The 57,671-nt window shown below is 56.9% G+C and carries 42 protein-coding genes, 1 tRNA gene and 3 pseudogenes (2 of these 46 only partly in view); 34 read left to right on the top strand and 12 right to left on the bottom strand.

Annotated elements, in window-relative coordinates; all coding sequences use genetic code 11:
• The 3 genes from H8F26_RS02370 to H8F26_RS02360 form a co-directional block, all read left to right on the top strand.
• A protein-coding gene (locus H8F26_RS02370; protein WP_197157213.1) for a lipopolysaccharide assembly protein LapB crosses the window boundary here: on the top strand, positions 1 to 1,029 show its 3' portion. Its footprint begins 3 nt before the window's first position; only the last 1,029 of its 1,032 coding nucleotides appear in the window; its start codon lies off the left edge, out of view; its stop codon occupies positions 1,027 to 1,029.
• 146 nt (positions 1,030 to 1,175) lie between these two features.
• The gene (locus tag H8F26_RS02365) at positions 1,176 to 3,659 is read left to right on the top strand and encodes an HlyD family secretion protein (protein ID WP_197157211.1); all 2,484 of its coding nucleotides are present in this window, start codon (positions 1,176 to 1,178) and stop codon (positions 3,657 to 3,659) included.
• Between the two features lie 7 nt (positions 3,660 to 3,666).
• Positions 3,667 to 4,737 carry a hypothetical protein gene (locus H8F26_RS02360; protein WP_197157209.1) on the top strand — a complete coding sequence of 357 codons (1,071 nt, stop codon included), beginning with the start codon at positions 3,667 to 3,669 and terminating at the stop codon, positions 4,735 to 4,737.
• Positions 4,738 to 5,348: 611 nt separating this feature from the next.
• Here H8F26_RS02360 and H8F26_RS02355 read toward each other — a convergent pair.
• On the bottom strand, positions 5,349 to 5,597 hold the full coding sequence (locus tag H8F26_RS02355) for a hypothetical protein (RefSeq protein ID WP_197157207.1): 249 nt from the start codon (positions 5,595 to 5,597) through the stop codon (positions 5,349 to 5,351).
• A 343-nt stretch (positions 5,598 to 5,940) separates the two neighbouring features.
• On the opposite strand from H8F26_RS02355, the gene H8F26_RS02350 reads away from it, so the two are divergent.
• Both H8F26_RS02350 and H8F26_RS02345 read left to right on the top strand, forming a co-directional pair.
• Positions 5,941 to 7,491 carry an IS5 family transposase gene (locus H8F26_RS02350; protein ID WP_197157205.1) on the top strand — a complete coding sequence of 517 codons (1,551 nt, stop codon included), beginning with the start codon at positions 5,941 to 5,943 and terminating at the stop codon, positions 7,489 to 7,491.
• A 111-nt stretch (positions 7,492 to 7,602) separates the two neighbouring features.
• Entirely contained in the window at positions 7,603 to 7,965 is a 363-nt protein-coding gene (locus H8F26_RS02345) for a transposase (RefSeq protein WP_231605418.1), read from the top strand.
• 12 nt (positions 7,966 to 7,977) lie between these two features.
• Here H8F26_RS02345 and H8F26_RS02340 read toward each other — a convergent pair whose 3' ends face one another.
• Complete coding sequence (locus H8F26_RS02340; RefSeq protein WP_231598221.1) at positions 7,978 to 8,811, bottom strand: IS3 family transposase; 834 nt, start codon at positions 8,809 to 8,811, stop codon at positions 7,978 to 7,980.
• A 49-nt stretch (positions 8,812 to 8,860) separates the two neighbouring features.
• Positions 8,861 to 9,148 carry a transposase gene (locus H8F26_RS19135; RefSeq protein ID WP_231597691.1) on the bottom strand — a complete coding sequence of 96 codons (288 nt, stop codon included), beginning with the start codon at positions 9,146 to 9,148 and terminating at the stop codon, positions 8,861 to 8,863.
• A gap of 47 nt (positions 9,149 to 9,195) precedes the next feature.
• On the opposite strand from H8F26_RS19135, the gene H8F26_RS02335 reads away from it, so the two are divergent.
• From H8F26_RS02335 to istB (H8F26_RS02305), 8 genes are all read left to right on the top strand, one after another.
• Positions 9,196 to 10,215, top strand: coding sequence for an IS110 family transposase (locus H8F26_RS02335; RefSeq protein ID WP_231605417.1), 1,020 nt, complete (start codon positions 9,196 to 9,198; stop codon positions 10,213 to 10,215).
• A gap of 99 nt (positions 10,216 to 10,314) precedes the next feature.
• The gene (locus H8F26_RS19130; protein WP_231605203.1) at positions 10,315 to 10,824 is read left to right on the top strand and encodes a transposase; all 510 of its coding nucleotides are present in this window, start codon (positions 10,315 to 10,317) and stop codon (positions 10,822 to 10,824) included.
• Positions 10,821 to 11,879, top strand: a complete 1,059-nt coding sequence (locus H8F26_RS02330) for an IS3 family transposase (protein ID WP_231605202.1) — start codon at positions 10,821 to 10,823, stop codon at positions 11,877 to 11,879. Before H8F26_RS19130 ends, H8F26_RS02330 begins: the two co-directional genes overlap by 4 nt.
• 1,170 nt (positions 11,880 to 13,049) lie before the next feature.
• Complete coding sequence (locus H8F26_RS02325; protein ID WP_197157204.1) at positions 13,050 to 18,872, top strand: polyketide synthase; 5,823 nt, start codon at positions 13,050 to 13,052, stop codon at positions 18,870 to 18,872.
• Positions 18,873 to 19,393: 521 nt separating this feature from the next.
• Complete coding sequence (locus tag H8F26_RS02320; protein ID WP_197157203.1) at positions 19,394 to 21,421, top strand: SDR family NAD(P)-dependent oxidoreductase; 2,028 nt, start codon at positions 19,394 to 19,396, stop codon at positions 21,419 to 21,421.
• Positions 21,422 to 22,173: 752 nt separating this feature from the next.
• Positions 22,174 to 23,295, top strand: coding sequence for an IS21 family transposase (gene istA / locus H8F26_RS02315; protein ID WP_231605416.1), 1,122 nt, complete (start codon positions 22,174 to 22,176; stop codon positions 23,293 to 23,295).
• 104 nt (positions 23,296 to 23,399) lie between these two features.
• Positions 23,400 to 24,950, top strand: coding sequence for an IS5 family transposase (locus H8F26_RS02310; protein ID WP_197157156.1), 1,551 nt, complete (start codon positions 23,400 to 23,402; stop codon positions 24,948 to 24,950).
• A 470-nt stretch (positions 24,951 to 25,420) separates the two neighbouring features.
• Positions 25,421 to 26,287 carry an IS21-like element helper ATPase IstB gene (istB, locus tag H8F26_RS02305; protein ID WP_231605414.1) on the top strand — a complete coding sequence of 289 codons (867 nt, stop codon included), beginning with the start codon at positions 25,421 to 25,423 and terminating at the stop codon, positions 26,285 to 26,287.
• A 34-nt stretch (positions 26,288 to 26,321) separates the two neighbouring features.
• On the opposite strand, the gene H8F26_RS02300 is transcribed toward istB (H8F26_RS02305), so the two are convergent.
• From H8F26_RS02300 to H8F26_RS02285, 3 genes and pseudogenes are all read right to left on the bottom strand, one after another.
• Positions 26,322 to 27,458 carry an IS5 family transposase gene (locus H8F26_RS02300; protein ID WP_197153730.1) on the bottom strand — a complete coding sequence of 379 codons (1,137 nt, stop codon included), beginning with the start codon at positions 27,456 to 27,458 and terminating at the stop codon, positions 26,322 to 26,324.
• A gap of 64 nt (positions 27,459 to 27,522) precedes the next feature.
• Positions 27,523 to 28,703: pseudogene (locus H8F26_RS19125) on the bottom strand (ISAs1 family transposase).
• 414 nt (positions 28,704 to 29,117) lie between these two features.
• Positions 29,118 to 29,960 (bottom strand): annotated as a pseudogene (locus H8F26_RS02285) (IS5 family transposase); the annotation flags it as partial.
• A 129-nt stretch (positions 29,961 to 30,089) separates the two neighbouring features.
• Here H8F26_RS02285 and H8F26_RS02280 point away from each other — a divergent pair.
• From H8F26_RS02280 to H8F26_RS02260, 5 genes are all read left to right on the top strand, one after another.
• Positions 30,090 to 31,226 (top strand): IS5 family transposase, encoded by a 1,137-nt coding sequence (locus H8F26_RS02280; protein WP_197153730.1) that lies wholly within the window; start codon positions 30,090 to 30,092, stop codon positions 31,224 to 31,226.
• Between the two features lie 236 nt (positions 31,227 to 31,462).
• Positions 31,463 to 32,599 carry an IS5 family transposase gene (locus H8F26_RS02275; RefSeq protein WP_197155982.1) on the top strand — a complete coding sequence of 379 codons (1,137 nt, stop codon included), beginning with the start codon at positions 31,463 to 31,465 and terminating at the stop codon, positions 32,597 to 32,599.
• A 239-nt stretch (positions 32,600 to 32,838) separates the two neighbouring features.
• Entirely contained in the window at positions 32,839 to 33,975 is a 1,137-nt protein-coding gene (locus tag H8F26_RS02270) for an IS5 family transposase (protein WP_197153730.1), read from the top strand.
• 594 nt (positions 33,976 to 34,569) lie between these two features.
• Positions 34,570 to 35,856, top strand: a complete 1,287-nt coding sequence (locus tag H8F26_RS02265; RefSeq protein WP_197157202.1) for a sulfotransferase — start codon at positions 34,570 to 34,572, stop codon at positions 35,854 to 35,856.
• Between the two features lie 159 nt (positions 35,857 to 36,015).
• Positions 36,016 to 37,317 carry a hypothetical protein gene (locus H8F26_RS02260; protein ID WP_197157201.1) on the top strand — a complete coding sequence of 434 codons (1,302 nt, stop codon included), beginning with the start codon at positions 36,016 to 36,018 and terminating at the stop codon, positions 37,315 to 37,317.
• Positions 37,318 to 37,439: 122 nt separating this feature from the next.
• Here H8F26_RS02260 and H8F26_RS02255 read toward each other — a convergent pair whose 3' ends face one another.
• Positions 37,440 to 37,712, bottom strand: coding sequence for a hypothetical protein (locus H8F26_RS02255; protein WP_197157200.1), 273 nt, complete (start codon positions 37,710 to 37,712; stop codon positions 37,440 to 37,442).
• Positions 37,713 to 38,059: 347 nt separating this feature from the next.
• Between H8F26_RS02255 and H8F26_RS02250 the strand changes: the two genes are divergently transcribed.
• Complete coding sequence (locus H8F26_RS02250; RefSeq protein WP_197157199.1) at positions 38,060 to 38,314, top strand: transposase; 255 nt, start codon at positions 38,060 to 38,062, stop codon at positions 38,312 to 38,314.
• A gap of 239 nt (positions 38,315 to 38,553) precedes the next feature.
• Positions 38,554 to 38,673: an IS3 family transposase gene (locus tag H8F26_RS20015; protein ID WP_370594665.1), complete on the top strand. Its 120-nt coding sequence runs from the start codon at positions 38,554 to 38,556 to the stop codon at positions 38,671 to 38,673.
• A 100-nt stretch (positions 38,674 to 38,773) separates the two neighbouring features.
• Here the strand turns inward: H8F26_RS20015 and H8F26_RS02240 are convergent, their stop codons facing one another.
• Positions 38,774 to 40,324, bottom strand: a complete 1,551-nt coding sequence (locus tag H8F26_RS02240) for an IS5 family transposase (protein ID WP_197154850.1) — start codon at positions 40,322 to 40,324, stop codon at positions 38,774 to 38,776.
• Positions 40,325 to 40,498: 174 nt separating this feature from the next.
• On the opposite strand from H8F26_RS02240, the pseudogene istA (H8F26_RS19120) reads away from it, so the two are divergent.
• The 5 genes and pseudogenes from istA (H8F26_RS19120) to H8F26_RS02215 all read left to right on the top strand — a co-directional run.
• Positions 40,499 to 41,377: pseudogene (gene istA, locus H8F26_RS19120) on the top strand (IS21 family transposase); the annotation flags it as partial.
• A 622-nt stretch (positions 41,378 to 41,999) separates the two neighbouring features.
• Complete coding sequence (istB, locus tag H8F26_RS02230) at positions 42,000 to 42,794, top strand: IS21-like element helper ATPase IstB (RefSeq protein ID WP_231597868.1); 795 nt, start codon at positions 42,000 to 42,002, stop codon at positions 42,792 to 42,794.
• A gap of 293 nt (positions 42,795 to 43,087) precedes the next feature.
• Positions 43,088 to 43,693 (top strand): integrase core domain-containing protein, encoded by a 606-nt coding sequence (locus H8F26_RS02225; RefSeq protein ID WP_197157198.1) that lies wholly within the window; start codon positions 43,088 to 43,090, stop codon positions 43,691 to 43,693.
• 119 nt (positions 43,694 to 43,812) lie between these two features.
• Positions 43,813 to 44,904 (top strand): IS630 family transposase, encoded by a 1,092-nt coding sequence (locus H8F26_RS02220; protein ID WP_197157197.1) that lies wholly within the window; start codon positions 43,813 to 43,815, stop codon positions 44,902 to 44,904.
• A gap of 208 nt (positions 44,905 to 45,112) precedes the next feature.
• Positions 45,113 to 45,295, top strand: coding sequence for a hypothetical protein (locus H8F26_RS02215; RefSeq protein ID WP_197157196.1), 183 nt, complete (start codon positions 45,113 to 45,115; stop codon positions 45,293 to 45,295).
• 221 nt (positions 45,296 to 45,516) lie between these two features.
• Here the strand turns inward: H8F26_RS02215 and H8F26_RS02210 are convergent.
• Positions 45,517 to 45,589, bottom strand: a tRNA-Ala gene (locus H8F26_RS02210).
• Positions 45,590 to 45,716: 127 nt separating this feature from the next.
• Between H8F26_RS02210 and H8F26_RS02205 the strand changes: the two genes are divergently transcribed.
• Positions 45,717 to 45,929, top strand: coding sequence for a DUF2555 domain-containing protein (locus tag H8F26_RS02205; RefSeq protein WP_197157194.1), 213 nt, complete (start codon positions 45,717 to 45,719; stop codon positions 45,927 to 45,929).
• Positions 45,926 to 47,320, top strand: a complete 1,395-nt coding sequence (gene coaBC / locus H8F26_RS02200) for a bifunctional phosphopantothenoylcysteine decarboxylase/phosphopantothenate--cysteine ligase CoaBC (RefSeq protein ID WP_197157192.1) — start codon at positions 45,926 to 45,928, stop codon at positions 47,318 to 47,320. Before H8F26_RS02205 ends, coaBC begins: the two co-directional genes overlap by 4 nt.
• Here coaBC and H8F26_RS02195 read toward each other — a convergent pair.
• The gene (locus H8F26_RS02195) at positions 47,265 to 47,576 is read right to left on the bottom strand and encodes a hypothetical protein (RefSeq protein WP_197157191.1); all 312 of its coding nucleotides are present in this window, start codon (positions 47,574 to 47,576) and stop codon (positions 47,265 to 47,267) included. The genes coaBC and H8F26_RS02195 overlap by 56 nt on opposite strands.
• A 162-nt stretch (positions 47,577 to 47,738) precedes the next feature.
• Here H8F26_RS02195 and H8F26_RS02190 point away from each other — a divergent pair, with 162 nt between their 5' ends.
• The 4 genes from H8F26_RS02190 (at position 47,739) to H8F26_RS02175 (ending at position 52,583) form a co-directional block, all read left to right on the top strand.
• Complete coding sequence (locus H8F26_RS02190; RefSeq protein WP_197157189.1) at positions 47,739 to 48,557, top strand: photosystem II manganese-stabilizing polypeptide; 819 nt, start codon at positions 47,739 to 47,741, stop codon at positions 48,555 to 48,557.
• 117 nt (positions 48,558 to 48,674) lie between these two features.
• The gene (sat, locus tag H8F26_RS02185; protein ID WP_197157187.1) at positions 48,675 to 49,853 is read left to right on the top strand and encodes a sulfate adenylyltransferase; all 1,179 of its coding nucleotides are present in this window, start codon (positions 48,675 to 48,677) and stop codon (positions 49,851 to 49,853) included.
• A gap of 139 nt (positions 49,854 to 49,992) precedes the next feature.
• Positions 49,993 to 51,789, top strand: coding sequence for an ATP-dependent zinc metalloprotease FtsH3 (ftsH3, locus tag H8F26_RS02180; RefSeq protein WP_370594724.1), 1,797 nt, complete (start codon positions 49,993 to 49,995; stop codon positions 51,787 to 51,789).
• Positions 51,790 to 51,902: 113 nt separating this feature from the next.
• Positions 51,903 to 52,583, top strand: a complete 681-nt coding sequence (locus H8F26_RS02175) for a bifunctional 4-hydroxy-2-oxoglutarate aldolase/2-dehydro-3-deoxy-phosphogluconate aldolase (RefSeq protein ID WP_231605412.1) — start codon at positions 51,903 to 51,905, stop codon at positions 52,581 to 52,583.
• Positions 52,584 to 52,630: 47 nt separating this feature from the next.
• Here H8F26_RS02175 and aroC read toward each other — a convergent pair whose 3' ends face one another.
• Both aroC and H8F26_RS02165 read right to left on the bottom strand, forming a co-directional pair.
• On the bottom strand, positions 52,631 to 53,719 hold the full coding sequence (gene aroC, locus H8F26_RS02170) for a chorismate synthase (protein WP_197157183.1): 1,089 nt from the start codon (positions 53,717 to 53,719) through the stop codon (positions 52,631 to 52,633).
• A gap of 86 nt (positions 53,720 to 53,805) precedes the next feature.
• Entirely contained in the window at positions 53,806 to 55,188 is a 1,383-nt protein-coding gene (locus tag H8F26_RS02165; protein ID WP_231598182.1) for a mechanosensitive ion channel family protein, read from the bottom strand.
• 660 nt (positions 55,189 to 55,848) lie between these two features.
• Between H8F26_RS02165 and H8F26_RS02160 the strand changes: the two genes are divergently transcribed.
• The 3 genes in view from H8F26_RS02160 to H8F26_RS02150 are tightly spaced (at most 43 nt apart) and all read left to right on the top strand, a layout consistent with a single transcriptional unit that may run on beyond the window.
• A complete protein-coding gene (locus H8F26_RS02160; RefSeq protein ID WP_197157179.1) occupies positions 55,849 to 56,304 on the top strand; it encodes a hypothetical protein in 456 nt (151 codons plus the stop codon).
• A complete protein-coding gene (locus H8F26_RS02155) occupies positions 56,288 to 56,626 on the top strand; it encodes a hypothetical protein (RefSeq protein WP_197157177.1) in 339 nt (112 codons plus the stop codon). Before H8F26_RS02160 ends, H8F26_RS02155 begins: the two co-directional genes overlap by 17 nt.
• Positions 56,627 to 56,669: 43 nt before the next feature.
• Positions 56,670 to 57,671, top strand: the 5' portion of a protein-coding gene (locus H8F26_RS02150; protein ID WP_197157175.1) for a bifunctional 2-polyprenyl-6-hydroxyphenol methylase/3-demethylubiquinol 3-O-methyltransferase UbiG. The gene runs 246 nt beyond the window's last position; 1,002 of the gene's 1,248 nt are visible here — the first part of the coding sequence; it begins with the start codon at positions 56,670 to 56,672; its stop codon lies off the right edge, out of view.

Here is a 57,671-nt window from a genome sequence, read left to right as displayed (position 1 = left end):
GCTTCGGTGCTTCCGGGTCACTTGAAATCTACCTTTAAGCAGGTGCGCTCTCTGATCGTTAATGAGAAGAATTTTCCTGAAGCAAGGCGGATCTTGGCCGGAGTTCCTGATGGGGAACTCTACACTCCATATCACGTAGCCATGGCTGCAATTGCTCGATCAGAAAGTGATGCCGCAGTTGCAATGGCTCACCTTGAAAAAGCACTTTCATTAACACCTGAAGACATCAGATTGCTTTCTCGTATTGGTAAGCTGAGGCTTCAAGAAGGTAATAAAGTTTTAGCACAAGAGTACGCGAGCAGGGCTCTTCTACAGAAGCCGACCAAGAAGTCGGATGTAACTGCACTAGCATCATTCTTGCAACAGCTCGGAGATGCTGATAACGCAGCCAAAACTTTACGAGAAGCAGTTCTTCAAAATCCTAACGACACAAAGCTACGCAGGATGCTTGCTATTGCTCAACTTCAGCTAGGACAGCTTGATGAATGCGAACGCAATCTTAATAACTGCTTGAGACTTGATCCGAAGAATCATTATTCACAAATCCTCCTTGGTGAAATTCTCATCGCACAGGGTAATAAAGTGCGTGGTTTGGCGGTGCTTCGTTCAGCAGACAATGATGAATGTCCTTCTAAACTCAAAGAGCGCCTATCAATTGATGCGGCTGAATGCTACATAGATCTTGGTGAATACAGTGCTGCCAAGGATGAACTTACCCGAGTGCAAAGCAGCAACAGTCCTCGCTTTAACTATTGTTGGGGTAAGATTCAATATCAAGACAAAGATTATGAATTTGCATTGTCCAGCTTGATGTCTGCTTCAAAGTCCATTGGACCAGATGGAGACTCGACCGATGCTCCAATTGTAGATCCCTCAAGCCTTACCAAAGAGGATCAGCAGAGCCGCTGTGAGCAGCTGATTCACGATTTGGCAGGAAAACTGGAAAAGTTGAAAACAACTGGATATGGATCATCTCAAAGTGGAGTGAATCAAAGTACTATATTCGATAATAATGACGATGAATTCTAAAGTCCTTTGTACTCCCTAATCTTTCATTCATTATCATGATAGTAGGTGATAGTTGTTTTTACTGTATCAATCCATCAGTACGAACTTCTCCCCTGGTAGAAGGGCAATATCGTTTATATTTTGGTGACCGAACCACTTCGTTTAAGTTGTCCGCATCTGAATGGGATGCCATTCTCAATGCTGATTCAAGTGGTGGTTCGGTCGACTTTCTTTTTTCTAATTGCAAGAACTTTTTTGATACATCTCGCTCTGAGATTAAGCGAGATGAATACATTTCTTGGTTATGTGAAAAAGGAATATTGCTTCCAGTTGATCCTCATCTTTATCCGACAAACTCAAAGACAGACTCATTGTCTTCGAATGGATCTACAAGTTCCTTATATCAAGCTAATGGCTCAAGAACGGATCGCACTAAGGTAACAACATCAAAGGAAGATCGTAAAATATTACTTTTCAGTTTTAATTGGATTACCTCCCGTGGACTGCTAAGACCTCCGAGAGCCTTAATCAGCCTGCAAGCTTGGCTTTTCCCTTTGACAGTAATACTGTTTGTAGGTACTATATACAGTTTTTACTTTGGGGTAAAGCCACTAGCCGTATTATTGTCACAAAGGTCTGATCCACTGACAGGTTTGTCGCGCCTCTTGATCATGTTAATTGTGATTAACTTGATCAGTGTCATGATATCTATTCTTCTGTCATATTCCCTAAATATAGATGATCAAAAGTTATATCTTAGACTAAAATGGGGCTTTTTGCCCAGATTAGCCAAAGAACAAAATAGCAAGGAAATCAAGCAACGAGCAACTAAGCTTGAAGAATTGATATTAGTCGCCCAACCACTGCTAGTACGCTTATATCTTGTTGTTTTTTCAATCCTGTATTTATATATTTATACCCCAATACCTGACACCTCACCTTATTCTCGCCTCAATATCCTAGTTGCAATCATACAAGGCGCATTGGCCAGTATGATTATTTTGCTGATACCAGTACGGAATACTCCAGGCAGAAGACTGCTTGAGTTCTTTGGGGTCATGCCTAAGAACTATCTCAAGATTTCAGTAAAGCGTACTTTTACAACATTCTCTCATCTTTTTAAGGGGCAATTCAGTCAAATATCCTTATCAAAGTCTGATATCAATAGCTTGCTTTTCCTAATTGCTTTATTGATAGCATTTACCATCAAAATGCTTATACTATACAATATTCTTATACCAAACATATCTGCTGAGGTTCCACAGTTTGCCGGTCATTGGACTGCATTAATAGTCCGGATTGCACTAACTGTTTTACTTATCCGCTTTTTATACTTAACATTTTTCACTAAACTTATAGCAAGTCGTACTTCAAAAAAAACTGATGAGTTGTCTATACGTGCTACGCCACAATCATATACATTAGGTACACCTGATGAACCATTGCCAAATCAATCCCTTGGTGCGGCAAATTCATTTCTACATTCTTTGCACTTCGGTATTACAAGTTTTTTTAGCAGCAAATTTTTCCTAGCCTTTATCCTAATTATCATATTCTTGTTTCCATTCAGGGCATCCGTAACAGGTTCTGCAAATGTAACCGAAGGTGAATCTCTTGACATACGTTCTACGGAAACGGCAGTCGTTAAACAAATCTTTCAAGCTGGACCATCATCGATTATCTTTAAAAAGGGAACAAAGATACTTGAAATGTACTCACCAACATTAAGTTCTCAGCTTAGCCAGCAGATGCAACTCATTTCAAAATTGGATTCAGATATTCGAACTCAAAGGACACTTATTCAATCTATACGCACGGGAAGTATTAAACTTGAAGGAGAGAATCGCGATGAAGAACTCCAAAGCGCATATGCAATGGTTCAGAAAGTAAAGTCAAAGATTACATCCCTACAAAATCAGATTAAGATTCAGAATGATCAAATAACCAAATTGAGAGGTTTAACAAAGTCTGGAGCAATCAGCGAATTTCAACTTCAAAACCTATTATCTTCTCAAGAAGCGCTTACAGGCGAATTAGAGGGTGCCAAAAGTGAGTTAACATCTGCTTTGGCAGATGTAACAATCGCGCAGAGAAAACAGAAAATCGATCAAGATGTAAACTCAGAAGAGCAACTATCCAAAGCTCTAGATGAATTGAGTTCAGCCGAAAGTAGCTTGAAAGTTGGCAAAATTGCATTAGAAGCTCTAGAGGCTCGTATCAGTAAGCTCACGCTTGTAATGCCTTTTGACGGAGTTATCAGTTCAAATACTAGAGCATTGTTGAACAGAACTGTAACACCAGGAGAGACAATATTAACCGTGAAAGCCCAGCCGCTAACTCAGACAAATGCCTTGATTCCTGAATATGATCGGGCACGAGTTCGTACTAAGTTGCCTTGTGTCCTGAGACTGTATTCTGTTTCGGATCAGGAATTTAAAGGTACAGTTTCATCTATTAGTCCATCAACAGTTGAGCTTGATGGCCTACAATACGTTGAACTTCAGATACAATTAGATGATAGTCTGCCTACAAATTTTATTGGATCAAAAGGTTATGCCAAAATTGATGTTGGCTATACCTGTATTCTTTTAAATCTCATATCCCCCATTACTAGGTTTATCAACGTTGATCTTTGGTCTCTCCTTCCCTAGCCAAGTAATGACTACCATTCATCGTGCATTACCGCATGCAAGTACGTCGCCAAACCCCATCGACTTTTACCGATTAAACTTTGTTATCAGTGCTCCTAGAGGTGGCGCAATATCATTCAGCAACAGAATGAGTCAGTTGGGGCAGATTGGTCTTCCACATACTCACCTTCCTATAAGAAGCGATTCTAAGCACCTCAAACAAGTTAATTCTATTCTCGATCTTTACAGCATTGATGATGGCTTAATTCGTGCCTTGTCTGGAATTATCTATGGTGGCTTTGAAACCTATCAGCTTGAAGCAGCACATCATGATCTCAGCATGATGTATTCAAGAGATACTTTTGGACAGGTATATCAAAGGCTCTTGGCCAACAGCAGCTGCAATCTGTATGATCCTTCGTTCAGCTTAGCATTATTTCCTGATGAGATTCCGCAGCTAGAATCTCATTATCCAGGTGCGCGCTATATATATCTTTTTAGAGATCCTTATTTTTATGCTTCTTCAATACTGACCACGATTCACGGCTTAGACTCACTTCTGATTTGGTGGTCAATTGCTAAGGAGTTTCATTCCGACATAGCGCTGGATCCACTCATAATGTGGTGCTCAATCAATGAATCACTGCTTGTATCAAAGGACAAGCATCGTACGGCTAGCTCTGTGCACGTAATGCGTCACCCTGAAGCAACTGGTCGTTATTCATTTGAACGGATTAATCAGTTCATCGGTTCAGAATATGCAAGCTATGAGCCACCACTTACTCGCTCTAGTCCTAGTACTTTTGTAACCTCGCTTTTCAAGCGAAGGATGTCCATGAGCACACGACTAAGTAAAATGACTTCTATAGTATCAGGGACTACCATCTCACCGATACAAGATAAAACTTCTTGGTGGCTTGATATCACCTTAGGTGGTGATCCATCGGCAAACTTATCTTACCATTCAAATCCAGGCGAAATAGTACCTGATTACTGGAAACAGATAATGCACAATTCCCAGCTGATTGATCGCTGCGATAAACTATGTAGAGCCCTAAGGTTTACGCCCCTTTCCACAAGGCTGTCTACCAATGAATAGGTATTTCAGGGGTCTAGGGACATCACTCCACAACGGACTAAGGGTTCTCTCTCAGGAGGTTGACTAGTCGCCAATCAAATGTGAGGTCGCTAAGGGTTGTAGTGCTACCCACCTACTTCGACCTCACGCCACATGCATGGTTACGTTAAAGTCCGTCCGAGACAGTGGGGCACCTGCGGCTGCTCCAGAGGAACCTCGATCAGGGCCGTCCACCGTCGTACTCGCTGTTGGCACTTGGATAAGCCTTGGCTGCTCCTACAGGTGGCAGGTCCGCATCCAGTTTTGACGGCCCAGCCGAACCGGCGTATCAACACGGTCACCGCAGCGCGCTGTGGATCTGCGGCACAAGCGTCCACACCTCTTGCAGATCGCCCGACTGCTCGCAGCTTGCTTGACACCCGCGAACGCATTCACTCCCAATGCAGTCGTGTTTGAACCGGTGGCGTTGACCATGTCGGCTGGGATCACAGTGAGTCCTGCCTTGTCGCCAGCCTTGGACCGACCACTGCTCCTGCGTGCAAGGGAGCTCAAGCGTCAGTTGGGGCCTCCTGAGAAAGGGCAAAGCGGCTGCGCCGCAGTGGATCCGAGCAGATTTCAACTGTAGAATGTGCTCAATTCGGCTCGATATCGCCGAAAAGCAGTCCAGAGTTTTCCACATGTATCGGCGCGAGCATCGTCATCAGCTCTCGTTTGAGGATTTCTTCTTGCCGTTTGGCGGCAAACTCTCTGGTGACAATCGCTGGATCAAGCTTGCTGAGCTCATTCCCTGGGATGAGCTGGAGGACGACTACGCGTCCCCCAGTGTCAGCAAACGAACCAGTACGCGCGTACGCCCTCGCGCCCGAAACACCCACGGCCAAGCCAGAGCGCCCTTGCCACTCTGGTCATGAGGACATCGGGCCATGGCCGATGACATCTTTGGAGGCCTGACCCCGAAAGCAAACGTGGCCTGGGATTCGAATTGCGCTCCCTGCCCTGGCGACGGCTCGACTGACCAATGAGTTAGTCGGCCGATCCCGATTAGGAATTTGCTGATTTTAGTGCGCGAATCCTGCCTGATGCCCTCCCGATCACCTAGTGAGTCCTTAGGGTCTCCTGAAAAATCCAGATCCATTGCGCCGCAGCTGGTCTCAAGCATGAGAAACCGCTAAAGTAGCCGTGAATCAGGCAATCCGTGATTGCCTTTACTCCTGATCGCTCAATATGTACCGGAGGCACAATAACGGTCAGATCTCAATCAAGGAGTTCCACCTGCCATTTGGCGGCACACTTGATCCCGAGAATCGCTGGGTTCAACTGGAGGGGCTGATCCCATGGGATGAGCTGGAAGAAACCTATGCCCCTCAATTCAGCGCCACAATTGGCGCTCCAGCCAAATCAGTGAGAATGGCCTTTGGTGCTCTCTACATCAAACAGAAGTTAGGGCTCACCGACGAAGAGACAGTCCATCAGATCAGAGAGAACGCCTATATTCAGTTCTTTCTCGGCTTTGCGGGCTACACAGCTAAGGCACCGTTTGATGCCTCGATGATGGTGCACTTTCGCAAGCGTTTTTCTGACGAGGATCTGCGCCGTATCAACGAGCTGGTGGTGCAGCGCGGCAAAGAGATCCTTCTGGAAGCACTTGCTCAGGCAGCAGACGATGACGACCATGATGATCGTGATTCCAGTGGAGGAGGCGCTCAGCTAGAACTTGATGCGTTGATCAAGCCTGCTGACTGGCCAGAAGGAAAGAATTGGGGCACTCTCACGATTGATGCCAGTTGCACTCCAGCCGACATCACCTATCCCAGAGACCTCAAGCTCCTCAACGAGGCTCGCACAACGACCGAGCGAGTCATTGATGATCTGTGCAGTCAGTCATCGGGATTCAGGAGACATCGACCTCGCTACGACCGTGGCCTTGCTCGTGCTCATTTCCTCAGAGTGGCGAAGCAAAAACGACCACGTCGCCGCAAAGTGAAGGCTGCCACTAAACATCAGCTTGGCTATGTGCGGCAGAATCTCAAGGCCATTGATGCTCTGATCGGCTGCGGGGCAAGGCTTTCCGAGCTTAAGAGGCATTGGTGGCAGAAGTTGTTGGCCTGCAGCGAGTTGGAGCGGCAACAGGGCCTTCTGCTCGCCTCTCAGACCAACAGCATTCCAGACCGCCTAGTGAATCTTGTGCAGACCCATATCCGCCCAATGGTGCGAGGCAAAGCACGTGCTGCGGTGGAGTTTGGAGCCAAAGTCAGTGTTTCGGTTCAAAACGGCTTTCCGTTCCTGCACCGCATAAGCTGGAACCCCTACAACGAAGGAGAAGACCTGATCGCTCAGGCGGAAAAATACAAGCTGGATACAGGATCTTACCCAGAGCGCATCTGCGCCGACCGGATTTATATCACGGCCAAGAATAGGCATTTCTGCACGAGGAACGGTATTCGCCTCTCCGGCAAGCGATTGGGTCGCCCGCCCAAGGATCCTGATGTCACCACTGCACACAAGCACCAGCTCCGATCTGATCAAGCTCGACGCAATGAAGTGGAAGGCGTCTTTGGCTCTGGAAAGCGCAAGTATTCCCTGGATCTGATCATGGCTCGTCTACCAGCTGGTGCCGAATCCTCCATCTCGATGGCCTTTGTCGTGATGTGCGCGGAAAAGGTCTTGAGGCTGCTGCGCCTCTTTTTTGTCCTTCTTTTTGGGTGGATCTACAGCTTTTTTATGGCCTGGTCAGCGATCAGAGCGCCTGAGGGCATCTGCAAGCCATGCTTTTGAGATCTGGCCGACTTGATGTCACCGCGCTTGCCAGCCTGATTAACGCGAAGCAAACGGACGAATCCGGCGCCGATGGGCCGAGAATCTTTTTCAGGAGTCCCTCCTTAAGCCATGGGAGAACCAATTTCAGCAGGCAAGCGCCGAGCTCGTCTGAAAGTCATTAACCCTCGTTCCGCTGGAATTGATGTCGGCAGTAGATTCCACGATGTTGCTGTTCCTGTCGAGCTTGATCCGAATCCCGTCCGCAAGTTTTCAAGCTTCACAAAGGATCTAATCGCACTCGCCGAATGGCTGCTGGCAGTTGGAATTAGCACCATTGCCATGGAGTCCACTGGAATCTACTGGGTTCCGCTTTACGAGATTCTCTCTGGCAAAGGCATTGACGTCTTTCTTGTTAATGCCAGGCACGCCAAGAATGTTCCGGGCCGCAAGACGGATATCAACGATGCACAATGGCTTCAGCAGCTCCACTGAGGTGGGTGCCTTTTATTGGACAGTTCCGGCCCCTGACATCGTTAACCCAGGACGGGTGGAACATGGTTCGGCCTCAGTGTAGACCGCGTGGGGAGTTTTGCCTCCAAGGGAACTGTGAGGTCTTACATGGCAATACCGCCACAGGAAGCGGGCCAGGCTGATTTCAGCGTCCCAGCCATCGCTGTATGCCCGTAGGTAGACCTCCTCGTACTTGACAGTCCTCCACAGCCGTTCAACAAGGATGTTGTCGTAGCACCGCTTTCTGCCGGACCAGCTGATCTGGATCCGCTCCCCTTTGAGTCTGGCCACAAAGTCAGCGGACGTGAACTGACAGCCTTGATCGGAGTGGAAGATCTCTGGCCTACGGCCGCCTCCCAAGGCCATCTCCAGGGCCTCCAGACAGAACTTCGTGTCAAGGCTGTTGGAGAGCCTCCAGCTGAGCACATGCCTGGAATGGAGATCCATGATCGCCACCAGATAGAGGAACCCTTTCTGCAGAGGGATGTAGGTGATGTCGGTCGCCCAGACCTGATCCACCGACGTGACCTGCGTGAGGTCCACCAGGCAGGGGAACCGCACGGACGGATCACCTGGAACCGTCGTCCGGGGCTTCTGGTAGATCGCCCGTAATCCCATGCGCCGCATGAGGTTTCGCACTCGATCTCGGCTGATCGGGATACCATCTTGGGCCAGATAGTCCACCATCCGGCGGCTGCCGCTGCAGGGATCCTCCAGGTAGAGAGCATCGATCCTGGCCATGATCCGCAGCGTCGATACACGGACCGGTGTCGGCCGGTAGTACAGCGTGGATCGAGGCAGCCCCAGCAGCGCACACTGCCTGCTGATGCTGAGCTCGGGGTGGTCGTGATCGACCAGCTTGCGCAGTTCACGGGCATCAGAGCAGTTGAGACTTTTTTTTGAGCCACTCCAGCTCCATCTGCAGCCGTCCGATCTGCTGGAACAGCTCCGCCTCCTTGGCCTGCCCCTCCTCCTTGTCCTTGGTCTTCTTGCCTCGGGTGAAGAGCTCGCTGGCACCGTCCAGGAGCTGCCGCTTCCACTGGCTCACCTGGATCGGGTGGATGGCGTGGTCGGCGGCGATCTCCTGGATCGTCTTGCGGCCACTGATCGCCTCCATGGCGACCCTGGCCTTGAACTCGGGGCTGTGGGTGCGGCGCTTGCTCATCGGTGGGAGCCCCTTTCAGGGGCGGTACCCCGCCTCAGAGGTTAACGATGGGGCCTGTCCAGAAAAGGCAGACCACCTCACACAGCTACGGCCTGGTGAGAGCAAGCTTTCGTCCAGACCAAAAAATCACAGAACTACGCTCATATCTGCGGCAGCGTGATCAACTTGTTCGATACCGCTCGTCTCATCAGCAACACATCCAGAAGGCGCTGATGCTTATGAATCTTCAGCTTCATCATGTTGTCAGAGATATCAGCGGACTAACCGGTAGGCGAATCATCGATGCCATACTTTCAGGTGAGAGGGACCCCGAAAGACTCGCTTCTCTCCGAGACAGACGCTGCAAGGAGAGCGCGGCAACAATTGCGGCTGCTCTTGAGGGGAACTACCAAGACGATCACTTGTTCTCTTTGAAGATCGCAGTTGAGCTCTTTGACACCTATTCAGAGAAGATCAGGGCCTGCGAGCTTGCGGCACAATCATTGATGACAGAGCTTGCCGGCTCGGACTATCAAGATCCAGGCAGTCAACCTGGGGATTGGAAGATATGCGGACATGGCTTTGCATTTAACCCAACCCACCTAATTCAAGCCTTGTCAGGCCACAATCTTCTAAGGCTTCCGGGATTAGGACCAACAACAGTTCTCACGCTCATTAGTGAGTGTGGGTTGGACATGAAGCGCTGGCCCAGTGCCCAGCATTTTGTGTCATGGCTGGGACTCAGTCCTCAGAACAGGATCTCAGGGGGAAAGGTACTTTCTTCACGAACACGACAGGGCACTACGCGAGCAGGTAGTGCCTTTTGGATGGCTGCCGTACCGCTGGGAAGAACGAATACTGCACTGGGTGCTTTTCAACGTCGTCTGGCAGCACGTGCCGGAAAGAGTAAAGCATTAATTGCTACTGCCCGAAAGCTTGCCATTCTTTACTACAAGACGCTCCGTGATGGTTTGGTATATCAGGATCCCGGTGCTGCCGCATATCAGGAGGAATCAAGGGATCGTCAGATTCGTGGTCTCCAGCGACGCGCCATTGCCCTTGGTTTTCAACTTGTTGCCTCTGCTTGAGGTGTGGTCAGTCAGCCGAGATCCCTGTTGGCCGTTGGTGTTTCTTAGGAAGAAGTCCGCTCGGTTTGACCCGTCCACCTGGGGGCCCAACCGACGACTATGCAACCGCCCTATGACGCCGCTCTGCGGGAAGCCGTCCGCCTGCGGATGAGCCCTCCGAACCGTGAGAGCGTGGCTGAGATCGCCCGCGACACCGGGATCACGGCGCAGACCATCTACAACTGGCGGAGCCAGTGGCAGAAGCAGGGCCAGCTGGTGCCTGCCACGAACCGGCCGCCGGAGCAGTGGAGCGCTGCCGACAAGCTGGCAGCCGTGATCCAGGCCGCAGGACTGAACGGAGCCGAGCTCGGGTCGTTCTGCAGGGAGCGGGGGCTGTATCCCAAGCAGGTTGCCCGTTGGCGCCAGGCCGCCGAGGATGCCAATGGCCCCAGCGCGCCGAGCATGGCTGATCAGCGGGAACTGCAACGCAAGAATCAGGAACTGGTCCGGCGGAATCGCCAGCTGGAGCGTGAATTGCAGAAGAAAGAAAAAGCACTGACAGAAGCGGCGACGTTGTTGATGCTCTCAAAAAAGTTCAACCAGATCTTTCAACCGGACGAGGATCCTTGATTCCGTCTGGCGATCGCGGTGCGATCGTCGCGCTTCTGGAGGAGGGCATCAGTCGTGGCGTTTCGGCCAAGGCCATTGCTGATCTTTTCGGCCTGGCGACACGCACGCTGAGGCGATGGGGCTTGATGATTCGGACCCAGGGATTCAGCTGCGATCAACGCAAGGGAGCGTCCAGGCATGTCATGCATCGTTTCAGCGAGGAGGAGCGCCAACAGGTGTTGTCCACTGTCAACGATCCACGCTTTGCCGATCTCACGCCTGGTCAGATCGTGGCGATCCTTGCCGAGGAGGGAGTCTACGTGGGATCGGAGTCAACGATTTACCGCATCATGCGCCAGGAAGGCCTGTTAAATCATCGCGGCAGGAGCCGCCCACCGCGGGAGCCAAGAGAGCCACCCGTGCTGGAGGCAACGGGCATCCATCAAGTGCTGGCCTGGGATATCACCCTGTTGCCGGGGCCTGCGAAGGGTCAGTTCTACTACCTTTATATGGTGATGGATGTGTGGAGCCGGCGCATCCTTGGCGTTGAGGTGCACGATCGTGAATGCGGCGAACTGGCCAAGCACTTCTTTGATCGTGTCTGCCGTGATGAAGGGATCAGCTCAGGGTCGACCACGATCCTGCACGCCGATAACGGAGCACCCATGCGCTCCTACACCTTGGCCGCGAAGCTGGCCGAGCTCGGCATTGCCCTGTCATTCTCGCGGCCGCGGGTGAGCAATGACAACGCCTACGTTGAGTCATGGTTCCGAACCATGAAATATCACCAGAGCTATCCAGTGCGTCGTTTCCGGGATCTTCTCTCAGTGCGTGCCTGGGTCGATGGTTTTGTTGACTGGTACAACGCTGAGCATCGTCACAGCGGCATCAAGTATGTGACGCCCAATCAACGTCACTACGGAGAAGCTGACGCGATCTGCAGAGTCCGTCAGCAGACCTATGAGCAGGCGCGTGCGCAACATCCACGCCGCTGGGCCAGGCCACCTCGCGATTGGGCTCAGCCAACAGTCGTGCGGGTCAACCATCCCAGACCGCAGGACACTGTCGCTGCTTGAAGATCAGAAACCCAGGCCCCAGGGGGTTGTGGTTGGACCGCCCGCAAGAGGCGGGCCGGCCTCAGCCTCCGACCGGGGGCCGGCCGCTCAAGCCTGCGCTCCTGATCAACGCGCGATGACGATCAACATCCGATCTCGAAGCCCATGATCCTCCATCCGGAGTAGGCTTTCGAAGGTGCTCAGATCAGTACCCCGAGCGGACATCTTTGCTGATAGGCGCCGGTGCAGTCATGCCTACATCAGAAAGGTGATGACACGGATCAGACAGAGGCACCGCCACAAAGAATTCCCAGCCTTCATGGGGCAGATCAAGAAGTCAGTCCCCGTGGATCTGGATGTCCACATCATAAGAGACAACGACTGTGCTCAGACGAACATCGGTGGTCTTGTGTGCATAGCCAAGTGGACCCACTTCCACATGCATTCCACAACCACCAATGCCACCTAGCAGAGTCCCATGAAGCACTGGTACTAGAGCATCACACAACCCGCCATTCGCGGAGCGGGGAGGCTTTCCCACGTCAAGGAGGTGATCACCATAGGAGTCTGTGGCTCTCTGGGCCAGTGCTCAGGAATCTCGATGCATTGGTGGGACATCGAAACAAACGGCGTGCGTTTCTGATCACTGGAACCTATCGTAACTAGGGAAGGTCTGGACAACCTCCTGTCGAGAAATCGGCTGGAAGCCAGGGACATGAGTCTCGGTCTCTGCATTAGGGGATTTGCCCGGTTATCCAGACCCTCCCTAGAATCGCTTGAGCAGCAAGCGGCTTCAGATCCGGCGGGTCGACACCATCGTAATGAGCTGAAAATGGCTGCCCCCCGGACGGCCACTGCGATTGCCTCTGCCGCATCAGCCGACTTTACGGTCTCGGTCGGCTCCGCAGCCATTACATCCACCTCCTGGGCAGCTGCCTCTCTGTAAATAGCCCCCATAGCCTCATGCTATCGGTGCCATGCCGCTACCACAGACGTGCTGCTGCCACATCTGCTGTAGCATCCATCACTATGCGGGCCTAGCGTACCTTCGTCAGGAAGAGCTGTTTGTACCTCACCACCTCCGGAAGCTCGCTAATATGGCTAGTGTTGTCAATACGGGGATCCTGCTAGACATCTGAGATCTCGACCTAGCGCATCAAGGCGTTGTTCTCTTTCTTCATAAGTGTACATATGAAAAACTCCAACCAGGTTTTCGTTACGATTCGCCCAATTGGAGATTGGCTTAAAGCCTGTGAGAAGGTAGTGGCAGCAGGAGCGTCTATATGCTTTGAAAGTTTTGGTTTTGAACACCAGCTCGAGGAGATCTGGAAGCAATATCTCACTAGATTCAGAACTGGCATTTCTGCTGTGTCCTGCAACAGTTTTGAAACTGCTAAAGTGTTGCAGGAGCTGACTCGGGAGCTAGAAGTACCGTCTAGCAGTCCGCTGCGGGCAATCATCCCATGGCACCGAATCAGTAGAGAACAAGCCATAGAGCTCAAAAGCATGAATCCAATCCCGAGGATTGGTTCCATTCAGGAAGTAGAACAATATGCCAGGTTTCCATGGGAACAACAGAACGATCCTTGCGCGATCCTCGAGGGCTACGAGTCGGGAGGATTATGCGGACGCGATTCTCAGTACATTCTGTTTCAGAAGGCTCTAGGCTGTCTTCAAGACTGCAGGTTAATTGCAGCCGGCCCAGTAGGGCTTCTTTCATTCTCTGCCCTCAAAAGCCAAGGGATCCGTTCTATCATACTCGACGAACAGATCCTGCTTCTTCAAGATAGCTATCTCCCGCAGCGCACTAAGCTTGCCCTTAGCAGGGTGAACGGCAGACAGTCTATTGTCATCCGATCAGCCGAGGACGATACAGTAGAAGTCAGATGCATTATCAAACCCGGGAAGGAGTCTTCAGAACACTTCTTTGGAAGCAGAGTAGAGACTTCTCGGCTAAAGGAAATTGCGACCTGGAGTAGCGAGGGGACATTCCCCGTTGGAGAGGGAATTGATCTTGCGAAAGACTACTCTTCCGAATGCCTAACCATTGGCAGAGTTATTTCTTCTTACCGAACGATCACACAAAATAGGCATTCGTCTCAGCTTCAGGCTAATTCCATTGCTGAGCAGTTTGGCGTAGAGTATCCAGTCATTCAAGGCCCGATGTCTCGGGTGAGTGATAATGCCGAGTTTGCTTCTAGCGTCGCGAAGGGAGGTGCTCTGCCGACAATAGCCGCCGCTATGTTGACAGACCAAGCACTGGAGGAGATTCTGATCAAGACAGCAGAGTTGATTCCAGGAATGCCCTGGGGAGTTGGCCTGCTTGGGTTTATTGATTCTACTCATTTACAGTCTCAGATTGCTGTCCTAAAACGATCTAGAGCCAGCTTTTGCATCCTGGCCGGTGGAACACCAGCACAAGCAAAGGAGATCGCCACCAATGGCCTTCGTGTTTTCATTCATGCGCCAACACCTGAATTGCTGGAGCTGTTCATCAAGGAGGGATGGAGAGACTTTATTCTTGAAGGGCGAGAGTGTGGAGGACACATCGGTCCACTCAGCTCACTAAATCTTTGGGAACGATCCATCAAAGCTGTCCTTAAGCAGAGTGTGGTCGTAAGGCGAGAAGTGTGTCTAGTCCTTGCAGGTGGTATCCATGATCAGACCTCGGCAGCTTTTGCTGCCTACATGTTAGACGACTTGGTGAAGGCAGGTACAAACTATGGGTTGCTGGTTGGCTCCGCTTATCTGGCAACTCGAGAGATAATTGAGGATAGGGCCATCACTAGTACATACCAGAAGGTTTCACTAGAATGCGCCAGAACTGTGTTTCTCGAAACATCTCCGGGGCATCAGAGCAGATGTGCTGATACTGCTTTTTCACGCGAGTTTAATGCTATACGTGATGAGCTGATAAGAGCTCAGGTGCCCGTCAGAGAAATCTCTAATCAGCTGGACCGGCTGATCCTTGGTCGCCTGAGACTTGCATCCAAGGGCTTACAAAGAGGCGAAGGTGGCCTTGTCCAGGTTACCGACCAAGCTCAACGTGAACTTGGCATGTACATGCTGGGCGAAGCTGTGTGCTTAATTAACGGCCAGACCACAATACGCCAGCTACATGAGAGTATTAAAGCTGGATTGGAAGCCCCAAGCGGAAACCCTCAACAGCAACATGTCACGCAGACTTCTCGCTATCAGACAGAAAGTGCAAACAGAGGCAAGTTAGACATAGCAATCATTGGCATGTCTTGCAGGCTGCCCGGTGCAAACAGTCCACAGCAGTTCTGGGACTTAGTAATGCGCGCAAAATGCCAGATTCAAGAGATCCCAGAGAACAGGTGGTCTATTGAGGACTTTTATTCAGCTGACCCCAAAGTGCCTAATAGAGTCCATTCCAAGTGGGGTGGCTTCTTGGATGCAGTTCGATTTGATCCGATAGAGTTTGGGATACCACCACAATCACTCTCCTCAATCGATCCAGCGCAACTTTTGGCGCTTGTCTGCGTCAAGGACGCTCTTCAAGATGCTGGATATTCAAAGGATAGCTTATACGATCGTGAATCTACCTGCGTTGTTTTGGGATATAGTGGTGGCCTCGGCGAGCTTGGACAGGGATATGTAATGCAAGCAGAGCTAGCACCACTATTAACTGGCCATCCCGATATCGAAAGACAGTTACCAGCTTGGACTAGCGACAGCTTTGCCGGCATTCTACCAAATGTGTCGGCCGGAAGAGTAGCGAACAGATTTGATTTTGGCGGCACCAATTGCGCCGTGGACGCTGCATGTGCGTCATCACTTGCCGCCTTGGATATAGCTATTAATAAGCTCAGGCAAGGGGACGCGAGCATGGCAGTTGTAGGAGCAATTGATACGCTTCAGTCTCCGTTTGCTTATTTTTGTTTTTCAGAGACTCACGCACTTTCGCCAACCGGTCAAGCCAAGTCGTTCACCAATGAAGCCGATGGAATCGTGCTAGGTGAGGGCGCAGGGATTCTGATCCTAAAGAGACTTGAAGATGCGGAAGCAGATGGAGACACAATCCACGCTGTGATCAAAGGTATTGGTAGTTCCAGTGATGGCCGTTGTAGAACAATGACCGCGCCGTCACATCAAGGACAAGTCCAAGCTTTTGCAAGGGCATACTCAGATGCCGGAGTGGATCCAGCGACGCTTGGCTACTATGAAGCTCATGGGACCGGCACTCCTGTTGGAGATCGTTCAGAGATCAGAGCTTTGACTACATTCTTAGAAGCTCAGAAAAGCCCTAATACATACTGCGCAGTGGGCTCAGTAAAAACCCTGATCGGCCATACGAAAAGTACTGCCGGATTAGCCGGTCTTCTCAAGGCCACCTTGGCTTTAAAGCATAAGTCTATTCCATTACATAGCAGAACTGAAGAACAAATTGACGAAGTGATAAGTTCTTCAGCCGTTTATCTACCTACTGGCAGTCTTCCCTGGCTTAAGAATGATCAGCGCACGCCCAGAACGGCTGGAGTAAGCGCATTTGGATTTGGGGGAACAAATTTCCATGCTGTACTGCAGGAGTACGTCCCACAACCAGTTATCAACAATGATGTAACAGACCTTTCGCCACAACTGCCGTCTGGCTACAGGCTTTTGTATTTCAAGGCAAAGCAGGGATGCCTTTCTGAATGCATCAGGTTGGCACTTGCACAAGCGCTGGAAGTCGAAAGAGAGTGCGCAGTCAATGGGTGTTTGACATCTGTCAACCAACTAATAGCCGACACAATCACCTGCCACGACATATGCACTCATCAGCATGGATGTACTGATGACTTTGCGATTGTCTTAGCCGATCTCAGCGCGGCTGACATTGGCCAGAAGCTGGCTATTGTTTCTGAACTGCTTAATAAAACCACTCGCTACACAGATGCCATGAGGCAGTGGCTGGTATGTCAGTCGAAAACAGCAGACTTACAAATTGAGTTCAAGCAGGCCAGACAGACAGCACTTTTGTTTCCAGGGCAGGGCTCAGATTATCCTGGGATGGGATCAACATGCATGGTGGCTACCCAACTCCGCTCGCATGAGCTCTTGCTCCAACTAATACCTGACAAACCTACACTAACAGATGTATTGAGTCGATATCTGTTTAGCAGATCTGAAAAGAGCATTGCTCCGCCTCCTGAGCTGAAACAGTCATTGCTAGCCATCACAGAGATGGCCTACCTAGAAATTCTGAACTATTTGGAGATTCCTTGGTCAATAGCACTTGGCCATAGCCTCGGTGACTTTGTCAGCCTATTTGCGACAGGGTGGATGACAGACAGTGAGTTAGTTGACTTACTTCGGGCTCGAGGTGAAGCCGTCAGCACTTACAGTGATGATGGCTATGGCATGCTGATTCTCTTTTGTTCCATTGACCAAGGAAAGGAACTATTGAAGAATGTGGCGGAACATTCACTTACGTTAGCAAATATCAATTCTCCATCACAGATCGTTTTATCTGGCCTGCTATCTGATATCGAACGCGTAGAAGCAGCGTGCATGATGAACGGAGTCTCATCACAGCGGATGCAGGCAAAGCAGCCATTTCATTCCATCCTTATGCAAGAGTGTAACAATAGATTCATCAATAGCCTGAGTATCCTTAATTTACGGACGGGTCGATCACATTCTCACAGTGCCATTCTCAGTACATCCCCTGAGTCAGGCCCGGTGAGTGAAAGCAATATTGATAAGCTTATTACTGATCACATGACTTCAAGCGTCGACTTTATCGAGTCTGTGAAGCAGGCAGAGAGACTTGGCTGTACCTTGTATATCGAAGTTGGGCCAAAAAAGGTCTTGTCTAAATTGGTGCAGTCATCACTCAGTTCGACTGGTTCTGTAGCGTTTTCGCTAGATGGTCCGCAAGGAACAGACTCATTCGTCGGTTCAATCATGCGCCTTGGGAGTTATGGTGTTACGTTAACTTGGTCAAGGCTAGATCAGATGCTGCGACATACAGGTTCGGGGTATCAAGCCCAGCAGAAGCGTATTCGCAGAGAACCTGGACTCAGTTATTTCATTAATGGAGCTAGTTCGTGGCAGTCGGGACATAGAGTTCAAAAAAGTGCCCAACACAATGTTCACCATACCTTCTCGACGACAGGCAAGTCAACTAATCAGAACATCCCCGAGCCTAATTCAGCGGATACAGCTCTGCTAGAATCTGTCCAATTGCATCCGCACCGCAACGAAATCTTACCCATGAACGAGCTCAACCTCTCCAACCAGTCGAATCCTCCGAACGAAGTTAGCAGCCTTCGCCTAGAAGCTTTTCGCACCTATCATGAAACGCTTCGGATGATGATAGATTCACAAACTCAAGTCTTTTCAGCATATCTGAATCAATCTGGTGATAATCCTGCATCCCTTGCTAGTCCCCCTTTGATAGTGACGAGCTCGCCTCTGTCCGAATCTCCTACTTCATTGAGTTCGGATTCGCCTGAAGCACAGACAATAGTCCGCAATAGTGCTTCGACTATTCTACCCAATGTCCAACAACAGCAATCTCAATCTCCCGCACCTTCATCGCATGCCCATGGCAATGTGGCGATGATCGATACCTTGGTTCCAGCTCCATCTACTCCAGTACAAAGTACTTTTGACAGTCAAGCGACTGAGCCCACTTCTCTCTTAGCCTCAAATGGAGATGCTCTAACAGATAGGAAGTCAAGGCAAGGACTGGTACAACTTGATACCGGATCCATCTTGTCACAGCTCACTTCTATCTTATCTGAGAAGAGTGGTTACCCTGTTGAACTACTTGATCCAGACCAAGACCTAGAATCTGACCTTGGAATCGATTCCATCAAGAGAATTGAAGTCATGGGTGGCTTCATGGCAACATTGTCAGATATTGCCCCTGAAACGATTCTGAGCATCCAGACTGGCACTCGAGATCTTAGAAGTCTAAAAGAAGTGTCCCAGTACATTTCTTCAGCTCTTAGTGCAGGTACAAGTATTGATCTTGCTGCAGAGGAATTTCAGCCGGGAAAGTAACAAGCGGGAGAGATGAATTAATAAGACATCAGCTTTCCCACTTCCAAAGTGTCTCGTATCGTCTATCAACCCCGAGGTCTGGCCAATGCCTTGGGAAGAAGACGCGTCCGTATGTCATCTTTTGTCCGGAGGACAAGCAGGGCTTTTATTCTGAGTTATTTAATGGGGCTCCTAATGTTCAGTTCTACGCATCATCGATAGACTCTTCATCTAAGGAGCCCCTCTCTGAGCTTCTGCTCAATGCTCTTCAAGTATTTGGTGAGTCTAAGCCAGATAGTCAAGATGGCATCACTGTTGTAGTACATTTAGATGCCTTTGGACAAAAGCTGGACAGTCTAGCGGAGTTCTCTCCAAGTGATGCCGTCACGTCGCTTTGGGCCGCATTTGAGAATTTGCGAAATATTTTGTATCCGCTCAGCAAAGACTGTAGAAGTCACCAGTTGATTATTCTTCACTACGGACAAGGTAATTTTGGCCGATGCCTTCCTAGTGATGCCAGCACAGGGCCTAAGCAGTTCAATATGACCTATGTATCTGCCCTTTCAGGGATGATCAAGTCAATTGTATCTGAGTATCAATCTGTACGCCCTACTGTAGTTGACATCTGCCGTCAAGAGTTTGATTCCGACACAACAAGGTGCCATTTAGACTTTATATGTGCACTTGAAGAGCCCGAACGCGAATACACAATAAGTCACAGTGGACTATATGTTCACGCTATAATACCCTACCAGCCCTCCATAGAACAGCCCCTCCGTACAGAGATTCATTCACAACCAAAGTGTGTACTGGCTATTGGCGGCGCGAGAGGGATAGCCGTCTCTGCCTTGGAAAGAATTGGCACTAAACATATATCCTTAGTTCTTACTGGAAGATCGGACCTCACTCTGCCATCATGGATTCGGCCTGATAGTACAACTGCTCAAGTGAGGTCACATTTGATTGAGCTTCACCAAGAAGCTGGTGACCAGTTTACTCCAGCTTCCATTGAAAGAGAGCTGAGGACTATTAGTTCTTCACGTGAAGCCATTTCAACTATTGAGCGGCTATCAAGCCTCTATGCTTCCGTTGCCTACATAAAGGTTGACTTTCTTGATCGATCATGTGACAGTATCGTCCTTGATTTCCTAAAGCAGAATGAGTTGAGAGTTGATACGGTTGTAAATGTGGCGGGCATTATCGAGGATTCATTGGTTCACAAGAAAGCTAAAGACAGCTTTGAGCGAGTCTTGCTGACTAAGCTGAACGCTCTCAAACTTACTTTTCGGTTGGTTGAGACTCATCCAGTTACTAGAGTGCTGAATTATGCATCAGTTGCGGGGAAAGTGGGTAACCTGGGTCAATCTGATTACTCAGCTGCCAATGAGCTTATTAATGCCGGCAGTTGGCTGTCTGCCTCGTTATACCCAAGCATAAAGATTAATTCGGTCAACTGGGGGCCATGGGCGTCGGCGGGGATGGCGACTAAGGAAGTAAATGACGCCTTTGCTCACAAAGGAATAATTCCAATCCCCCTTGATCTTGGTGCTCAGTGCATTGCAGAGCTTTTAACTACAGACTACACCCTACCTCTTGAAATCACAACAGGAGTTTATGATGTATCAAAGTTCTCCCAGTCGGAAGTTGATATTGACAGTATTTCAGAGTCATATCCCTATCTTGGGGCTCACTCACTTTCGTCTTCAATGCTAACTATTGAAGGAAAGTTATCTAAGACCTATCGATTTCTGCTAGATCCCAACTATTTACCTTACCTTAGGTCACATCAAAAGTTTGGTCGTCCTGTAATGCCAGCTGCGCTTTCCTGCGTCTTTGCAGTTGAAGCCTATCAGAGAGAGAACGCTACTACTTCTCTTCCACCCCCAGACTCTGTTCTTAGGATAACGACAGAAGTGCTGTCAGGAATAGTTTTTGACAACTCGGAACCGCAAGAGTTTCTCTACGAAGTCTCCAGCCCAAGCAATCGTGCAGTAATCTGTACTCTAAGAAATAGCCATTCAAGTCGTTGCTCTTATCGTACTCATGTCCAAGAGATTCCTCGGCCAGTCATAAGCAGTGATCTGTTGTCTGCTCTCTCAACTGAGAAGCTTGATGTTGATAACATAATTACCATTGGCCAGTCAGAATGCTATGATAGATACCTATTTCATGATGGCGTCTTCACTGTAATTAATGGCCCTTCCTTGATTTTGCCAAGGATGGGCGTTATTGTTTCCACCTTAAGATCACACGGTGCATCGGAACTATTAGGTGTGCCCCAGTCTGCAGAGGGATTTCTCGATCCATCTCTCCTTGATGGTCTTCTTCAAATGACGCTAGTTATACTTCGAGAATTGCATCAGACTAGTGCACTGCCCAACAATATCGTCGTCGACATCTACTCATTGCCTGTACTTGGCTGCAACTATCTAGCGAGTGGTCGCATATCAAGTTTCGATCCTGTCAGCAGCAGAGCTTGCTACGAAGGCCTAATCACATCAGAAGACGGTAGCCCTCTCTTGTCCATCTCTCATTCAGAGATGACCCATTCGAAAAGCATGATCGACTAAAGGCATGATTTTAGCTATCTCTGACTTGAGATCCTAGACATATAGATCCGCACATGCGAGATGGTGAATGTTCTGTGTCTAGTTGTGCTTGCATCTATCGAGCCCATAATTCGGCACTAGTCTGCTGCGTCTGCGAGGAGGCTGAATTCAAGAGCCCTCTCTGAGAGGATGGTGGAGTCCTCTGTGGTGCGACCATTCCCACCGCCATAAAGTGCCATGCAAAGGAGCGATGTGTCTTTATAGCCAGCGATTAAGTCTGATGTAAGTCGGCGATTGAATACTCATCCCGTATCCTCCCTCCACCCACACACATAAGTGGCGTCAGACGGGGCCGGCCGCAGGGGGAGCGAAAAGGCTTCGTGTATAAGGATGGGAGTCCGAGTACAGTACCTAGTGCACAACCACAGGATTTGGGAGAGCGCCTCGTTTTCACAGTATATAGAGATATAGCAACATCAAGTAAGCAGTAGCAAGAACGGGGGAAGGAGAGAGCGTGGATGAATGCAGAACGATGCCCATAGTCATAGTCATCCCATATCCCAGCCCAAAAGCAGAGCGAATAAAGAAGTTCGCCAGGCTCTACCCGGTGTCAACAGTTTTAAAGATGCAATGCGGGACCAAAAGCAGATGTCGCTTGACAACCCGGAAGGGATGCTATCCGGCGACAATCTGGTTGAGGGGTCGCGCCAAACAGGTTGACCGCTCCTGAGGGGCTCTGCTGAATCCGGTTGCCATGCGCAGGGCACCGGCTCATGCCTGCTCCCCTCACCGCTCAACAGATTGCGCTGTACATGTCCAAACGACGAGCCGGCAGCCGCCAGGAGGTGGCTGCCGCAGCGGCGGGCATTTCGGTGAGCAGTGCCCACCGCATTGATGCTGGCCGCCTCCAACCCAAAGCCGCCAAGCCCCGTGGCCGGCGGCGGCCCGATCCATTGGCTGAGGTCTGGGAGCCCCTGTTGCTGCCGCTTCTGGAGCGCCATCCAGCCCTGACGCCCACCACCCTGCTGGAGCACCTGCAGGAGCAGAAGCCAGATCAAGACTGGAGTTCGCTCAAACGCACCCTGCAGCGGCGGGTGCAGCAGTGGAAGGCCTTGCACGGTCCAGCGCCGGAGGTGATGTTCCCGCTGGCCTACCAGCCTGGAGAGATCGGCTTCTGCGATTTCACCCGGCTGAAACGGGTGACGATCACCCTGCGCGGCGAACCATTTCCCCACCTGCTGTTCCACTACCGCCTGGCCTGGAGCGGCTGGGCTTATGGGCAACTCATCCATGGTGGCGAGAGCTTTGTCGCCCTTTCAGAAGGGCTGCAGAACGCCCTGGCCGCCTGCGGTGGGGTGCCCAAGGAGCTGCGCACCGATCGACTGTCGGCCGCCAGCCGCAATCGGGATGGCAGCTACGCCCTCGACATCACCCCCCGCCACCAGGCGCTCTGCGCCCACTACGGCCTCAGTGCCAGCCGCAATAACCGCGGCGTGGCTCACGAGAACGGCATCATCGAGGCTCCCCATGGCCATGTGAAACGTCGGCTGGAGCAGAAGCTGATCCTGCGGGGCAGCTGCGATTTCGAGGAGCCCGCCGAATACGCCCAGCTGCTCGCTGAGGTGTTCTGTGCCCTCAACGCCCCCCGGCAGCAGCGTTACGAGCAGGAGCTGGAGCACCTGGGGCCCCTGCCGGCCTTCCGCTTTGCCGACTACGAGCTGCTCACAGTGCGGGTGCGCAGCACCAGCACGATCGAGGTGCGGCAGGTGATCTACTCAGTGCCGCCCACCCTGATCGGCCGCCAGGTCATGGTGCGGCTGCACCACGACCGGCTGGTGGTGTTCCTGGGCAGCGACTGGGTCTGCCAGCTCCCCCGCCTCTATGGGGTCTCCTGAAAAATCCAGATCCATTGCGCCGCAGCTGGTCTCAAGCATGAGAAACCGCTAAAGTAGCCGTGAATCAGGCAATCCGTGATTGCCTTTACTCCTGATCGCTCAATATGTACCGGAGGCACAATAACGGTCAGATCTCAATCAAGGAGTTCCACCTGCCATTTGGCGGCACACTTGATCCCGAGAATCGCTGGGTTCAACTGGAGGGGCTGATCCCATGGGATGAGCTGGAAGAAACCTATGCCCCTCAATTCAGCGCCACAATTGGCGCTCCAGCCAAATCAGTGAGAATGGCCTTTGGTGCTCTCTACATCAAACAGAAGTTAGGGCTCACCGACGAAGAGACAGTCCATCAGATCAGAGAGAACGCCTATATTCAGTTCTTTCTCGGCTTTGCGGGCTACACAGCCAAGGCACCGTTTGATGCCTCGATGATGGTGCACTTTCGCAAGCGTTTCTCTGACGAGGATCTGCGCCTTATCAACGAGCTGGTGGTGCAGCGCGGCAAAGAGATCCTTCTGGAAGCACTTGCTCAGGCAGCAGACGATGACGACCATGATGATCGTGATTCCAGTGGAGGAGGCGCTCAGCTAGAACTTGATGCGTTGATCAAGCCTGCTGACTGGCCAGAAGGAAAGAATTGGGGCACTCTCACGATTGATGCCAGTTGCACTCCAGCCGACATCACCTATCCCAGAGACCTCAAGCTCCTCAACGAGGCTCGCACAACGACCGAGCGAGTCATTGATGATCTGTGCAGTCAGTCATCGGGATTCAGGAGACATCGACCTCGCTACGACCGTGGCCTTGCTCGTGCTCATTTCCTGAGAGTGGCGAAGCAAAAACGACCACGTCGCCGCAAAGTGAAGGCTGCCATTAAACATCAGCTTGGCTATGTGCGGCAGAATCTCAAGGCCATTGATGCTCTGATCGGCTGCGGGGCAAGGCTTTCCGAGCTTAAGAGGCATTGGTGGCAGAAGTTGTTGGCCTGCAGCGAGTTGGAGCGGCAACAGGGCCTTCTGCTCGCCTCTCAGACCAACAGCATTCCAGACCGCCTGGTGAATCTTGTGCAGACCCATATCCGCCCAATGGTGCGAGGCAAAGCACGTGCTGCGGTGGAGTTTGGAGCCAAAATCAGTGTTTCGGTTCAAAATGGCTTTCCGTTCTTGCACCGCATAAGCTGGAACCCCTACAACGAAGGAGAAGACCTTATCGCTCAGGCGGAAAAATACAAGCTGGATACAGGATCTTACCCAGAGCGAATCTGCGCCGACCGGATTTATATCACGGCCAAGAATAGGCATTTCTGCACGAGGAACGGTATTCGCCTCTCCGGCAAGCGATTGGGTCGCCCGCCCAAGGATCCTGATGTCACCACTGCACACAAGCACCAGCTCCGATCTGATCAAGCTCGACGCAATGAAGTGGAAGGCGTCTTTGGCTCTGGAAAGCGCAAGTATTCCCTGGATCTGATCATGGCTCGTCTACCAGCTGGTGCCGAATCCTCCATCTCGATGGCCTTTGTCGTGATGTGCGCGGAAAAGGTCTTGAGGCTGCTGCGCCTCTTTTTTGTCCTTCTTTTTGGGTGGATCTACAGCTTTTTTATGGCCTGGTCAGCGATCAGAGCGCCTGAGGGCATCTGCAAGCCATGCTTTTGAGATCTGGCCGACTTGATGTCACCGCGCTTGCCAGCCTGATTAACGCGAAGCAAACGGACGAATCCGGCGCCGATGGGCCGAGAATCTTTTTCAGGAGTCCCTCTATGGCGCCTCTGGTGGCAAGCGGGCCTGGTGCATCGATCTGGAGCACCTGATCGATGCCCTGCGGGCCAAGCCCCGGGCCCTGCTCCATTGCCGCTACCAGCGCTACCTCTTCCCTGATTCCCGCTGGTGGGACTTCTGGCAGCAACTCCTGGTCGGCGGTGACCGTGACGCCGCTGCCCGGCTGATGGTCGAGGCCCTGTATGTGGCGGTGCGGGTGGCCTCCTATGCGCTGGTGCTCGCCTTCCTGGAGCAGGCCCAACGCCGCCAGACCCTTTCGCTGTCGGCTCTGCAGCAGCGATTCCGCGTTCCTCCCCGTTGCCAGAGCCTCCCCGATCCCGCCATCCCCCAACACCTGCTGGCTACCTATGACCACCTCGTCCCCATGCCCGCGCTCTGCGGCGGTGGAAGCGGCGCTGCCGCTCCTGCTCAAACAGCTGAAACTGGCGCGCTTCCGCAGTCACTGGCAGCCGCTGGCCGATCAGGCTGATGCCCAGGGCTGGAGCCCGGGCCAGTTCCTCTACGCCCTCTGTGAGCAGGAACTGGAACAACGGCAGATTGCCCGCCAGCAACGCCTGCTGCGCGGTGCCCATCTCCCGTGGCAGAAAGGTCTCGATGGCTTTGACCACCAGCACCTCGAGCCCCACCACTGGCAGGAGCTCCAAGGCCTGACGCGGCAGACCACTTGGCTCCTGCAGGCGGAGAACCTGCTGCTGTTTGGTCCCAGCGGTGTGGGCAAGACCCACCTGGCCATTGCCATCACGATGGCAATGGCGGCGCAGGACCAGGCCTGCCGCTTCTTCCCGGCCACCACGCTGGTGCAGCTGCTGCAGAAGGCCAAGGCGGCCTACGACCTGCCGGCGATGCTCCAGAAGCTCGATCGCTATGCCCTGCTGGTGATCGACGACATCTCCTACGTGCGCCGCAGCGAACTGGAGACCTCGGTGCTGTTTGAGCTGATCTGCCACCGCTACGAGCGGAAATCCCTGCTGGTGACCAGCAACCAGCCGTTCCGGGAGTGGGACGACATCTTCCCGAGCGGATCGATGACCGTGGCCGCGGTGGACCGGTTGGTGCACCCAGGGCCTATTAGGAGTTTGCTGAAAAACCAACCCACGAGCCAGTTTTCCACAGGCATCAGTGGATTTCCGGCTCAAAAAGACGGATCGGCGGCTATCAGAGCCGCAAACAGCCCGATTTCGGCATCGTTGGCCTCTCTGCAAGGCATTGGTTGAGGCCTATTGGGCACACCTCTGGACAACGGGCTGTTCATGCCGCCTCCATCGCGGGCTTGAGCAGGTTGCCCAGGCGGATCAGGTTGTAGGCGATCACATGCAGGCCAAACACGGCGCCGACCTTCTCGGTACCGCGCAGTTTGAACTGGCGCAGCCCTCCGAACGCCTTGATCCAACCAAACACCTTTTCGATCCCCCGGCGGGCGTTGATCGATTTGGAGTAGCCCACGTGACGGGTGGTGCGGCCATCAATGGCTGAGCCACCGCTGCGGGCCGTGTTCTGGGCCACGTGGGGCGTGACACCGATCCGCCGCATCTCAGCGACAAACCCTTTGGTGTCGTAGTTCTTGTCGGCGCCGACGGTCTTCTGGTGGGCACCGGTGAGGTCTGCTGCCATCTCTTTGGCGGCATCCCGCTCACCGGTGCCCGTGGCCTGGGTGACGCGGCAATCGACGATCAGGTCGTGGCGGTTGTCCATGAGGACATGGCCCCGATAGCTCAGCTGCGCTGGATGGGCATTCGATTTCCGGGCCAGCCGTGCCTCAGGATCGGTGCTGGAGCGGTGGGTCTCGTTGCTGAGCTTGATGCCGCGAAAGTCCCCTTTGGCGCGCTTCTTTCCCTCTTTGGGAGCACCGAATCCTTCGCCAGGACCTGTGGGCGGAGGCGGAGGATCCTCCTGGCCATCGATCCGCTCCAAGGAAGCGTGTGACGCCCAGGCCTGGAGCAACGTGCCGTCCACCGAAAAGTGCTCGTCACTGAGCAGCGGTTTGACCTCGGGTGCTCCCATCAGCTTCTCCAGGAACAGCCCCATGACGTCGTCAGTGAGGAGCCGATCACGATTCTTGGTGAATGTGGTCGGATGCCAGATCGCATCGTCAGGGCTCAAGCCCACAAACCAGCGGAACAGCAGGTTGTAGTGGACCTGCTCCAGCAGCAGCCTCTCGGAGCGGATGCCGTAGAACGCCTGCAACAACGAGGCCAGCAGCAGCTGCTCTGGCGGCACCGATGGTCTCCCTTCTGAGGCATACAACCTGCAGAAGGTGGGATTGAGTCGATCGAGGGCCTGATCCGCCAGCTTGCGAATCCGCCTGAGTGGATGGCTGGTCGGGATCCGCTCCTCGATCGAGACGTAGGAGAACAAGGAGCCGCTGCGCTCCTGCTGACCTCGCATCAAACCTGGGGCAGTTGCCCTATTTTCGCAGAGGCGGCGGGGTTTTTCAGCAAACTCTTAGAAGTCATCCAGAAGGGCTCGGCTCTGCTGGTGCACGCCACCCCAGCAGACGCAGCAGTCCCTTGATGTCGTGAGCCAAGGCGGCAATGCCCTCGGTCACCGACCAGATCCCGTTCAACCGCAGGCTGTTGATCGCCATGGTGCGGAGCATGGCGACGATCTGAACGCCGTTGGTTTCCCGGTAGCGGTGGGCGTCTTCCCGCAGCGCGACGTCACGCACCCAGTGCCAGGAATTTTCAATGCTCCAGCGGTTTCTCACGAGGCGTAGCAGTGCTTTTGCGCTGGTCCGCAGGCTGGTGACGTAGTAACGCGTCTCGTCGACGGGCCGGCCATCGCGAATGCCCTGGCTGCACACGGCAATGATCGTGGCGCTGCCGGTCCATTGCTCGATCACCCAGTCTGGTGCTGGCATCGCCCGCAGCGTCCAGACGATGTCGCGGCCATGGCCAGCTTCATGGTGGCTGGTTTCCCAGGGCACCTTGCGGCTGTAGGTCAGGCGATCACGGATCAGCCGAAACCCTTTGCGGCGTCCGTGTTTGACCGCAATCAAGAAGTCGGCACCGCGCTGGGCGAGGAACAGGAAAAAGGGCGGTTGGCATGCAACGCGTCCGCCTGAACCAGCACGCCCTCCAGCTCGATCGCCTCCAGCAGCTGCCGCAATGCCTGGGTTTCGCTGCCGGCATCAGTGGCGTAGGTGGTCTGGGCGATCGCAACGCCCAGACTCTGGGAGTAGAGGCTGACCTGAGCAATGAATGTCGCTGCGCCAGAGTCGGTTTCAGCGATCGAGCCCCGCAGCGTCTTGCCGTCACACACAAGTGTGTCGAAGTCATCAGCGACGCCGGGCTGGGCCGACATCCATTGGCGCAACAGGGTTTCAAAGCCAGCCACGTCCAGTTGCGAGAGCAGCAGGCGGAAGGTGGAATCCGAGGGCTCCTTGCCGAAATCGGTGCCCAGCAGCTCGTTGAGGACCTCGCGGTGACGTCGGGCAAACCGCTCGATGCCGACCAGAGAACCCTCGTTGCTCAGAATCGCCAGGATCGCCACCAGCAGCATCCACCACTGAGGGAAACGAACGCCGCGGCGCATGCGGCAATCAGGCAGCGCCTTGAGAAAGCTGATCAGATCGCCAGCGGCGGCGGGCTCAGCAGGGAGTGACGGCAAGGCTGCAGGGCGGTTCCCGCGCACGACACCGTAGCCGGGGCTACCGGTCCAGGCCTACAGGGACAGACTTCTAATAGGCCCTGGTTGGTGCACCACTGCCACATCATCGGGATCAAGGGCGAGAGCTACCGGCAGAAGGCAGCTGCCGCAAGGGTTTCCAAGGATTCCAGCAACCCGCCAACGTAATTGACGCGGACGTCATGGCCGCCACGATCAACGGCAACACCGGCCCAGCCCGGCAAAACCAAGGCGGCGACACGAAAACTGGCCCTCTCGCCATGAGATTGAGGCCAGAACCACAACTTGATTGACGCGCCACGACAGCCATGGGCACGATCGAGGCCCCATCAGGATTTCAGGCCTGGTGCCGCAGCAAAATTCAACCGGCTCACCGGTCAACCTGATTGGCACAAGCCATCAACCTGATTGACACGGGACAGGATGCTCACCTTTGGAGCGGATGTGGGCCTTGGCCGTTTCGATCAGATCTTGCAGCCTTCCCTCTAGCGTCTCCGGTAGCGCCCTGCGTTTACCGGGTCGCATGGCCACTCTGAATTCCGTGGTCTTGCCTGCCATCTCAGGCCTTTTGGCGATGCCCTGGTAGCCGGCATCGGCGTAGACCACCTCCTCATCACCATGCAGGAGGTCGGCTGCCGGTGTCAGGTCGTGCACGTTGGCTGCGGTGACCACGACCGAGTGGATCAGGCCTGAGTCCTTGTCCACGCCGGCATGGACCTTCATCCCGAAAAACCACTGATTGCCCTTCTTGGTCTGGTGCATCTCCGGATCCCTCTTCCCCTCCTTGTTCTTGGTGGAGCTGGGCGCCGCGATCAAGGTGGCATCCACAATCGTGCCTTGGCGCATCGTCACGCCCCGATCCGCCAGGATCGCCTTGACGGTCTCAAAAATCTGCTCGCCCAGCCCGTGCTTCTCCAACAGGTGGCGGAAAGTGAGGATTGTTGTTTCATCTGGGATTCGGTCACTGATCAGCTCGATGCCGGCAAAGCGGCGCATGGTGGGCACCTCGATCAGGGCTTCCTCCATGGCCGGATCGCTGTGCGAATACCACTGCTGCAACAGATGGATCCGCAGCATCGTGGCCAGTGGGTATGGAGGACGGCCGCCTTTCTTGCTCGCTTTGGGGTAGTGAGGCTCAATCAACGCCATCAACGCCTGCCACGGCACCACCGCCTCCATCTCGGAAAGAAACTTCTCCCGCTTGGTCTGCTTTTTGGCAGTAGTCAGCTCATAGTCCGAAAAGTCGAGCTGCTTGCCGCCCACCACTCCAGTCCTGGCCCGCGATCACAGGGTCATTGTCCCGTGAATCGCTTCGGTTTTCCAGAGCCTCCTTAAGAGTTTGCTGAAAAACCCCGCCGCCTCTGCGAAAATAGGGCAACTGCCCCAGGTTTGATGCGAGGTCAGCAGGAGCGCAGCGGCTCCTTGTTCTCCTACGTCTCGATCGAGGAGCGGATCCCGACCAGCCATCCACTCAGGCGGATTCGCAAGCTGGCGGATCAGGCCCTCGATCGACTCAATCCCACCTTCTGCAGGTTGTATGCCTCAGAAGGGAGACCATCGGTGCCGCCAGAGCAGCTGCTGCTGGCCTCGTTGTTGCAGGCGTTCTACGGCATCCGCTCCGAGAGGCTGCTGCTGGAGCAGGTCCACTACAACCTGCTGTTCCGCTGGTTTGTGGGCTTGAGCCCTGACGATGCGATCTGGCATCCGACCACATTCACCAAGAATCGTGATCGGCTCCTCACTGACGACGTCATGGGGCTGTTCCTGGAGAAGCTGATGGGAGCACCCGAGGTCAAACCGCTGCTCAGTGACGAGCACTTTTCGGTGGACGGCACGTTGCTCCAGGCCTGGGCGTCACACGCTTCCTTGGAGCGGATCGATGGCCAGGAGGATCCTCCGCCTCCGCCCACAGGTCCTGGCGAAGGATTCGGTGCTCCCAAAGAGGGAAAGAAGCGCGCCAAAGGGGACTTTCGCGGCATCAAGCTCAGCAACGAGACCCACCGCTCCAGCACCGATCCTGAGGCACGGCTGGCCCGGAAATCGAATGCCCATCCAGCGCAGCTGAGCTATCGGGGCCATGTCCTCATGGACAACCGCCACGACCTGATCGTCGATTGCCGCGTCACCCAGGCCACGGGCACCGGTGAGCGGGATGCCGCCAAAGAGATGGCAGCAGACCTCACCGGTGCCCACCAGAAGACCGTCGGCGCCGACAAGAACTACGACACCAAAGGGTTTGTCGCTGAGATGCGGCGGATCGGTGTCACGCCCCACGTGGCCCAGAACACGGCCCGCAGCGGTGGCTCAGCCATTGATGGCCGCACCACCCGTCACGTGGGCTACTCCAAATCGATCAACGCCCGCCGGGGGATCGAAAAGGTGTTTGGTTGGATCAAGGCGTTCGGAGGGCTGCGCCAGTTCAAACTGCGCGGTACCGAGAAGGTCGGCGCCGTGTTTGGCCTGCATGTGATCGCCTACAACCTGATCCGCCTGGGCAACCTGCTCAAGCCCGCGATGGAGGCGGCATGAACAGCCCGTTGTCCAGAGGTGTGCCCAATAGGCCTCAACCAATGCCTTGCAGAGAGGCCAACGATGCCGAAATCGGGCTGTTTGCGGCTCTGATAGCCGCCGATCCGTCTTTTTGAGCCGGAAATCCACTGATGCCTGTGGAAAACTGGCTCGTGGGTTGGTTTTTCAGCAAACTCTTAAGAGTTCGCTGAAAAACCCGGCCACCTCTGCGAGAATGGGCCAGCTGTCCAGCCCAGATGCGAGGTCAACGGGAGCGCAGCGGCTCCCTGTTCTCCTACGTGTCGATTGAGGATCGGATCCCGGCCGGCCATCCGCTGCGGCGGATCCGCAAGCTGGCCGATCAGGCCCTCGATCGCCTCAATCCCACCTTCTGTGATCTGTACGCCGCAGAAGGCCGGCCATCAGTGCCGCCGGAGCAACTGCTGCTGGCCTCGTTGCTGCAGGCGTTCTACGGCATCCGCTCGGAGCGGTTGCTGCTCGAGCAGCTCCACTACAACCTGCTGTTCCGCTGGTTTGTGGGGCTGAGCCCAGATGATCCGATCTGGCATCCCACCACATTCACAAAAAACCGGGAGCGGCTGCTGAACGAGCAGGTGATGGGGAAGTTCCTGGAGAAGCTGATGGGTGCTCCCGAGGTCAAGCCGCTGCTCAGTGACGAGCACTTCTCCGTCGATGGCACCTTGCTGCAGGCCTGGGCCTCCCATGCCTCACTGGAGCGGACCTGTGGGCAGGACGATCCGCCGCCACCGCCGTCAGGCCCTGGCGAGGGTTTTGGCGCTCCAAAGCCCGGCAAGAAGCGAGCGAAAGGGGATTTCCGCGGCATCAAGCTCAGCAACAAGACCCATCGCTCCAGCGTCGATCCAGACGCGCTGCTGTGCCGGAAGTCCAAGGCCCACCCCGCACTCCCCAGCTACCGGGGGCACGTGCTCATGGACAACCGCCATGCCCTGATCGTCGACTGCCGCGTCACACAAGCGACGGGCACCGGGGAGAGGGATGCCGCCAAAGCGATGGCGGCTGCCGTCCCCGGTGCCCACCAGAAGACCATCGGCGCCGACAAGAACTACGACACCAAGGGCTTTGTCGCCGAGATGCGCCGCATCGCCGTGACACCGCATGTCGCTCAGAACACCAGCCGCCCTGGTGGTTCCGCCATCGATGGGCGCACCACCCGCCACGTGGGCTACGCCAAGTCGATCCATGCCCGCCGCGGCATCGAGAAGGTGTTTGGCTGGATCAAACAGTGGGGAGGTCTGCGCCAGTTCAAGCTGCGCGGCACCGAGAAGGTGAGTGCGGTGTTCGGCCTGAATGTGATCGCCTACAACCTGATCCGCCTGGGCAACCTGCTCAAACCGGCGATGGCGGCGGCGTGACCAGCGGGTTGCCCAGAGGTGTGGCCAGGCGGCCGCGCTCAGAGAGCCCCAATGCGGCAAAACACACCAAAAGGGGAGCTCTGAGCCGCTGAAACCCTGAAAACCAGCCCGATAGGAGCTCCGGCCCAGGTCTCAGGAGGGAAAAACGCGACTTCTCAGGCGGTTTTTCCGCAAACTCTTAAGAGTTTGCTGAAAAACCCCGCCGCCTCTGCGAAAATAGGGCAACTGCCCCAGGTTTGATGCGAGGTCAGCAGGAGCGCAGCGGCTCCTTGTTCTCCTACGTCTCGATCGAGGAGCGGATCCCGACCAGCCATCCACTCAGGCGGATTCGCAAGCTGGCGGATCAGGCCCTCGATCGACTCAATCCCACCTTCTGCAGGTTGTATGCCTCAGAAGGGAGACCATCGGTGCCGCCAGAGCAGCTGCTGCTGGCCTCGTTGTTGCAGGCGTTCTACGGCATCCGCTCCGAGAGGCTGCTGCTGGAGCAGGTCCACTACAACCTGCTGTTCCGCTGGTTTGTGGGCTTGAGCCCTGACGATGCGATCTGGCATCCGACCACATTCACCAAGAATCGTGATCGGCTCCTCACTGACGACGTCATGGGGCTGTTCCTGGAGAAGCTGATGGGAGCACCCGAGGTCAAACCGCTGCTCAGTGACGAGCACTTTTCGGTGGACGGCACGTTGCTCCAGGCCTGGGCGTCACACGCTTCCTTGGAGCGGATCGATGGCCAGGAGGATCCTCCGCCTCCGCCCACAGGTCCTGGCGAAGGATTCGGTGCTCCCAAAGAGGGAAAGAAGCGCGCCAAAGGGGACTTTCGCGGCATCAAGCTCAGCAACGAGACCCACCGCTCCAGCACCGATCCTGAGGCACGGCTGGCCCGGAAATCGAATGCCCATCCAGCGCAGCTGAGCTATCGGGGCCATGTCCTCATGGACAACCGCCACGACCTGATCGTCGATTGCCGCGTCACCCAGGCCACGGGCACCGGTGAGCGGGATGCCGCCAAAGAGATGGCAGCAGACCTCACCGGTGCCCACCAGAAGACCGTCGGCGCCGACAAGAACTACGACACCAAAGGGTTTGTCGCTGAGATGCGGCGGATCGGTGTCACGCCCCACGTGGCCCAGAACACGGCCCGCAGCGGTGGCTCAGCCATTGATGGCCGCACCACCCGTCACGTGGGCTACTCCAAATCGATCAACGCCCGCCGGGGGATCGAAAAGGTGTTTGGTTGGATCAAGGCGTTCGGAGGGCTGCGCCAGTTCAAACTGCGCGGTACCGAGAAGGTCGGCGCCGTGTTTGGCCTGCATGTGATCGCCTACAACCTGATCCGCCTGGGCAACCTGCTCAAGCCCGCGATGGAGGCGGCATGAACAGCCCGTTGTCCAGAGGTGTGCCCAATAGGCCTCAACCAATGCCTTGCAGAGAGGCCAACGATGCCGAAATCGGGCTGTTTGCGGCTCTGATAGCCGCCGATCCGTCTTTTTGAGCCGGAAATCCACTGATGCCTGTGGAAAACTGGCTCGTGGGTTGGTTTTTCAGCAAACTCTTAAGGTACACACATCAAGGATGTCACCCGCCAAGCAGCGGTTCGGCGCCAGTGGCGCATCTCCTGCTGTCGAATGTTCTCGGTGAAGCCAGTAGGTCCACCCCAGGGGTGACAGTATGGCCGGAACGTCCTGCCCCCACTCCGCCACACCGCATCACTCGGGCAACCCGGTGGGGAGCCCCACGAACCGGCCTGCGGCGCACGGCTCCTGGCGGACTCCGGACGTGGCATAGAACAACCCACACCACCATGGGAAATCGAACACGTGCCAGCTCCGTCGACGCGGGCTGCCTGATCAGCAGCAGGGGCGAGTTGTGCCCTGGCAGCCATCGGCCTGCAGTGATGAAAGGATCAGAGAGCTTCTCAAGAGCATGTCTGACTGTGGTACATGTTATTATCGGACAGCTTTTGTCCGACGATGCTCCAAGACGTCATAGACATTATTGACGATTACTGCACCAGTCACGACATATTCTACGATCAACCTCTTTCGTCAAACACGCTGCTGATTGCCGACCTTGGTCTTACATCAGTTGATTTTGTCTCGATTTTCCAGAAGTGCCAGGCACTAAAAGACGATCGACTGTCGTTCATAAGACTAGTCATGCCTGTGGAGGGTCAATACGTATCCGACCTGAGCATTGGTGAACTGAGTGATTATATACTTAAACAATCAGATCTTCGGAATACAGGGCCAAGAGAAGGCACCGAACCCTACACTTCAGGCTCGGAAATCGCCGTTGACGAGAGCAAATATAAGCACTCTTTATTTGCGGGAAGTCAGTTTGCAGATTTTAAGGCCTTAATTCAAAAAACAACATTCAAAGATCCATGTCCTTTTAACACAGGCTATCAGCTCGTCTTCGTTCTTTCTTCGCCCCGCTCAGGTTCAACCTTGCTGCAACGGATGCTCGATCAACATCCGGACATCGAGTCACCAGAAGAATTGCATCTTCTTCATTACGATACATATGCGCAACGACATGCAGCATTGATTCAAGACGAGACCAAGCATCTGCTGGGTGGAACTGTTCGGCTCAGGGCCAGGGTGAATGGGTTGAGCATTGAAGAGTCGAGTCTAATCGAAGCCAACTTCATCAAGCATGAAGAGCCTGTCTTGAATTTCTTCCTGGAGATCGATGGCAACTTTTCAAAGCAGTATCTAGTTGACAAAACGCCTTCGTACGCTTACAGCAAAACAACCCTTGAGAGGATTTCAGCACAGTTTCCTCAGGCTCGCTTCATCTATCTTGTGCGTCACCCATCAGCTGTTGTGAAGTCACTTATTGACTCACAGTTGCAAGACATCATTCCTTTCACTCGTCGCTACATAGACGACGCATCAGCCATTCCAGAAATGATCTGGGCACTGTGCAACGAAAACATTCAATCAATTCTTCCAGGACTTGACAGTAGCCGGTTGCATTATGTCAGCTATGAAGACCTCGTCATGGACCCTACTGAAGCCATGATCTCAATACTTCATTTTTTGCAGCTGCCTTTTCATCCAGCATGCGTTAATCCATATGGCGCCAATCAGAATCCGCAGATTGAAACCAATGAGTACGCAGGAGACTTGAAGTTCTTTCTTGAGAACAAGGTTGCAAATGAGCGCGCCGACGCATGGAAAGGCTTCTCATCGCTTCACCCCTTGTCACTCGTGAGCAAAGAATTGATGCGCAACATCCCTTTCTATGGGGCTTGATCGATGTCAGTGGCTCAACATATGCATATCAGTCCTGCCCCAGTATGCGCCAACGGATTCGGGGATCCCTACAATGCCTATGCTTATTCGGCCGCAGTATTCAAGGGGTCTTTGTACATTGGCACGGGCCGTGCAAATCTTGTCTTTCTGCGGTTTGGGATGCCCAATGTTCATATAGATATGTGGCCTGTCCCAATTGAATATTCTAATTATGAGCAGGCCTTTGAAGAGACAGTTTCCGCTGCAGAGATTTGGCGTTTCAACCCGCAGTCCCCTTTGCCAACGCGAGTTCATCAGGCTGATTGGTTTCATCCTGAGACAGGGACATCGTTCAGGCGACATTACGGCTATCGGAGCATGTGTACCTTCAAGGAAGGGGAGAAAGATGTAGCTCTCTACGTAGCATCAACATCCCGCTCCAGGGGAGATGGGCCTGATTTAATGGTCAGTTATGACGGCAATAGTTTTCAGCGACTTCCCAAGCCAAGCATCATATCTGATTTTTCCTCTAATGATTTTACGCTTACTTCGATAAGGTCTCTCCTCCAGTACGACGAGCTCTTAATTACAACTATTACCGGTGCATCGAATGGAAACGTAAACGGTGCCGGTATCACCACCATTTTCGCGACTGATGATCCGACAACCGGGAAATGGTTCTCCATTAATGGGAACGGTCTTGGAACTTTCCCTGAAGTCGTAGTCGTCTACGAACTTTGTATTCACCAAGGATTGCTGTATGCTGGCACTGGCGGAATCAACGGCTTTCAGCTTTGGAGGGGTAAGCGCACAGGAAAGTATGAGTTTCAATGGGAGTTAGTGATTATGGATGGTGGTGGACGAGGAGCCCTTAATCAGGGAATTATCTCGCTATGCAGCCACCGAGATTATCTTTACATTGGAACTGGCATTCAGAATGGTGGACATGATCGTACCAACAATGTGGGGCCAGCGGCTGCAGAAGTGTTACGGCTCGCTCCTAACGACGAATTAGAGCTGGTTTGCGCCAATCCGCGCGATGGCTTGTTACCATTAAGTGGGCGTGGGCCCGGCTTCGGCAACTATTTCAATGCTTATATATGGAAAATTGTAAGCATTGATGACCTCCTGCTCCTAGGAACTATGGACTGGTCCATATTTGGCTTGTGGGCATTAAGGGATAAGCGCAAGACAAGATTTGGTCAACTTCTAGACTGGGACACGATGCAGGTCTTTTTGTCCTCTTATGGTGGCGCTGAGCTTTGGTGCTCGGAAGATGGGGCCGACTGGAACTGCATGACGCGCAATGGCTTCAATAATATATATAACTTTGGAGTTAGAAATATCATCAAATGGAATAAGCGAATCTACGCTTGTACAGCAAATCCATTCGGACCCAAAGTCTTAATGCGCACATCTGACACGGATCACGGCGAGTACAAGCTAAATCCCAAGGGCGGCTGCCAAGTTATAGCCATATGAGGAAATGCATCCTTGCCAAGGAAGAATGCATGGCGTCATGGGCTTCGTGTTATTGCTGGCGCAATTCCGTTTGATTTTTGCGATGCGCCTACCACAGACAGGCGCCATTCAGCCGAGAAGGACTATGCCTTAGGATGATCCTTAAATGTGTTTGCAAATCCCCCCAGTTTCTTCGCGGCAATCGGGCCAATCGGTAGCAACATTTCCAGATTCGAGAACAGTCTCATGGCCGCTGAAGTCAGAGACAATTGACGTTCAGCTTCCTCGACCGAGATTTCGTTCAAGTGATCAAGATCTTCAGCGGAGATCTGATGAAACTTATTCGGAAGCAACTTTAGTTGCGTAACCATCTCAAGGTGGAACGACTGATCGTCAGATGGCTTTTGGGTTTCCATGGATCCGGTTCAGAGCTCTATGGAAATCGTACTGCATGCTTCCGGCTCAGAAGCAGCGGTTCCAAGTATTCGTATTCTCTGAAGACCATTCTCGTCTGAAGTTCATACCATCATCAGCCATGGAGGGATGGAGGTGGTCCTCCATCCCTCGCCACTGGACTACTAGTTTGCCTAGAGTGGTGCTAGCGGAATGATCCTATTCGCACGCGTGACCAATCACGCATTCGATGAATAACCCGATCTCAGCTGAACAGGATCGATCCCTAGGCCGACTGACGTGGACCCCAGAAACCGGTCCAGGCTGAATGAGAGTCCTCAGCCGGCCAGACCGGGCCGGGGACTCGACCATGAAACGCACCAGGCACACAGCGGAGCAGATCATCCGCAAGCTCAAAACGGCAGAGCAGCTGATCGCCCAGGGCAAGACCGTCCCCGACGTCTGCCGCGTGATCGAGGTGACGCAACCGACCTACCACCGCTGGAGACAGCAGTACGGGGGGATGCAGGCGGAGGAGGCCAGGCGTCTGACCCAGCTGGAGAAGGAGAACGCCCGGCTCAAAAAGCTTCTGGCAGAGGCCGAGCTGGAGAAGGCAATGCTCTAGCCGAAGGCCGGCGAAGCCGTAGGACCTTGCAGAGGGAAACTTCTGAGCCCGGAACGCAGGCGTAGGGCCGTCACGGTCCTGCAGGAGCGTTACCGGGCATCCGAGCGGCAGGTCTGCCGGGTCGTGGGCCAACACCGCAGCACCCAGCGCCATCCGCCAAGGTCGTCTCCATCGAGGAGGGGAAGCTGCGGCATCGTCTCCGCGAGATCGCGGCTGACCACATCCGCTGGGGGCGACGGATGGCCTACCGCCTGCTCAGGCGGGAAGGCTGGAGCGTGAACCACAAGCGGGTTCAACGGCTCTGGCGGGAGGAGGGTGTCCGGCGACGATTAGGTAGGCGGGTCCGCGCAACTACATAGGGACTCCTGAAAAAGATTCTCGGCCCATCGGCGCCGGATTCGTCCGTTTGCTTCGCGTTAATCAGGCCGGCAAGCGCGGTGACATCAAGTGGGCCAGATCTCAAAAGGCTGGCTTGCAGATGCCCTCAGGCGCTCTGATCGCTGACCAGGCCATAAGAAAGCTGTAGATCCACCCAAAAAGAACGACAAAAAAGAGGCGCAGCAGCCTCAAGACCTTCTCCGCGCACATCACGACAAAGGCCATCGAGATGGAGGATTCGGCACCAGCTGGTAGACGAGCCTTGATCAGATCCAGCGAATACTTGCGCTTTCCAGAGCCAAAGACGCCTTCCACTTCATTGCGTCGTGCTTGATCAGATCGGAGCTGCTGCTTGTGTGTAGTAGTGACATCAGGATCCTTGGGCGGGCGGCCCAATCGCTTGCCGGAGAGGCGAATGCCGTTCCTCGTGCAGAAATGCCTATTCTTGGCCGTGATGTAAATCCGGTCGGCGCAGATGCGCTCTGGGTATGATCCTGTATCCAGCTTGTATTTTTCCGCCTGAGCGATCAGGTCTTCTCCTTCGTTGTAGGGGTTCCAGCTGATGCGGTGCAAGAACGGAAAGCCGTTTTGAACCGAAACGCTGATCTTGGCACCAAACTCCACCGCAGCACGTGCCTTGCCTCGCACCATTGGGCGGATATGGGTCTGCACAAGATTCACCAGGCGATCTGGAATGCTGTTGGTCCGAGAGTCGAGCAGAAGGCTCTGCTGCCGCTCCAGCTCGCTGCAGGCCAGTAACTTCTGCCACCAATGCCTCTTGAGCTCGGAAAGCCTTGCCCCACAGTCGATCAGAGCGTCAATAGCCTTGAGATTCTGGCGCACATAGCCAAGCTGATGTTTAATGGAAGCCTTCACCTTGCGTCGGCGTGGCCGTTTCTGCTTCGCGACTCTGAGGAAATGAGCACGAGCAAGGCCACGGTCGTAGCGCGGTCGATGTCTCCTGAATCCCGATGACTGACTGCACAGATTATCAATGACTCGCTCGGTCGTTGTGCGAGCCTCGTTGAGGAGCTTGAGGTCTCTGGGATAGGTGATGTCGGCAGGAGTGCAACTGGCATCAATCGTGAGAGTGCCCCAATTCTTTCCTTCTGGCCAGTCAGCAGGCTTGATCAACGCATCAAGTTCTAGCTGAGCGCCTCCTCCACTCGAATCACGATCATCATGGTCGTCATCGTCTGCTGCCTGAGCAAGTGCTTCCAGAAGGATCTCTTTGCCGCGCTGCACTACCAGCTCATTGATACGGCGCAGATCCTCATCAGAAAAGCGTTTGCGAAAGTGCACCATCATCGAGGCATCAAACGGTGCTTTGGCTGTGTAGCCCGCAAAGCCGAGAAAGAACTGCACATAGGCGTTCTCTCTGATCTGATGGACAGTCTCCTCGTCGGTGAGCCCTAACTTCTGCTTGATGTAGAGAGCACCAAAGGCCATCCTCACTGATTTGGCTGGAGCGCCAATTGTGGAGCTGAATTGAGTGGCATAGGTTTCTTCCAGCTCATCCCATGGGATCAGCCCCTCCAGTTGAACCCAGCGGTTCTCGGGATCAAGTGTGCCGCCAAATGGCAGGTGGAACTCCTTGATTGAGATCTGACCGTTATTGTGCCTCCGGTACATTTGGAACGATCAGGAGTAAAGGCAATCACGGATTGCCTGATTCACGGCCACTTTAGCGGTTTCTCATGCTTGAGACAAGCTGCGGCGCAATGGATCTGGATTTTTCAGGAGTCCCTACATAGGCGGGTCTCAGGACGCGACAACAGGGTTCCGATTCCGGTCTGGAGCCCTGCCATGCCCGCCCCTCTGTCGTTGCGGATCAAGGAGCGGTACATGGCAAAACGGGCCAATGGGCTCAGCCAACAGGTGGCGGCTGATGCGGCGGGGATTTCGGTGCGCAGCGCGCAACGGATCGATCGGGGTGAGCTGCAGCCCGAGGGGCAACAGCAGCAGCGGGGTCGCCATTGGCGCACCCGAGCCGATCCCCTGGCCGAGGTCTGGGAGAGCGTGCTGGTGCCGATGCTTGAGAAGGCGCCGCAACTGGAACCCCAGACCCTGCTGCTTCACCTGGAACAGCTCAGGCCTGGCGAGGAGTGGTACCGGCGCAAGCGGACCCTGCAGCGCCGCGTCGAGCAGTGGCGGGCCCTGCACGGCCCGGCCCAGGAGGTGATGTTCCTGCAGCAGCACCGGGCCGGTGTACTGGGGATCTCGGATTTCACGTTGCTCAAAGGTGAGCCGATCACCGTGGCGGGGGAGGTGCTGGAGCACCGGCTGTTCCACTTCCGCCTGCCCTATTCGGGCTGGTGCCATGTGGCGGTGATCCACGGCGGCGAAAGCTTTGTCGCCCTATCCGAGGCCCTGCAAAACGCTCTCGCTCTTTGCGGTGGGGTGCCGGCGGAGCACCGCACCGACAGCCTGAGTGCTTGCTTCCGCAACCGCGACGGCAGCTACGCCGGCGATTACACGAGCCGTTACCGCGAGCTGTGCGCCCACCTGGGGGTGATCGCCACCCGCAACAACCGCGGCGTTGCCCACGAGAACGGCGCGATCGAGGGCCCGCACCGGCACTGGAAACATCGGCTGGAGCAGCAGCTGATCCAGCGCGGCAGCCGTGATTTCGCCACCGAGGCCGACTACCGGCAGCTCGTCGCCCAGGTCACCAACACGCTCAACAGCCGCTACCAGGTGCAGGGGAACCTGGAGATTGAGCAGCTGCATCTCCAGCCCCTGCCGGTGGAGCGCTTTGCCGACTACGAGCCGGTGGTGGCGCGGGTGCGGAGCACCAGCACGATCGAGGTGCGCTCGGTCACCTACAGCGTCCCCTCGCGGCTGATCGGCCAGCAGCTGACGGTGCACTTGCGCCATGACCGGCTGGATCTGTTCCTGCGCAGCAAGTTCGTGGAGACCCTGCCACGGTTGCATCGGCGAGCGGGAGAAAGCGGGCCGTTGCGGCGGATCGATTTCCGCCACGTGATCGAGAGTCTGCGCCGCAAACCCCGGGCGCTGCTGCGTGCCCAGCTGCAGTCCGACCTGCTCCCCGGAGAGACCTGGCGTCAGTTGTGGCGCTTGCTTTTGGCGGCCCTGCCGCCGGATGAGGCCGCCAAGGTCATGGTGGACGCCCTCCATGTCGCTGCCCGGACGGACGATCTGGCCGGTGTGGAGCGGTATCTGCGGCGTCAGCTCCGCCGCGGTGAGCTGAACCTCACGGCCCTGCGCGATCACTACGGCCTGCGGCCCCCCCGGGGCCTGGCGGCCATGCCCCAGCTCGACATCCCCGAACACACCCTCAGCAGCTATGACGAACTCCTGGTTGGAACCCCCGAGCAGGCCGGCACTGGAAACGGCTCTGCCATCGGTGTTGAAACAGTTGAAACTGCCCCAGTTCCGCAGCCAGTGGCAGGCGGCCGAGCAGCAGGCCACAGCCGCTGGCTGGAGTCCAGCCAGCTACCTCTATGTGCTGGCAGAGCAGGAACACCAGCAGCGGCATCAAGCCCGTCAACGGCGGCTGTTGCATGAGGCCCAGCTGCCGGTCCCCAAGACCCTGGCGGACTACGACTGGAACGCCATCCCGGATCTTGAGCGTCCTCAGATCGAGCAGCTCGCCCACGACACCGGCTGGCTGGATCGGGCCGAGAACCTGCTGCTATTCGGTCCCAGCGGTGTGGGCAAAACCCACCTGGCAGCAGGCATCTGCCGCAGCCTGATCGCCCTGGACCGCACGGCGCGGTTTTTCTCCGCCACCACGCTGGTGCAGGAGCTGCAGCGCGCCAAAGCCGATTACGCCCTGGCTAAGGCCCTGACCCGACTGGATCGCTTTGCCCTGCTGGTGATCGATGACATCGGCTACGTCCGCAAGGACGAGGCCGAGACCTCGGTGCTGTTCGAGCTGGTGATGCACCGCTACGAGCGCAGATCCCTGTTGGTGACCAGTAACCAGCCGTTCAGCGAGTGGGAGAACGTCTTCTCCACCAGCGCCATGACCGTGGCAGCGGTGGACCGGCTGGTGGACCACAGCACGCTGATTCAGATCAATGGCGAGAGCTACCGCCGCAAACGGGCACGGCGGATTGACCGCTCCAGCGCAGGCTGATTCGTCGCCGCGACCAGGCGTCAATTACCCGCCAACCACAAGCCAACCCCTGGCGCCAGGTGCCGGTGATGAGCTCCGCGCTGCCGTCGGACCGTGGGGTCCGCCGGCTCGTGCGCTCCGCTGCAGCGCTCAGGCGGGACAGCAGCAAGAGCACCGGCCAACGGGCTTGACGCCTGGGGCCGATCAGAAGATCCCGGCTCCATGGCAGAGGACCGGGCCAGGGTGGCTCACTTTTCGCTGTCGCCTCCCCCTGCCATGGCAGGGGGAGGACCCGGGGTAACCCGCCTACGTAATTGACGCGACCCGCCTACGTAGTTGACATCGGGCAGGAGGGTCTGCAGCGGCCCACGCCCAGGAAGCGCAAGCGGGCACGGCCGGCGGACGGCTCCGTGCGGCGTCACCGGGCCGAACGTCCCCACCAGGTTTGGGCCATGGATTTCCAGTTCGATGCCACCGCCGATGGGCGGCGGCTCAAGTTCCTCAACGTGATCGACGAGCACAGCCGCCTCTGCCTGGCCATTCGGGTAGGCAGGCGCTGCAAGGCCAAGGACGTAGTGGCGGTGCTGGAGGAGCTGACCAGCATCTACCTGGCTCCGGCGTTCATCCGCTCCGACAACGGGCCGGTGTTCATTGCCCAGGCCCTACGGGACTGGTGCGAGGCCACCGAGACCACCAGCACGGCCTACATCGAGCCAGGATCCCCATGGGAGAACGGCTTTGCCGAGTCGTTCAACGGCCGGTTCAGGGATGAGTTCCTGAACATCGAGCTGTTCGCCACTGCTCCAGAGGCTCAGCTCCTGGCTGATCGCGGGCGCTGGGAGTACAACACGTTCAGGCCACATTCGGCCCTCCAGGGGCGTACGCCCCTGGAGGCAGCTCAACAGGGAGTTGCTGCATGACTACGACCACCCACTCTCATAAGCACTGGACCGATAAAGGGGGTAACATCACGACCATCTAGTGTACCGTCCCGCAAATAGACAGTAGAATGTGGGGTGTCTCCTCGCGGGGTCGTTTCATGCCGACCGGTCGGCCCATGGCCCCTTTGGAGCTTTCGGCTGATGAGGTCAGCCAACTCCAGAGCCTGGCTGGATCAAGAACCTTGCCGCATTCGATCGTTCAGCGGGCCCAGATCGTGTTGGCCTGCGGGGCTGGCGAAACCAATACCGCTGTCGCGAAGCGCTTTGGGGTCCGCGGCTCAACCGTGGGCAAATGGCGGCAGCGCTATATCGATCTGGGCATCGAGGGCCTGCACGACGAGCTCCGTCCCGGCCGTCCCCGCACCTACGAGGACGACACGGTGGCTGAGGTGATCAGCCGGGCTCTGCAGACCAAGCCCGCCGATGGCAGCACCCACTGGAGCGCACGGACCTTGGCTGCAGCGACTGGGATCTCCAAGACCACGGTTCACCGCTGGCTGCAGACCTTCTCGGTCCAGCCCCACCGGCAGAAGCACTTCAAGCTCTCGACCGATCCGTTCTTTGTCGAGAAAGTCCGGGACATCGTCGGCCTGTACCTGAATCCGCCCGACAAGGCGATGGTGCTCTGCATCGACGAGAAGACCCAGATCCAGGCACTGGACCGCACCCAGCCGCTGCTGCCCATGGGCCTGGGCTACGTGGAGGGGGTGACCCATGACTACATCCGCCACGGCACCACCACCCTGTTCGCGGCCCTGGATGTGGCGACTGGTGAGGTGATCACCCAGTGCAGGCCCCGGCACCGGCACCAGGAGTTCCTGGGGTTCCTCCGGCAGATCGAGAAGTCGGTTCCCGAGAATCTGGACGTGCACCTGATCGTGGACAACTACTGCACGCATAAGCACGCCAAAGTCCGGGCCTGGCTGGCGCAGAGGCCCCGCTTCCACGTGCACTACACACCCACCTACGCCTCCTGGCTCAATCAGGTAGAGCGCTGGTTCGGGATCATCACCCAGCGGGCGATCCGGCGCGGCAGCTTCTCCAGCGTCAAGGAGCTGATCGCCAAGATCGAGCAGTTCGTGGCGGCCTACAACAAGACCAAGGCCCCGTTCAACTGGACGGCAACCGCCGACTCGATCCTGGAGAAGCTCCAGCGACTTTGCTCACAAATCTCCGGGACGGCACACTAGGCAAGGATTTTCTGAATGGGGGGCAGGTAATGATCGATTTGTCCTGCCAACCGACGCCGCCAATACCTCCCCCAATGCCTTTGAAGTCGATGTCATCACTGATTTCTCACTTGTGGGCGGGAATAGAGATAAAATTGTTCTCCCGGGTGTTGCATCCTTTTCGGAGCTTGAATTTACGAATACTGTGCTTGATGGAGTTGCTGGAACGTTGATCGGCTTCAAGTCAGGCAACTTCATTGGATTTGTTCAAAATATCACCCCTGCAAGTCTTGGTGCTGGCGCAGGTTCAAACTTTGTCCTCGGTGCCACGGCGGATGATTTCTTCGCCAAAATCACCCCCGATTTCTTCCTGCAGAATCCCAATATGGCAACAGACTTGATTCCTGTCTGAATCCACGATGTGACAGATGGGGCTAGCTCGCTACGCCCCTCTGCTCGCTTTCGGGCTTCTATTTTCACCGTTCTATTCAGCGGTGTCGGATGTAGCAAGGCCCGCTGTTCTGGTCGTTGGAATTTGATCAACGCTGCGGCAACGGCGAATCATGCAGCTGCATTGGCCGATGCAAGATTGAACTTGAAAGTTTCCAGGTGGCTTAAAGCCTTTGGCATTGATGGAGAATAGGGGACTCGAACCCCTGACCTCTGCGGTGCGATCGCAGCGCTCTACCAGCTGAGCTAATTCCCCATTACGCACTCCCAGGTGGTGGTGCATGGGCGGGTGATCGCTTCGCAGCGGCCACCTCAACCATCAGTTTTACCATCATCGGCCGCGGCATCCCTGGCAGGATCAAACTGACGATCTGTTTTCCGCCATGGGCCCGGCTTCGATCACCCCTGAGCAGCTCGAGGCCTTCGACGAGGTCGGCATTGCTGAGCTTGCCCGGCGCCTCGAGGAAGACGACTACCCCACGCCCTTCGCGGGCCTGGGGGACTGGCACCTGTTGCGGGCCCTGGCGATCCATCGACCTGAGCTGGTCAAGCCCTACGTCCACCTGGTGGATCAGGAGCCCTTCGACGAGGAATGAGCGGCTCGACAGTCGCTCCGTCTGCGTTTGTCCGCTCCACTCCCTTGCCGGCCCCCTTCCCCCTCCCCGCCGTGGCTGCGCTTCCCGGGTTTGACCCGCTGGAGGGCCGCCGGATCCTGGTGCTGATCAGCGGCAGCATCGCCGCTGTGAAACTGCCGCTCCTGGTGAGCTCCCTCGCCAAGCGGGGCGCCCTGGTGCGTTGCGTCTTGACCCCCAGCGCGGCTCAGCTGGTCAGTCCTGTGGCCCTGGCCAGTCTCAGCCGGCACCCCTGCCTGCTCGAGGCCGATGCCTGGAGCAGGCAGGCGTCACGGCCTCTGCATGTGGAGCTGGCCGAATGGGCGGAGCTGGTGCTGTTGGCTCCCCTGAGCGCCTCCAGCCTGGCCCGCTGGGTGCATGGCCTGGGCGACACCCTGCTCTCCTGCGTTCTGCTGGCCTGCGAGGCGCCGGTGGTGGCTGCTGCGGCCATGAACACGGCGATGTGGGGCTCTCCGGCGGTGCGGCGCAACTGGGAGATGTTGCAGGGGTTCGAGCGGGTGTTGCCTCTGGGCCCCGCCGCCGGATTGCTCGCCTGTGACCGGGTGGGTGACGGGCGCATGGCCGAACCCGCCCAACTGCTGCTGGCGCTCGAATCGCTGGCCCTGCACGGGTGGCGGCGGGACTGGCACGGCCGCCAGCTGCTGGTGACCGCCGGCCCCACCCGGGAGTTTCTCGACCCGGCCCGCTGCCTCACCAATCCCAGCACCGGCCGGATGGGGGTACTGCTGGCCCAGGCGGCCCGTCTGCGGGGGGCGGCTGTGACCCTGCTGCATGGTCCGCTGGCGCTGGATCCGCAGCTGCTCGATGGTCTCAGCTGCCATGCCATCACCACCGCCGCTGAGCTGGAGCACGAACTGGAGGCTCGCCAGGCTGGCCACGACGCCATCGTCATGGCTGCCGCCGTGGCCGATCACCGCCGCGCCAAGCCCCTGGCGAACAAGCCGGCCAAGCATGAGCTGGAGGCGCTTCTCCAGGGCGGCTGGGAACCGGTGCCTGATCTGCTGGCGGGCCTGGTGAGGCGCCGCCAGGAGCTGCGGCCCGATGGCCAGCCGATTCTCTGCTTTGCAGCCCACTCCGGCGATGTGCTGCCCCAGGCCCGCGCAAAGTTCGCCCGGAAAGGGTGTGAGTTGCTCTTCGCCAATCCCATTGATCAGGCTGGTGCCGGTTTCGGCTCAGTCACCAATCAGGGCTGGCTGCTGGGCCAGGGCGAGGCCGTCACACCGATCGGACCGGCCAGCAAGCTGGCGGTCGCCCATCGGTTGCTGGATGCCCTGGCTGTGTTGCTCCCACAGCGACCGTTCAAGCCGCCAGGGGGTGGTCCTCCTCAGGACGATCCTGTTGCAGCAGATCCATGAAGGTGCGCAGCTGCAGGCGGGGGATGTAGGGCCAGCCGCCGGTCTCCTCCATGCGCTTCAGAACACCGAACAGCCTGTTGCGATCGGCCGGCAGGCTGCCGCGGAAGGGACCATCCTGAATCGAGCGATGGGTCTGCTCCAGCTGGCGCAGCAGATCCAGCAGGGACTCGGGGTCGTTGCGCAGCTCTGCGGCCATGGTTTCGAGAGCAGCCAGCTGGGTGCGGAGGTGGTCCTGCTGCTGGCTCGTGAGACTCATGCGGTGACGCTTCTTGGCAAAGAGGACGGCTCCCCCCATACAGGTTGTTGAGAGCCTTGTGATGCTACCGGGAATGCGGGTTTGCCACCGGTAAGATCCGCCTCGGCGCTTCCTGTTCTCCTCTCTCCCGCCTTCCATCCTCCGCCCCTGCGGCTTCTCCCGATGCGTTTCCGTCCCCTGCTGGCCCTCGTGCTGGCCCTGTGCCTGACCCTGGTGACCGCGTGCAGCGGTGGGGCCAAGGCTGTTGATCGGGCCAACCTCACCTATGACGACATCCACAACACGGGTCTCGCCAACAATTGCCCCACCCTGCCGGATTCGGCCCGCGGCTCGATCAGCCTCGATGCCGGCACGAAGTACCAGCTGCGCGAAATCTGCCTGCACCCCAATGAGGTCTTCGTCAAAGGAGAACCGGCAAACAAGCGTCAGGAAGCGCAGTTCGTGGCCGGCAGAATCCTGACCCGCTACACCTCCAGCCTGGATCAGGTCTACGGCGACCTCTCCGTGGACGGCGACCAACTCACCTTCAAGGAACTCGGCGGGATCGACTTCCAGCCGATCACCGTTCTGATGCCAGGGGGCGAGGAAGTGCCCTTCATGTTCTCGAGCAAGGAGCTGGTGGCCCAGGCCGATGGCGCCGCCATCAGCACCAGCACCGACTTCACCGGTAGCTACCGCGCCCCGAGCTACCGCACCAGCAACTTCCTCGATCCCAAGGGCCGCGGCCTGACCACCGGCTACAGCAGTGCTGTGGGTCTGGTGCCCGTGGGCGACGATGAGGAGCTGGTGAAGGAGAACGTGAAGCGCTATATCGACGGCACCGGCACCATGGAGTTTTCCATCACCAAGGTGGATCCCTCCAGTGGTGAATTCGCCGGTGTGTTCACGGCCGTTCAGCCCTCCGACACCGACATGGGTGGTAAGCAGGCTGTGGATGTGAAGATCAGCGGCGAGCTCTACGGCCGCCTTGAGCAGGTCTGATCCACTGATCGGCTGATTGAAGTGCGCAGGGGCCTTCGAGGCCCCTTTTTCATGGCCACCCCCGGAGCCGCTTCGGGCTGGTCTGGGAGAATCGTCCCAACGTTTTTTGGGATCTCCATGTCGGTTGCCGAGTCCGCGACTCCCGCTGCCCAGGGTCTGATCGGCCCGCATGGCGGCAGCCTGGTGGATCTGATGGTGCCGGCGGCCGAGCGAGAGGCGCTCAAGGCGGGCGTGGATCGGGTGGTGGAGTGCAGCGACCGCAACGCCTGTGACGTGGAACTGCTGGTGGTTGGGGGCTTCTCGCCGCTGCGCGGCTTCATGCACCAGGAGGATTACGACGCAGTGGTCGAGACGCACCGCACCACCAGCGGTCTGCTGTTCGGTCTGCCGATCGTGTTCGACACCAGCGATGCCTCGATCGCCGTGGGCCATCGGCTGCTGCTCACCTACCGAGGCCAGGATCTGGCGGTGCTCACGGTCGAAAGCCGCTGGGAGCCGGACAAGGTCAAGGAGGCCAAGGGTTGCTATGGCACCACCTCCCTGGAGCACCCGGCGGTGCGGATGATCGCCACCGAGCGCGGCCGCTACTACCTGGGTGGACGGGTGCAGGGGCTGGAACTGCCGACCCGCGTCTTCCCCTGCAAGACGCCGGCTGAGGTGCGCGCCACCCTGCCGCCGGGGGAAGACGTGGTGGCGTTCCAGTGCCGCAACCCCATCCACCGGGCCCACTACGAACTGTTCACGCGGGCCCTGGACGCCACCAACGTCAGCAAGGGCGGCGTGGTGCTGGTGCACCCCACCTGCGGCCCCACCCAGGACGACGACATCTCCGGTGCCGTGCGGTTCCAGACCTACGAGCGGCTGGCGGCGGAGGTGAACAACCCCCGGATCCGCTGGGCCTATCTGCCGTACTCGATGCACATGGCCGGCCCGCGGGAGGCTCTGCAGCACATGATCATCCGCAAGAACTACGGCTGCACCCACTTCATCATCGGCCGCGACATGGCCGGCTGCAAGTCATCCCTGAGTGGTGACGATTTCTACGGTCCCTACCAGGCTCAGGATTTCGCCCGCGACAATGCCTCTGAACTGGGGATGGAGACCGTGCCGTCGCTCAACCTCGTCTACACGGAGGAGGAGGGCTACGTGACCGCCGAGCACGCTGAGGCTCGCGGCCTGCACGTGAGGAAGCTCAGCGGCACTCAGTTCCGCCAGATGCTGCGCGGCGGCGAGGAGATCCCCGAGTGGTTCGCTTTCCGGAGCGTGGTCGACGTGCTGCGGGCGGCGGCCGGCTGAGCGTCAGGCCCAGGCTCCCAAAAGAGCCCCCAACCGCCCGATCCTGAGGGCGGTTAACATTCCTTTACTTCCTTGAGCGGAGAGTCGAGTGGCGAAGAAGGGTTGGCGCAATGCGGGGCTTTACGTCCTGTTGGCCGTGGTGGTGATTGCGGTGGGCACCGCCTTCCTGGATCGTCCCGATCCGGCCAATGCGCCCCGCACGCTCCGCTACAGCGATTTCGTCGAGGCGGTTCAGGGCAATGAGGTCTCGCGCGTGCTGATCTCCCCTGATCGGGGCACCGCCCAGGTGGTCGAGAACGACGGCCGCCGCGCCGTGGTCAACCTCGCTCCTGACAAGGATCTGCTGAAGCTGCTCACCGATCACGATGTGGACATCGCCGTGCAGCCCAGCCGCGAGCCGGCGGCCTGGCAGCAGGCCGTGGGCAGCCTGATCTTCCCGCTGCTGCTGCTCGGTGGTCTGTTCTTCCTGCTGCGCCGCGCCCAGGGCGGTGGCGGTAACCCGGCGATGAGCTTCGGCAAGAGCAAGGCGCGGGTGCAGATGGAGCCCCAGACCCAGGTCACCTTCGGCGATGTGGCCGGCATTGAAGGGGCCAAGCTCGAGCTCACCGAGGTGGTCGACTTCCTCAAGAATCCGGACCGCTTCACGGCCGTTGGCGCCAAGATTCCCAAAGGCGTGCTGCTGGTGGGCCCTCCTGGCACCGGCAAGACCCTGCTGGCCAAAGCCGTTGCCGGCGAGGCCGGCGTGCCCTTCTTCTCGATTTCCGGTTCGGAATTCGTGGAGATGTTCGTGGGCGTCGGCGCCAGCCGCGTGCGCGACCTGTTCGAGCAGGCCAAGAAGAATGCCCCCTGCATCGTGTTCATCGACGAGATCGATGCGGTGGGTCGTCAGCGCGGCGCCGGCCTTGGTGGTGGCAACGACGAACGGGAGCAGACCCTCAACCAGCTGCTCACCGAGATGGATGGCTTCGAGGGCAACACCGGCATCATCATCGTGGCGGCCACCAACCGTCCGGATGTGCTGGATCAGGCCCTGATGCGTCCCGGTCGTTTTGATCGCCAGGTGGTGGTGGACCGGCCCGATTACTCTGGCCGCCTCCAGATTCTTGAGGTGCACGCCCGCGGCAAGACCCTGGCCAAGGATGTAGACCTCGACAAGGTCGCCCGCCGCACCCCCGGTTTCACCGGGGCTGACCTGGCCAACCTCCTCAATGAGGCGGCGATCCTGGCGGCCCGTCACCAGCTCACTGAGATCTCCATGGATGAGGTGAACGATGCCATCGAGCGGGTGATGGCTGGTCCGGAGAAGAAGGATCGGGTGATGAGTGAGAAGCGCAAGCGCCTGGTGGCGTATCACGAAGCCGGCCATGCCCTGGTGGGAGCGTTGATGCCGGATTACGACCCGGTGCAGAAGATCTCGATCATTCCCCGCGGCAACGCTGGCGGCCTCACCTTCTTCACCCCCAGCGAAGAACGCATGGAGTCTGGCCTCTATTCCCGCGCCTATCTTCAGAACCAGATGGCCGTTGCCCTGGGCGGCCGTGTCGCTGAGGAGATCGTCTACGGCGAAGATGAGGTGACCACCGGCGCTTCCAACGACCTGCAGCAGGTGGCTCGGGTGGCCCGCCAGATGGTGACCCGTTTCGGCATGAGCGATCGGCTCGGCCCTGTGGCCCTGGGCCGCAGTCAGGGGGGCATGTTCCTTGGCCGCGATATTGCTGCCGAGCGCGATTTCTCCGAAGACACCGCTGCTGCGATCGATGAGGAGGTGAGCGAGCTGGTAGCTGAGGCCTACAAGCGAGCCAACGAGGTGTTGAGCTCCAACCGCCCCGTCCTTGACGAACTGGCCGAAATGCTGGTGGAGAAGGAGACTGTGGACGCCGAGGATCTGCAGGAGTTGCTGGTGCGCCGCGATGTGCGTGTGGCCGAATACGTGTGACCGATCTGTTGATCCGGTGCGCTTGACCTGCACCGGCACTGGCACCGGTGGATCCGTCTCGCTGTGATTCTCCTTTGAGGCCCTCCGCTGCGGTTGCCGCTGATCCGGCCGGCTTGATTCCCAGCTTGCGGAGGCAGCCGCTGCTGCTGGTTCTACGTCCCCAAGCCCCGCTTGATGCCGCTCCGCTTCTGGAGCGGCTGGTCGAGCTGGGCCTGCGTCATGTTGAACTGGCGTTCCAGGAGTCTCCGCACTGGCGCCCCCAATGCCGCGAGTTGATCGCCGCCTTTCCAGGTCTGAGGCTTGGGGCGGCCTCGGTCTGCACGGTCGAAGCCCTGGCTGATTGCTCAGCGGCGGGCTTTTCCTACGTGGTGTCGCCGATCCTGGATGGCGAGCTGGTGCAGCAGGCGGCTGCGGCCGGCATCACCCTGGTGCCTGGCGTGATGAGCCCCACCGAAGTGCATCAGGCCCGGTTGCTCGGGTCTCCGCTGGTGAAGCTCTTTCCGGCGCACGCTCTGGGCCGCGCCTACTGGTCAGGCCTGCGAGCGCCGCTCGGCGCACTGCCGTTCTGCATCGCGGCAGGCGGCCTGTCGCCTGCGGATGTGATCCCCTGGCTGCGCAGCGGCGTCGATGCGGTGGCCCTGGGCTCGTCGCTCAGCCTGGATCGTTCAGACGACTTGCCTTGCCCGGGGGAGGAGGCTGACGCAGCCGTCCAGCCTCTGGAGCCCTTGCGGCTCCTGCTTGTCGAGCTCGGCCGCATCGGGCCGGCCTCAGAAGCGGCGACGGCGGCAGATTGAACCGCGACTGACTGATCTCAACCTGCATCCTGGTGGCGCTGCTGCGTTCACCAGAGGCTGCACTGGCCCTGCTGACGCAGCAGGTGGTCGGCCAGTACCAAGGCCACCATGGCCTCCACCATAGGCACCGCTCGCGGCAGCACACAGGGGTCGTGGCGCCCCTTGGCGGCCAGGGTTGTGGCGGCGCCGCTGGCGTCGATCGTCTGTTGTTCCTTGCGGATTGTGGCGGTGGGCTTGAAGGCCACCCGCAGCACGATGTCCTCACCGTTGCTGATGCCCCCCTGGATCCCGCCGGAGTTGTTGGTGGCCGTGTGCAGGCGTCCCTCGTCGCTGGGCAGGAAGGCGTCGTTGTGCTCGCTCCCCTTGAGCAGGGTGCCGCCGAAGCCGGAGCCGATCTCGAAGCCCTTGGTGGCAGGCAGCGACATCACAGCCTTGGCCAGGTCGGCTTCGAGCTTGTCGAACACCGGCATGCCGAGCCCCATCGGGGCCTGGCGCACCACGCACTCGATCACGCCGCCGCAGGAATCCCCGTCGCGCCCGATCGCTTCGATCCGCTCGATCATGCGCGCGGCGCTCTCGCCATCGGGGCAGCGCACGATGTTGGCTTCCACCTTCTCCAGGGTCACCGCCGCCGGGTTGATGGCCGCCTCGATGGTGTGGATCCGCTTCACCCAGGCCAGCACCTCGGTGCCATGGCAATGGGCCAGCAGTTGCTTGGCAATGGCGCCGGCAGCCACCCGGCCGATGGTTTCCCGCGCCGATGCCCTGCCACCGCCGCTGCGGGCCTGAATGCCGTATTTGGCCTGGTAGGTGGCATCGGCGTGGGACGGCCGAAAGGCCACCGCCATCTCCTTGTAGTCGCCGGGGCGCTGATCCTTGTTGCGCACCACCATGGCGATGGGGGTGCCCAGGGTCACACCGTCCAGCAGGCCGCTGAGGATCTCGACCCGGTCATCCTCCTTGCGCGGTGTGGTGATGCGGCTCTGCCCCGGTTTGCGTCGGTCCAGTTCGGCCTGGATGGCTTCCAGATCGAGTGGCAGCCGCGGCGGGCAGCCGTCGACGATCACCCCGACGCCGCCGCCGTGGGATTCGCCGAAGGTGCTGATGCGAAACAGGGTGCCGAAGCTGCTGCCCATGGCGGCGTCACGTTGACGCGAGCGTAGGGGACGCTCCTGCCGCCGCAGCGAAGGCGACGGGACACTTTGCTTTGAGCCGCTGGGGTTCAGCCTTCGCCCTTGGGCAAGGTGCTGGCATTGCCGTTGCGGATGGCGTGATAGCCGGGCGAGAGAATCTCCACCTCGGCGGCCGCGAAGCAATCCTGCAGCGCGGCCAACACGTCCGAGAGGGTGCGTCGGTAGAGATCCACGTCTTTGACGAAGGCGGTGAGCTCATAACTGATATGGAAGTCGTTAAGCGCGGTCTGCAGCACGAACGGTTCGATCTCCTCTGAAATTCCCGGTGCACTCCTGGCGGCCGAAAGCATCAGCTCATGCACTTTTCTCCACGGCACGTCGTAGCCGATGGTGATTGTGGTGGACAGGGCGACGGGAGTGCTCAACTCTCGCCGGGAGAAGCTGTAGTTGGTCACGGAGGCGGCAATCACCGCGGCATTGGGAATGCTCACCAGTTCGTTGCGTGGTGTGCGAATCCGGGTCACCAACAGATCCCGTTCCTGTACCAGTCCCACCACGCCATCGATCATCACCCGATCCCCCTCGGTGAAGGCGCGGGTGTAGATCAGCATCAGGCCGCTGATGATGTTGGAGGCGATCGCGCTGGAGCCGAGGGCGGCCAGCACGCCCACGAACAGGCCGGCACCCTGGAAGGCCTTGGTGCTGGTGCCGGGGATGTAGGGATAGGCGATCACCAGACCGCCCACCAGGATCAGAACGGCCGCGATCCGGCCCGTTGGCCGCGCCCACTCGGGGTAAAACCAGGCGAAGCGCAGGTGGCCGCGCTCCAGGGCGCGGAAGCAGAAGGTGCTGAGCCGCATCACGCCGATGGTGAGGGCCAGGATCAACACGATCGCGAGTAGATCCGGGATGGAACTCACCACCCCGTTGAAGACGGCACTCACCACGCTGAGCAGTTGTTCCCGCAGGCCTTCCGCCATGGCGCTGGTGGGTGGAAACAGTCCGAGCAGCAGAGGAATCAGCAGGTAGCTGATCAGCAGTAGCAGACCCCAGTGGACAAAGCGCAGGAGTAGGGTCAGAACTCGTGTGATCTGGGCTGTACTTAGAAGAGCATTGGTGCCGATCTGGAATCGACCTAGCCTGATTCCATCCAGTTGAGAAATGCTCTGCTGAAGGCGCGTATGCAATGCGGCTTGCCAGCGGATCCAGAGCACGTAAATTCCGAGCACCAGGAGAGCCAGTGCTGTGCCCCGCAACCAACTGGAGAGACTGTTGTTGCTGCGGTAAGAGCTGATGGCTCCCCGGAGCTGATCGCGGTAGCGGATGGCTAGTTGTTGACGGCTGAGATCAAAACACTGGGCGACCCGATCATCCACGGCCATCAGCCGCAGGAATGGATCTGAACCAGCTCCGCGGATGCCGATCAGGGTATAGGGATTGTCTTCCAGTACTTCAATCTGCTTGGGCTGCACTCTGTTGTTATCTGCCAGTTTCTTGAGCATGAAGCTGCCTCTGCGGGCCACGTCGGAGGGCTCCTGGGCGCCGATTGCCGAGCGAAGCTCGAGGACCTGGCGTCCTTCGAGGGTGAACCACACCGGTTTTGCGCTGCACCATGGCTTGCTGTCCGTGGCTGGAGCAGCAACTGTGGCGGTCGTTGACAGGCCCTCCATGCCACCCCAAACCAATAGCCCCGCCAACAGCCCCGCCGCCAGCGTCAGCCCCGCTCGTCCTGCCCGCCTCGGTGGCCGGGGTGCGATCAGGAGGGCATGGAACAGCCGAAACCAAGGACGCAGCCAAAACCTGACCATCGGTGGGATCTGGGGACGGTGGGGGAGCCGGACGACTCCTGAGTGGATCAGGTTTAGGAGAGTGGCGCTGCTGCGGGGCTGCTTGTTACGAATGGGCAACGGGCTTTGGCCCCGAATCTGACCAGTTTGCTGAGGTAAGATTGGGTACGTTTCTACTACCGCATGCTTCTAGACGGGCCCTGTCGAATGAATCGATCAGTTCGGTTCGCAACGGATCGGCTTGGTGGATGTGTTCTGGGGGTCTGGCTGATCACCACAGGTTTGCCTGGATGGACTGAGCCCTTGGAGGCATAACCCATCGAGGAGGCTCCGGCGGAGTCGCCCATGCCGGTCCCTGAGGAGGCCCGAATCGAGGCGGATCCAAAGGTCTGGGCGAGCACGGTTGAATTGTATGGATTTCTGCCGATTCGCCTGACCGGTACCACAACGATTCGGGGCTTCTCGGCCGACACGGATCTTGATCTCGGCGACTTGATCTCACGCCTCCAGTCGGCCACGTCTGCACGTGGCAGCGTTGAATATGGCCGCATCGGTCTGCTGACCGATCTCAGCTATGCCCGGGTCGGGGATCAGACCACCCGCACCACCAGTCGGGGGCGTTTCACCGGGCAGGGGTCGCTCACCGCCATTCAGGGGATGTATGACCTGGCCCTCCGCTACCGCTTCGGTGCGCCGGAATCCGCGATCGGCAAGCCGGGCGCACAGCGTGATTCCCTATGCCGGGATTCGGCTGCTCCAGGCCAACCTGGATGTCTCGGCTCAGGTGCGTGGCAATGGTGACCGTGGGCTGCGTGTGGAACGGGAGGGCAGCTTCGGCCGAACCTGGGTGCAACCTCTGGTGGGTACCCAGGCCACGGTGTTTCTCTCGCCGAAGCTGCGCGCCTTCGCCCGTGCCGATTTGGGGGGCTGGGGGCTCTCCGGCGCCAGGGATCTATCCGGCAATGCCCAGGTGGGCCTTGGCTATGCGGTGGGCAACAATACGGATCTCAATGTCTCCTGGCGTTATCTGGGGATTGACTACGACAACGGCGCCAGCAGTCGAGCCAGTGGGTATACCAGTTATCAGAACGGTGTCGAGGTGGGCCTGAAGTTCTTCTTCTGAAAGGGCCTCACACCACGGTTTCTTGCTTGATGGCGCCTCGTTGATGACTGCCGTTCAAACGTTCTACGAACGCCATCCCTATCCTGCGCCTCCGAAGGATCTCGATCGCCTCGTCGAGCTCTATCGCGATCCCTTGCGACGCCGGGTGATGTTTCGCCTGCTCTGGCCGACCCTTCCCTATCGGGCCTCCCGCACGATTCTGGTGGCAGGCTGCGGCACCTCCCAGGCTGCAGCGATCGCCCTGAGGGAGCCAGATGCAAGGGTGGTGGGGATCGACATCAGCGAAGCCAGCCTCTGCCATACACGGCTGCTTCAGCAGAAACACGGAATCACCAACCTGAAGCTCCATCAACTGCCGATTGAGCAGATTGGTGAGCTGAACCAGAGGTTTGATCAGATCATCTGCACCGGTGTGCTGCATCACTTGCCTGATCCTGACCAGGGATTGAAGGCGCTGCGGGATGCGCTGAATCCCCAGGGGGCCATGCAGTTGATGGTCTATGCCCTCTACGGACGATCGGGCCTCTACATGCTGCAGGACTATTGCCGTTTGCTGGACATCGGCAGTTCCGATCAGGACCTCGAGGCTCTCAGTGCCACGTTGCAGACGCTTCCCCCGCAGCATCCCCTCGCCAGTGTGATGCGCGCCACCAAGGACTTTCTGCATCCTGATGCGCTCGTCGACGCGCTCCTCCATCCCCAGGACCGGGCCTACAGCGTTCCCCAGTTGCATGCGTGGCTCGACCGATGCGGCATGGCCTTTGGCCGTTGGATGGAGCAGGCTCCCTATCTGCCCCAGTGTGGTGTGGTGGCGCAGACACCCCATGCTGCGCAGCTGGGAGCGCTGCCGTCTCCGTCCCAGCATGCGGCGGTGGAACTGTTCCGGGGAACGATCACCAAGCACTATTTCACGGCTTTTCGGCAGGAGGATGCTGGAATCAACCGGCCCGATCCCCTGGCTCCGCAGCAGCGTTCTCGCCGTGATGATGGCTGGAGAGGTCTGATCCCGCTTCGGATTCCCTGGACGCTGAAGGTACGGGAGCGA

The organism is Synechococcus sp. CBW1006 (assembly GCF_015840525.1).
In the GTDB taxonomy this organism is placed as follows: domain Bacteria; phylum Cyanobacteriota; class Cyanobacteriia; order PCC-6307; family Cyanobiaceae; genus CBW1002.
The sequence above is the reverse complement of the archived record's forward strand: the minus strand, read 5'-3'. Positions and strand labels throughout refer to the sequence as shown.

Excerpts from the sequence above, each read along its gene's own strand:
- H8F26_RS02325 (WP_197157204.1), top strand. The coding sequence starts at position 13,050 with ATGAAAAACTCCAACCAGGTTTTCGTTACGATTCGCCCAATTGGAGAT.
- H8F26_RS02320 (WP_197157203.1), top strand. The coding sequence starts at position 19,394 with ATGACCTATGTATCTGCCCTTTCAGGGATGATCAAGTCAATTGTATCT.
- H8F26_RS02335 (WP_231605417.1), top strand. The coding sequence starts at position 9,196 with ATGGGGCCTGTCCAGAAAAGGCAGACCACCTCACACAGCTACGGCCTG.
- H8F26_RS19135 (WP_231597691.1), bottom strand. The coding sequence starts at position 9,148 with ATGAGCAAGCGCCGCACCCACAGCCCCGAGTTCAAGGCCAGGGTCGCC.
- H8F26_RS02160 (WP_197157179.1), top strand. The coding sequence starts at position 55,849 with ATGCCGGTCCCTGAGGAGGCCCGAATCGAGGCGGATCCAAAGGTCTGG.
- coaBC (WP_197157192.1), top strand. The coding sequence starts at position 45,926 with ATGAGCGGCTCGACAGTCGCTCCGTCTGCGTTTGTCCGCTCCACTCCC.
- H8F26_RS02255 (WP_197157200.1), bottom strand. The coding sequence starts at position 37,712 with ATGGAAACCCAAAAGCCATCTGACGATCAGTCGTTCCACCTTGAGATG.
- istB (WP_231605414.1), top strand. The coding sequence starts at position 25,421 with ATGACCACCTCGTCCCCATGCCCGCGCTCTGCGGCGGTGGAAGCGGCG.
- aroC (WP_197157183.1), bottom strand. The coding sequence starts at position 53,719 with ATGGGCAGCAGCTTCGGCACCCTGTTTCGCATCAGCACCTTCGGCGAA.
- H8F26_RS02260 (WP_197157201.1), top strand. The coding sequence starts at position 36,016 with ATGCCCAATGTTCATATAGATATGTGGCCTGTCCCAATTGAATATTCT.
- H8F26_RS02195 (WP_197157191.1), bottom strand. The coding sequence starts at position 47,576 with ATGAGTCTCACGAGCCAGCAGCAGGACCACCTCCGCACCCAGCTGGCT.
- istA (WP_231605416.1), top strand. The coding sequence starts at position 22,174 with ATGCCTGCTCCCCTCACCGCTCAACAGATTGCGCTGTACATGTCCAAA.
- H8F26_RS02270 (WP_197153730.1), top strand. The coding sequence starts at position 32,839 with ATGCGAGGTCAGCAGGAGCGCAGCGGCTCCTTGTTCTCCTACGTCTCG.
- H8F26_RS20015 (WP_370594665.1), top strand. The coding sequence starts at position 38,554 with ATGGCCTACCGCCTGCTCAGGCGGGAAGGCTGGAGCGTGAACCACAAG.
- H8F26_RS02240 (WP_197154850.1), bottom strand. The coding sequence starts at position 40,324 with ATGTACCGGAGGCACAATAACGGTCAGATCTCAATCAAGGAGTTCCAC.
- H8F26_RS02310 (WP_197157156.1), top strand. The coding sequence starts at position 23,400 with ATGTACCGGAGGCACAATAACGGTCAGATCTCAATCAAGGAGTTCCAC.
- sat (WP_197157187.1), top strand. The coding sequence starts at position 48,675 with ATGTCGGTTGCCGAGTCCGCGACTCCCGCTGCCCAGGGTCTGATCGGC.
- H8F26_RS19130 (WP_231605203.1), top strand. The coding sequence starts at position 10,315 with ATGCAACCGCCCTATGACGCCGCTCTGCGGGAAGCCGTCCGCCTGCGG.
- H8F26_RS02275 (WP_197155982.1), top strand. The coding sequence starts at position 31,463 with ATGCGAGGTCAACGGGAGCGCAGCGGCTCCCTGTTCTCCTACGTGTCG.
- H8F26_RS02220 (WP_197157197.1), top strand. The coding sequence starts at position 43,813 with ATGCCGACCGGTCGGCCCATGGCCCCTTTGGAGCTTTCGGCTGATGAG.
- H8F26_RS02360 (WP_197157209.1), top strand. The coding sequence starts at position 3,667 with ATGACTACCATTCATCGTGCATTACCGCATGCAAGTACGTCGCCAAAC.
- H8F26_RS02345 (WP_231605418.1), top strand. The coding sequence starts at position 7,603 with ATGGGAGAACCAATTTCAGCAGGCAAGCGCCGAGCTCGTCTGAAAGTC.
- H8F26_RS02190 (WP_197157189.1), top strand. The coding sequence starts at position 47,739 with ATGCGTTTCCGTCCCCTGCTGGCCCTCGTGCTGGCCCTGTGCCTGACC.
- H8F26_RS02250 (WP_197157199.1), top strand. The coding sequence starts at position 38,060 with ATGAAACGCACCAGGCACACAGCGGAGCAGATCATCCGCAAGCTCAAA.
- istB (WP_231597868.1), top strand. The coding sequence starts at position 42,000 with ATGACGAACTCCTGGTTGGAACCCCCGAGCAGGCCGGCACTGGAAACG.
- H8F26_RS02265 (WP_197157202.1), top strand. The coding sequence starts at position 34,570 with ATGCTCCAAGACGTCATAGACATTATTGACGATTACTGCACCAGTCAC.
- H8F26_RS02300 (WP_197153730.1), bottom strand. The coding sequence starts at position 27,458 with ATGCGAGGTCAGCAGGAGCGCAGCGGCTCCTTGTTCTCCTACGTCTCG.
- H8F26_RS02205 (WP_197157194.1), top strand. The coding sequence starts at position 45,717 with ATGGGCCCGGCTTCGATCACCCCTGAGCAGCTCGAGGCCTTCGACGAG.
- H8F26_RS02280 (WP_197153730.1), top strand. The coding sequence starts at position 30,090 with ATGCGAGGTCAGCAGGAGCGCAGCGGCTCCTTGTTCTCCTACGTCTCG.
- H8F26_RS02350 (WP_197157205.1), top strand. The coding sequence starts at position 5,941 with ATGTACCGGAGGCACAATAACGGTCAGATCTCAATCAAGGAGTTCCAC.